The 56,027-nt window shown below is 47.7% G+C and carries 51 protein-coding genes, 1 tRNA gene and 1 other annotated feature; of the genes, 1 reads left to right on the forward strand and 51 read right to left on the reverse strand.

Annotated features, from left to right (window positions below; translation table 11 throughout):
* Window positions 1–356: 356 nt before the first annotated feature.
* The 51 genes from ABEQ74_RS26705 to ABEQ74_RS26955 form a co-directional block, all read right to left on the reverse strand.
* Window positions 357–2,081, reverse strand: coding sequence for a LysM peptidoglycan-binding domain-containing protein (locus ABEQ74_RS26705; protein WP_430125267.1), 1,725 nt, complete (start codon window positions 2,079–2,081; stop codon window positions 357–359).
* Between the two features lie 163 nt (window positions 2,082–2,244).
* Entirely contained in the window at window positions 2,245–3,129 is an 885-nt protein-coding gene (gene ilvE / locus ABEQ74_RS26710) for a branched-chain-amino-acid transaminase (protein ID WP_430125268.1), read from the reverse strand.
* The gene (gene pheA, locus ABEQ74_RS26715; RefSeq protein WP_430125269.1) at window positions 3,130–4,017 is read right to left on the reverse strand and encodes a prephenate dehydratase; all 888 of its coding nucleotides are present in this window, start codon (window positions 4,015–4,017) and stop codon (window positions 3,130–3,132) included.
* Window positions 4,014–4,982 (reverse strand): homoserine kinase, encoded by a 969-nt coding sequence (gene thrB, locus ABEQ74_RS26720; RefSeq protein WP_430125270.1) that lies wholly within the window; start codon window positions 4,980–4,982, stop codon window positions 4,014–4,016. The genes pheA and thrB overlap by 4 nt, the downstream gene beginning before the upstream one ends.
* Complete coding sequence (gene thrC, locus ABEQ74_RS26725) at window positions 4,979–6,052, reverse strand: threonine synthase (protein WP_430125271.1); 1,074 nt, start codon at window positions 6,050–6,052, stop codon at window positions 4,979–4,981. Before thrC ends, thrB begins: the two co-directional genes overlap by 4 nt.
* A gap of 79 nt (window positions 6,053–6,131) precedes the next feature.
* The gene (locus ABEQ74_RS26730) at window positions 6,132–7,418 is read right to left on the reverse strand and encodes a homoserine dehydrogenase (RefSeq protein WP_430125272.1); all 1,287 of its coding nucleotides are present in this window, start codon (window positions 7,416–7,418) and stop codon (window positions 6,132–6,134) included.
* A gap of 56 nt (window positions 7,419–7,474) precedes the next feature.
* Complete coding sequence (locus ABEQ74_RS26735) at window positions 7,475–7,912, reverse strand: ACT domain-containing protein (protein ID WP_053489372.1); 438 nt, start codon at window positions 7,910–7,912, stop codon at window positions 7,475–7,477.
* 262 nt (window positions 7,913–8,174) lie between these two features.
* Entirely contained in the window at window positions 8,175–8,828 is a 654-nt protein-coding gene (locus tag ABEQ74_RS26740) for a hypothetical protein (protein ID WP_430125273.1), read from the reverse strand.
* A 40-nt stretch (window positions 8,829–8,868) separates the two neighbouring features.
* Window positions 8,869–9,600, reverse strand: coding sequence for a hypothetical protein (locus ABEQ74_RS26745; protein ID WP_430125274.1), 732 nt, complete (start codon window positions 9,598–9,600; stop codon window positions 8,869–8,871).
* Window positions 9,601–9,624: 24 nt separating this feature from the next.
* Complete coding sequence (locus tag ABEQ74_RS26750; RefSeq protein ID WP_430125275.1) at window positions 9,625–10,383, reverse strand: hypothetical protein; 759 nt, start codon at window positions 10,381–10,383, stop codon at window positions 9,625–9,627.
* A gap of 18 nt (window positions 10,384–10,401) precedes the next feature.
* On the reverse strand, window positions 10,402–11,709 hold the full coding sequence (locus ABEQ74_RS26755) for an SPFH domain-containing protein (RefSeq protein WP_430125276.1): 1,308 nt from the start codon (window positions 11,707–11,709) through the stop codon (window positions 10,402–10,404).
* 284 nt (window positions 11,710–11,993) lie between these two features.
* Window positions 11,994–13,304: a GTPase ObgE gene (gene obgE, locus ABEQ74_RS26760; protein WP_430125277.1), complete on the reverse strand. Its 1,311-nt coding sequence runs from the start codon at window positions 13,302–13,304 to the stop codon at window positions 11,994–11,996.
* 13 nt (window positions 13,305–13,317) lie between these two features.
* Window positions 13,318–14,058, reverse strand: a complete 741-nt coding sequence (locus ABEQ74_RS26765; RefSeq protein WP_430125278.1) for a Spo0B domain-containing protein — start codon at window positions 14,056–14,058, stop codon at window positions 13,318–13,320.
* A 170-nt stretch (window positions 14,059–14,228) separates the two neighbouring features.
* Window positions 14,229–14,540: a 50S ribosomal protein L27 gene (gene rpmA / locus ABEQ74_RS26770; RefSeq protein ID WP_053489378.1), complete on the reverse strand. Its 312-nt coding sequence runs from the start codon at window positions 14,538–14,540 to the stop codon at window positions 14,229–14,231.
* A gap of 17 nt (window positions 14,541–14,557) precedes the next feature.
* Complete coding sequence (locus ABEQ74_RS26775) at window positions 14,558–14,890, reverse strand: ribosomal-processing cysteine protease Prp (protein ID WP_430125279.1); 333 nt, start codon at window positions 14,888–14,890, stop codon at window positions 14,558–14,560.
* A gap of 13 nt (window positions 14,891–14,903) precedes the next feature.
* Entirely contained in the window at window positions 14,904–15,215 is a 312-nt protein-coding gene (gene rplU, locus ABEQ74_RS26780; RefSeq protein ID WP_006208810.1) for a 50S ribosomal protein L21, read from the reverse strand.
* A 163-nt stretch (window positions 15,216–15,378) separates the two neighbouring features.
* A complete protein-coding gene (locus ABEQ74_RS26785) occupies window positions 15,379–16,611 on the reverse strand; it encodes an Rne/Rng family ribonuclease (RefSeq protein WP_430125280.1) in 1,233 nt (410 codons plus the stop codon).
* 114 nt (window positions 16,612–16,725) lie between these two features.
* On the reverse strand, window positions 16,726–17,589 hold the full coding sequence (locus ABEQ74_RS26790) for a M50 family metallopeptidase (protein WP_430125281.1): 864 nt from the start codon (window positions 17,587–17,589) through the stop codon (window positions 16,726–16,728).
* On the reverse strand, window positions 17,582–18,475 hold the full coding sequence (locus tag ABEQ74_RS26795) for a peptidoglycan DD-metalloendopeptidase family protein (RefSeq protein ID WP_430125282.1): 894 nt from the start codon (window positions 18,473–18,475) through the stop codon (window positions 17,582–17,584). Before ABEQ74_RS26795 ends, ABEQ74_RS26790 begins: the two co-directional genes overlap by 8 nt.
* A 176-nt stretch (window positions 18,476–18,651) precedes the next feature.
* Window positions 18,652–19,446: a septum site-determining protein MinD gene (gene minD / locus ABEQ74_RS26800; protein WP_053489383.1), complete on the reverse strand. Its 795-nt coding sequence runs from the start codon at window positions 19,444–19,446 to the stop codon at window positions 18,652–18,654.
* Window positions 19,447–19,449: 3 nt separating this feature from the next.
* Complete coding sequence (minC, locus tag ABEQ74_RS26805; protein WP_430125283.1) at window positions 19,450–20,112, reverse strand: septum site-determining protein MinC; 663 nt, start codon at window positions 20,110–20,112, stop codon at window positions 19,450–19,452.
* A gap of 82 nt (window positions 20,113–20,194) precedes the next feature.
* Window positions 20,195–20,719, reverse strand: a complete 525-nt coding sequence (gene mreD / locus ABEQ74_RS26810) for a rod shape-determining protein MreD (protein WP_430125284.1) — start codon at window positions 20,717–20,719, stop codon at window positions 20,195–20,197.
* 1 nt (window position 20,720) lies between these two features.
* Window positions 20,721–21,596: a rod shape-determining protein MreC gene (gene mreC, locus ABEQ74_RS26815; protein WP_430125285.1), complete on the reverse strand. Its 876-nt coding sequence runs from the start codon at window positions 21,594–21,596 to the stop codon at window positions 20,721–20,723.
* 58 nt (window positions 21,597–21,654) lie between these two features.
* Window positions 21,655–22,689: a rod shape-determining protein gene (locus ABEQ74_RS26820; RefSeq protein ID WP_430125286.1), complete on the reverse strand. Its 1,035-nt coding sequence runs from the start codon at window positions 22,687–22,689 to the stop codon at window positions 21,655–21,657.
* A gap of 38 nt (window positions 22,690–22,727) precedes the next feature.
* Complete coding sequence (gene radC, locus ABEQ74_RS26825) at window positions 22,728–23,417, reverse strand: RadC family protein (RefSeq protein WP_430125287.1); 690 nt, start codon at window positions 23,415–23,417, stop codon at window positions 22,728–22,730.
* Between the two features lie 92 nt (window positions 23,418–23,509).
* On the reverse strand, window positions 23,510–24,118 hold the full coding sequence (locus ABEQ74_RS26830; RefSeq protein ID WP_430125288.1) for a Maf family protein: 609 nt from the start codon (window positions 24,116–24,118) through the stop codon (window positions 23,510–23,512).
* Between the two features lie 27 nt (window positions 24,119–24,145).
* On the reverse strand, window positions 24,146–24,388 hold the full coding sequence (locus tag ABEQ74_RS26835) for a DUF4321 domain-containing protein (protein WP_430125289.1): 243 nt from the start codon (window positions 24,386–24,388) through the stop codon (window positions 24,146–24,148).
* A 127-nt stretch (window positions 24,389–24,515) separates the two neighbouring features.
* Window positions 24,516–25,742 carry an SPOR domain-containing protein gene (locus ABEQ74_RS26840; protein ID WP_430125290.1) on the reverse strand — a complete coding sequence of 409 codons (1,227 nt, stop codon included), beginning with the start codon at window positions 25,740–25,742 and terminating at the stop codon, window positions 24,516–24,518.
* Between the two features lie 198 nt (window positions 25,743–25,940).
* Window positions 25,941–27,317: a UDP-N-acetylmuramate--L-alanine ligase gene (murC, locus tag ABEQ74_RS26845; RefSeq protein ID WP_430125291.1), complete on the reverse strand. Its 1,377-nt coding sequence runs from the start codon at window positions 27,315–27,317 to the stop codon at window positions 25,941–25,943.
* Between the two features lie 6 nt (window positions 27,318–27,323).
* Entirely contained in the window at window positions 27,324–28,700 is a 1,377-nt protein-coding gene (locus tag ABEQ74_RS26850; RefSeq protein ID WP_430125310.1) for a bifunctional folylpolyglutamate synthase/dihydrofolate synthase, read from the reverse strand.
* Between the two features lie 34 nt (window positions 28,701–28,734).
* Window positions 28,735–31,404, reverse strand: a complete 2,670-nt coding sequence (locus ABEQ74_RS26855) for a valine--tRNA ligase (RefSeq protein ID WP_430125292.1) — start codon at window positions 31,402–31,404, stop codon at window positions 28,735–28,737.
* 107 nt (window positions 31,405–31,511) lie between these two features.
* Window positions 31,512–31,812, reverse strand: a binding site (T-box leader).
* 213 nt (window positions 31,813–32,025) lie between these two features.
* Window positions 32,026–33,372: a LysM peptidoglycan-binding domain-containing protein gene (locus ABEQ74_RS26860; protein WP_430125293.1), complete on the reverse strand. Its 1,347-nt coding sequence runs from the start codon at window positions 33,370–33,372 to the stop codon at window positions 32,026–32,028.
* 163 nt (window positions 33,373–33,535) lie between these two features.
* Window positions 33,536–34,444: an RluA family pseudouridine synthase gene (locus ABEQ74_RS26865; protein WP_430125294.1), complete on the reverse strand. Its 909-nt coding sequence runs from the start codon at window positions 34,442–34,444 to the stop codon at window positions 33,536–33,538.
* Window positions 34,441–35,736 (reverse strand): glutamate-1-semialdehyde 2,1-aminomutase, encoded by a 1,296-nt coding sequence (hemL, locus tag ABEQ74_RS26870; RefSeq protein ID WP_430125295.1) that lies wholly within the window; start codon window positions 35,734–35,736, stop codon window positions 34,441–34,443. Before hemL ends, ABEQ74_RS26865 begins: the two co-directional genes overlap by 4 nt.
* A gap of 34 nt (window positions 35,737–35,770) precedes the next feature.
* On the reverse strand, window positions 35,771–36,769 hold the full coding sequence (gene hemB, locus ABEQ74_RS26875) for a porphobilinogen synthase (RefSeq protein WP_430125296.1): 999 nt from the start codon (window positions 36,767–36,769) through the stop codon (window positions 35,771–35,773).
* 61 nt (window positions 36,770–36,830) lie between these two features.
* Window positions 36,831–38,387, reverse strand: coding sequence for a uroporphyrinogen-III C-methyltransferase (gene cobA, locus ABEQ74_RS26880; RefSeq protein ID WP_430125297.1), 1,557 nt, complete (start codon window positions 38,385–38,387; stop codon window positions 36,831–36,833).
* A 4-nt stretch (window positions 38,388–38,391) separates the two neighbouring features.
* A complete protein-coding gene (gene hemC, locus ABEQ74_RS26885) occupies window positions 38,392–39,348 on the reverse strand; it encodes a hydroxymethylbilane synthase (protein WP_430125298.1) in 957 nt (318 codons plus the stop codon).
* A 3-nt stretch (window positions 39,349–39,351) separates the two neighbouring features.
* Entirely contained in the window at window positions 39,352–40,011 is a 660-nt protein-coding gene (locus ABEQ74_RS26890; RefSeq protein ID WP_430125299.1) for a precorrin-2 dehydrogenase/sirohydrochlorin ferrochelatase family protein, read from the reverse strand.
* Between the two features lie 5 nt (window positions 40,012–40,016).
* On the reverse strand, window positions 40,017–40,847 hold the full coding sequence (gene ccsA, locus ABEQ74_RS26895) for a cytochrome c biogenesis protein CcsA (protein WP_430125300.1): 831 nt from the start codon (window positions 40,845–40,847) through the stop codon (window positions 40,017–40,019).
* A gap of 18 nt (window positions 40,848–40,865) precedes the next feature.
* Window positions 40,866–42,269 (reverse strand): glutamyl-tRNA reductase, encoded by a 1,404-nt coding sequence (hemA, locus tag ABEQ74_RS26900; RefSeq protein ID WP_430125301.1) that lies wholly within the window; start codon window positions 42,267–42,269, stop codon window positions 40,866–40,868.
* 328 nt (window positions 42,270–42,597) lie between these two features.
* Entirely contained in the window at window positions 42,598–42,996 is a 399-nt protein-coding gene (speD, locus tag ABEQ74_RS26905) for an adenosylmethionine decarboxylase (protein WP_006208786.1), read from the reverse strand.
* Window positions 42,997–43,352: 356 nt separating this feature from the next.
* Window positions 43,353–43,943 carry a non-ribosomal peptide synthetase module gene (locus ABEQ74_RS26910; protein WP_430125302.1) on the reverse strand — a complete coding sequence of 197 codons (591 nt, stop codon included), beginning with the start codon at window positions 43,941–43,943 and terminating at the stop codon, window positions 43,353–43,355.
* A gap of 213 nt (window positions 43,944–44,156) precedes the next feature.
* Window positions 44,157–44,801 (reverse strand): ribosome biogenesis GTP-binding protein YihA/YsxC, encoded by a 645-nt coding sequence (gene yihA / locus ABEQ74_RS26915; RefSeq protein WP_430125303.1) that lies wholly within the window; start codon window positions 44,799–44,801, stop codon window positions 44,157–44,159.
* Window positions 44,802–44,817: 16 nt separating this feature from the next.
* On the reverse strand, window positions 44,818–47,154 hold the full coding sequence (gene lon, locus ABEQ74_RS26920) for an endopeptidase La (RefSeq protein WP_430125304.1): 2,337 nt from the start codon (window positions 47,152–47,154) through the stop codon (window positions 44,818–44,820).
* A gap of 84 nt (window positions 47,155–47,238) precedes the next feature.
* A complete protein-coding gene (lonB, locus tag ABEQ74_RS26925; protein ID WP_430125311.1) occupies window positions 47,239–48,948 on the reverse strand; it encodes an ATP-dependent protease LonB in 1,710 nt (569 codons plus the stop codon).
* A 170-nt stretch (window positions 48,949–49,118) separates the two neighbouring features.
* Window positions 49,119–49,436 carry a hypothetical protein gene (locus ABEQ74_RS26930; RefSeq protein WP_430125305.1) on the reverse strand — a complete coding sequence of 106 codons (318 nt, stop codon included), beginning with the start codon at window positions 49,434–49,436 and terminating at the stop codon, window positions 49,119–49,121.
* 216 nt (window positions 49,437–49,652) lie between these two features.
* Window positions 49,653–50,762 carry a flavodoxin-dependent (E)-4-hydroxy-3-methylbut-2-enyl-diphosphate synthase gene (gene ispG / locus ABEQ74_RS26935; RefSeq protein ID WP_430125306.1) on the reverse strand — a complete coding sequence of 370 codons (1,110 nt, stop codon included), beginning with the start codon at window positions 50,760–50,762 and terminating at the stop codon, window positions 49,653–49,655.
* Between the two features lie 113 nt (window positions 50,763–50,875).
* Window positions 50,876–52,141: an ATP-dependent protease ATP-binding subunit ClpX gene (clpX, locus tag ABEQ74_RS26940; RefSeq protein WP_430125307.1), complete on the reverse strand. Its 1,266-nt coding sequence runs from the start codon at window positions 52,139–52,141 to the stop codon at window positions 50,876–50,878.
* Window positions 52,142–52,155: 14 nt separating this feature from the next.
* Window positions 52,156–52,746, reverse strand: coding sequence for an ATP-dependent Clp endopeptidase proteolytic subunit ClpP (clpP, locus tag ABEQ74_RS26945; protein ID WP_053489410.1), 591 nt, complete (start codon window positions 52,744–52,746; stop codon window positions 52,156–52,158).
* 272 nt (window positions 52,747–53,018) lie between these two features.
* A complete protein-coding gene (tig, locus tag ABEQ74_RS26950; RefSeq protein WP_430125308.1) occupies window positions 53,019–54,347 on the reverse strand; it encodes a trigger factor in 1,329 nt (442 codons plus the stop codon).
* A gap of 145 nt (window positions 54,348–54,492) precedes the next feature.
* Window positions 54,493–55,332: a hypothetical protein gene (locus ABEQ74_RS26955; RefSeq protein ID WP_430125309.1), complete on the reverse strand. Its 840-nt coding sequence runs from the start codon at window positions 55,330–55,332 to the stop codon at window positions 54,493–54,495.
* A 357-nt stretch (window positions 55,333–55,689) separates the two neighbouring features.
* On the opposite strand from ABEQ74_RS26955, the gene ABEQ74_RS26960 reads away from it, so the two are divergent.
* A tRNA-Arg gene (locus tag ABEQ74_RS26960) sits at window positions 55,690–55,763 on the forward strand.
* Window positions 55,764–56,027 lie beyond the last annotated feature (264 nt).

Genomic DNA, 56,027 nt, shown 5'->3' on the forward strand with positions numbered 1-56,027 from the left:
TGTTCAGTTTTCAAAGATCAACTTCTTCGTCACTAGCGAATCTCGTTCGCATCAGCAACTCTTATAATATATCATGTTTATTTCGATAATGCAAGAGGTTTTTTAGAAAGTTTTTTGTGTTTCATTTTCTCTCTCATTCGGCCTCTTTCCTGTCGCAATCTTGCCTTTCGCGACCGGATTTATAATGTACCATATCTTTTGATTTGTTAGCAACACATAAAATATTCCAATTGTTATTACTCTATCATTTAGCAATTAAGCTGCCATTTAATATAGAGGTCAATATAACATAAAGAAACAAAGGGGGACTGGAACTCCCCTTTTGTTTCGCAATGGCCAGACTATCGTCTTATTGTTTATCCCTTAATCCAAGGGTTGTGATGCTTTCTTTTTGATGCTGAGGATTGTTGCTTGCGTGACTTCTTGGCTGCTGTTGTTATTTTATTGACTTCTTGGCGATGCACTTTGGCTTTCGCTTTAGGAGCCTCTTCGATATCAGCGTCTCCGTTGGAAACGGAATCACCCTCAACATCACTGCTGATATTCAAATTGGTTTGCTGTGTATCAAAAGAAGCCAAAGAGTTAAATGATGAATCAAACTGTTGATCATTTTGTTGCCGGTCATTCCAGTCCGGCTCATATGGATTTACAAACTGTGGATATCCTCCATGAGTCCCCATGAAGCCAGAAGGCGAGCTGTGCATGTTTGCATTGTAATCCATTCCGCCCTGCCATGGTTGATAGGGTGCTGCCATACCAGGGTCATATGAATGATGCCCGTATTGTGGATACCCTTGAGTGGGCATATTATAGAACGGACTTGCTTCTCCTCCATGGCAGCCACAAGGAGATGGCACATAACCATATGTCATTGCTTCATGATGCTGCGCAGGATATGGATGATAATCGGAACCCATATTACCGGTATATGATTGTGTGACAGACAATTGGGTATATTCCAGACTTATAGGCTGTTCAGAAATACCCGGGTATGCTGAACCTGGATTCCCCCAACCTTCATTATAAGTGGCTGGCATCGCTTCCTGGTGTATATGATGATATGGATGTGCCGCGTTGCCATGATGAGATTCATGACACCCGCACGGACCTTTAGGGTAACCATACGGTGGCATCGCAAAGGCAGGCCCCATCTTATCAGGAAAATCAGGGCATGGATTCGGCATCATATGGATTGGCAACTCCATAAAAGGCGGGCATGGTTCAGCAGCAATAGGATGGACCGGATGTGGTAATGGCATAGTCTTAACAGGAAAAGTATATTCCGGTTCGACAGGTTTGTAAGGTGGTATGAATTCAGGTTTGAATTCGGGCAAGATGACAGGCTTTTTAAATTCCGGCATAACGTTTGGTAACTTAATCTCGGGCATAATCTCGGGTTTCTTGATCTCCGGCATGATCTCCGGCTTCTTGATCTCTGGCATGATTTCAGGTTTCTTGATCTCAGGCATAATGATCGGCTTTTTAATTTCAGGCAATATTTCCGGTTTAAACTCAGGCTCGAACTTTTTAGGTTCCTCCGGAAAAGGAGAAATCTCAGGGAGCTTCGGCAATATCGGCGGCTCGGGCTCCTTAACCTCAGGGATAACAACAGGCGGTTGCTCGATCGGCGCTGTCTCTTCTTTCTTAACCCCGGTGTAATCCTTGCTTCCAGGCTTCTTCTTGCCCGGAACCATACCGCTGCTGTCATTCATTGAATATCCGTCCGTGTCTGACTCCATGTGCGCGTCGGATGAAGGAATATTTACGACCTCTCCCACCAGCAGTGCATTCGGATTTTTAAGCTGGGGATTCGCATCAATGATTTCCTTCAAAGTTACTCCCCATGCTTTCGATAACTTCCAGAGAGAATCTCCTTGCTTTACCGAATGCTTATGGATAATGGGCTGGCCGCCGCCAGGAACCAGAACAGGCTCTGTTGGTACCTTGATTTTGGCACCGACATCAAGCTGATTCGGATCCACCAGCTGAGGATTGGCATCGATGAGCTTTGTCAATGGAACGTTGTATTTCTTGGACAGCTCATATAGGGTGTCGCCTTCCTTGACGATGTGTATCTTCACGCCGCTAAAACCTCCTACACTCTTCTAGGCATCATGTAATTCGCCTGCTTTCGTTACTACATCCTATGCACGGAATAGGCGATTGACATCCCTCTGGGCAAAAAAAAACCTTTCATGTCGATGAAAGGTTAGGTAAAGCCCATTATTTAGCTGTCCTGTGTCATTAGGATTCCCATACTTTATAACCGTCTTGGTCCACAATCTTCCGGAATTCTTCAAGCAGCTGAAGCGTAACTGGCCCAGCCTGACCTTTTCCGATAATACGACCATCAATTTCACGAGCAGCTATAACTTCGGCAGCGGTCCCCGTAAAAAAGACTTCATCCGCAATATATACATCATGCATGCTAAAAGGCTCTTCCTTCAGTTTAATGCCGAGTTTGTCGCATAAATCAATAATCGCTTGACGTGTAATGCCTTCAAGTGCGCCAAGATAGCATGGAGGCGTGGTGACCACACCATTTTTCACAATAAAAATGTTGTCCCCTGAGCCTTCCGTCACATAGCCTTGTGCGTTCATCATGATCGCTTCATCCGCTCCCGCAAAGTTGGATTGGATTTTCACAAGGATATTGTTCAAGTAGTTCAAGGATTTGATTTTTGGATTAAGCGCATCCGGAATATTACGACGCTGAGCTACAGAAACGGCCTTTAATCCATTTAAATAGGCCTCTTCAGAATAAATCGCCAGCTGTTCCACGATGATCAATACGGTTGGTTTAGGGCAGCGCCGCGGATCCAGGCCCAGGTTGCCGGCACCACGGGATACTACAATACGGATGTATCCGTTTCGCATATCGTTGCGTCGAATGGTTTCGGCCATAGCCTCCAGCAGCTCTTCGTAAGCCAGAGGAATAACTAAATCGATGGACTTGGCGGAGTCGTAAAGCCGGTCCAAGTGTTCCTTGCACTTAAAGATATTACCGTTATATATTCGAATACCTTCGAATATGCCGTCGCCATACAGAAATCCATGATCAAACACGGACACTTTAGCATTCTCTTTTGTGACGAATTCTCCATCAAGATAGATCCATTGCTCTGACATTTACTTAACCTCCAATTTCTCGCTTTCGTATGCATAACCGGGATAAGAACCCAGCACACGAACCAAACATCCCAGTGCTTCGATCTCTCCCATTGCAGCTACCAATAAAACAGAATCCGCGGCAGCCAAGACATCAATATAAAAATAGTAATTACCGAGCTTCTTCTTCGTTGGACGGGATTCGATCCGTGACAGGTTCAGGCGCCTCCAAGCAAATGCGGAAAGAACCTGATGCAGCGCTCCAGGCACGTCCTCCGGTAGCGTCACGAGAATGCTGGTCTTAATCTGTTCCGGCGAACGATTGACTGAAATCGGCTCACGTCCGATCAGCACAAAGCGGGTATAATTGTTATCATGATCTGTAATGCGCTCAGCAAGTACATTTAATCCGTGAGTGTCCGCACCGAGTGAAGTCCCAATTGCCGCCCAGCCCTGGCCTGGATTCTCCTTGACGATTTTAACCCCTTCTGAGGTGCTGCCCACTTGCTCTAACTCAGCCTGCGGTGCAGCCTTCGCTAGGAACTGACGGCACTGGGCTGTTGCAACCTGGTGGGACCAGATCTTTTTGATTTTACTGTAATCCATTGTTCCGTCACTTGAACGGAATTCCGAAGCATTCCCGATCAGGTTTTGAATAGAAGGGTAAACCCACTCCACCTGCATCGGCAGATCCACTTCATTGACCAGCCAATCCATATGCAAGCTTACCGAACCTTCGATGGTATTCTCAATCGGGATCACACTATAATCGCTTTTTCCTTCAACTGTAGACATAAATACATCAGAGATCAGTTTGTGGTGTACGAACTCCACTGGCTCACCGTTAAGAAGATAAAGTATCGCTTCATGAGATACCGATCCTGAGGGCAACAAGGCTATTTTTTTCATGCAGTAACTTCCCCTCTAATCATATCCAAAAAGGATCTGTTGTTAATATCATCCAGGATCTGGACGCCTTCTACCACCGGATTTAATGGATAGCACGAAGACATGATTCCTTCCGCCTTCATTGTTTCCACCAGATACGAGCTCAATTCATGTACCTGCGGCTCGTTCCGGTCCACAAGCGCAATCATCGTCGGGCCAGCTCCACTAAGCGCGATGCCGAGTGCTCCGTGGTCAGGCGCTTCGGCCAAAATCTTGGACATCCCCGGCACAAGCGGCGCCCGGTATGGCTGATGAACCCTGTCTTTCATTGCAGTTCGGATCAAGTCCAGTCTGCCTGCTGAAAGCGCAGCGACCATTAAGGAGGACCGACTAATATTATATACAGCATCCGCTAAACTGACCTGGGCTGGCAGCGCTTCTCTTGCTTTGGATGTTGCCAGCTCAAAATGAGGGATGACCACAAGCGTACCCAGATTCGCTGGAGGTTCAATGCGCATATAATCCGCATGGGTGCCATCCCATACAGCTGTTATAATGCCGCCGAATAAAGAAGCCCCCACATTATCCGGATGCTTCTCAAGATTCGTCGCCATATCAAAAAGCTTGGAATCCGGCAGTGGCGAACCGATCAGAGCATTGGCTGCCGCCAGTGCGCCAACAATCGCCGACGCACTGCTGCCAAGACCGCGGGTAAGCGGAATCTCCGAATACATGGAAATCTCAAGCTCCGGCACGGCCTGTCCCGCTTCTTCGAAAACCATCTGGGCCACCTTATAAATCAGGTTGCTCTTATCCGTCGGCAGACCGCCCATCTCATCGCCATGAAGATGAAATAAGGTTCTCTCCGATGCTTTCATCTCAATCCATGAATACAGAGACAATGCCATGCCGAGCGTATCGAATCCGGGTCCCAAATTAGCTGTACTGGCCGGAACCTTCACCCGAACACCTTGGGACAAACTCATACCTGTGCAGCCCCTTCAAGCTTGGCAATAGCGTCCATTACTGCTGATTCTGTATCCGACACAACAAGCGGTTCTGCATTCACGGTAGAAATGGCGATATTCGGGTCCTTCAGACCGTGCCCTGTCAATACACAAACCACGGATTCCCCACCTTTAAAATATCCTTCGCGCTTCATTTTATATACGCCTGCAATCGAGGCAGCCGATCCTGGCTCGGCAAAAATCCCCTCACGGGATGCGATTTTGCGGTAAGCAGCCAGAATTTCTTCATCTGTGACATAGTTAATTTGCCCACCGGATTCCTCTGCGGCGGCTACGGCTGTTTTCCAGCTCGCCGGGTTCCCGATACGGATAGCTGTTGCCACCGTTTCAGGATTCGGAATAGGCTCTCCTTTAACGATAGCCATTGCGCCTTCCGCCTCAAATCCAAGCATTTTGGGTAGAGAGGAAGATTTGCCAGCAGCATGGTACTCTTTAAATCCTTTCCAGTAAGCAGAGATATTCCCCGCATTGCCGACCGGAATAGCCAGTACGTCCGGAGCTTTGCCGAGCTGGTCCACGACCTCGAATGCAGCCGTCTTCTGGCCTTCAATTCGATAAGGATTCACCGAGTTTACCAGCGAAATCGGATGCTTGGCCGTAATCTCACGAACGATTTCCAGCGCTCGGTCGAAGTTGCCTTCAATCGCAATAACCTTGGCGCCATAAATCATCGCTTGAGCAAGCTTGCCCAGGGCAATATTATTGTTCGGGATGATAACGATACAATTTAGTCCCCCGCGAGCAGCGTAAGCAGCAGCTGCTGCAGAAGTATTACCTGTGGAGGCGCACATAATCGTACGGCTTCCTTCTTCCATTGCTTTTGCTACGGCCATTACCATCCCGCGGTCTTTAAAGGAACCTGTAGGATTAAGTCCTTCAAACTTAAAATGCAGATCAATCCCCAGCTCCTCCGACAGATTAACTGCTTTGATTAAAGGAGTATTTCCCTCTTTAAGGGTTAGAAGCGGGGTATTCTCGTTTACCGGCAGGTATTCTCTATAGGTTTGAATCAATCCTTCATATGGCATCTCTCATGTTCTCCTTTTCTAATCAAGAATTATAAATAATGTCATCATAAATCTGTTTTATGAAAACGAGTGAAAACTCTTATCCTTCAACACGGTAAACACTCTTGATCCGCCGAATGACTTCCATGCCCTCAAAATGATTTAGAACTTCATCCATACTTGCTTTGCTCGCATGGTGTGTGACGATGATAATTTCCGCATCCGGATTATGCTCATTCGGCTGTTGAACTACAGATTCCAAGCTGACTTGATATTGGGCAAACACCTGGGTAATCTGGGCAAGCACACCCGCTTTATCATCCACATGAAGCAGTATAAAGTTCTTGCACATGATTTGATCATCGGTTTTGAGCTTCTTCGGCTTGTAAGGAACGATAGCTTTGAGGCCGTTAACGCCCAGCTTCATATTCTTGATGATTGCGACAAGGTCAGCGACTACGGATGTGGCGGTTGGCATTTCTCCGGCGCCTGCTCCATAAAACATCGTTTCGCCGACAGCCTCTCCGTATACGTAAACCGCGTTAAACACACCATTTACGGATGCGATCGGATGTCCCTGACGGACCATCGTAGGCTGTACGCTAATGCTGAATTCATCGTCATCGCGCTCAGCAATGCCAAGAAGCTTCATTTCATAACCTAAGCGCTTAGCATAGGCAATGTCCTCTTTGGATACTTGCGAGATTCCCTTAACAGAAACATCCTGCAGCTCGACATTAGAGCGAAAGCCCAGCGTACCAAGTATCGCCATTTTGCGGGCCGCATCCAGTCCTTCCACATCCGAGGTCGGATCAGCTTCTGCATACCCCAGCTGCTGAGCCTCTGCCAATACATCCTCATATGAGGCGCCTTCTTGACTCATCTTGGTTAAAATGAAGTTGGTCGTGCCATTCACAATCCCCATGATTTTCATGATACGATCCGATGAGAATCCTTCAATGAGCGTCCGGATTATAGGAATGCCGCCAGCAACGCTAGCCTCATAGAACACATCACACTGTTTCTCTTGTGCCTTAGCAAGTATTTCGGCACCATGCAGGGCCATCAGATCCTTATTGGCGGTAATGATATGCTTGCCGCGTTCAAGCGCTTCAAGAATATAGGTTTTCGTCTGCTCTATCCCGCCCATCACTTCAACGATGACGTCAATCTCCGGGTCACGGATGACCGCCCATGGATCTTCCGTCAACTTGCTCTGATCAACATTCACGCTACGATATTTCTCCAAATGCTTTACTGCGATAAGCTCGATCGTAATCGGCGAACCGACCTGACTGCTTAAATCCTCTTGGTGCCCCTCTACGATGCGAACAACCCCAGTTCCCACGGTTCCTAATCCTAACAGTCCTACTTTGACCGGTCTCATTAATATACTACCTCCTGTATCCTATCAAATGGATGTGATTATCTGATTTTTATTTATTATCCTTGCCCTATCATCTGCACTTTTCGGACGCCGGTTATTCGCCTCAATCCATCGAGCAGATCATCCAGCTCCTCATTAAGCCGGGAGACTTCCACGGAGATCACAACATTTGCGATGCCCTGCAGCGGGATACTCTGATGGATGGTAAGCACATTGCCGCCTTCGCCAGCCACTTGTCCGAGCACCTCGGACAGCATGCCGGAACGATGCTCCATATCGATAGAAATCGTTACGATTTCATCACGCTCAAGTTGATTGATGGGGTGTATACCATCCTTGTACTTATAAAAAGCACTGCGGCTAAGCCCGACCTGCTCAACGGCTTCATGGACCGTTCTCACGTCTCCTGATGCCAGCAGCTTTTTCACTTGCATCGTTTTAACTACAGCTTCGGGAAGGATGTCTTCCCGGACCAGATAGTAGCGTTCCTTCACAAACGTCCTCTCCTCAAAGACTACTGTATTCGTATAGTGGACATTATACTGGATATATGAAGTGAGAGCAATACATAAATGTCCTGTTTTTTATCAAATCCAAATGGTTCCGTATGAACCTACAGTCTATACTATATCGCAATTCCCAACAGAACTCATCGTTATAAACTCGAAAATACGCATGGAATCGAAAAAAGGCAGCCTCCGGTATTCGAAGACTGCCCTTAGAACAATCATAAATGCCTTTAAATCTCACTGCTATTTAAGCAACAATCACCGTGCCGCAGTACTCGCACTCTTTTTCTTCATCCCGTGAAATTACAGTTCTGGCACCGCAGCCAGAGCATTCCACCGACTGCACCTCGATATTCTCTTGAGTCTCAACCGGTGTTACCGGTTCTCTATGCAATGACCTCATAATCAGCTCGCCATTCACAATCTTTCCATAAGGAAGCATGCGTTCCTTAATCATAAAATTTAAATCCCGGGTCACATGAGCCGGAGACTGATGCGCAGCAAACGCAATATGCTCAATATAAACCAAGCGCTGCTGCAAGACTGCTTCTTTATAGACTTCCATGAGTTTTTGAAATTTCTTGTCTACCAGATCAGCAGCGACAAGGGAACCGATCGCCGGAAGTAATAAGCATATCGCTAAGGTCAGATTATCATTTAGAAATTCCTCACTGGTTTCCATCGCCAGTAGAAAGATTATGAAGCAAATGATGTAAGAGCCGAACAGTGACCAGCCGACCAGTCTCATGTTTCTCCCTTGATAAGGATGATGTCGTTGCGTAGGCAGGATACGAAGTCCAGCAATGATCAGTGCCAATGGAAAAAACACATACGTGAATACAATAATAAAATAATCGAATCGGGAAAATTGTACTCTATAACGCTTTGACGGAACACTCATTCAAAGGTCTCCTAGTCTGTTTTACTATGAATTTCACATGTTAAGCAACGATCACGGTGCCGCAGTACTCGCATTCTTTCCCCTCAGCCTGCGAAACCACCGTTCTTGCCCCGCAACCAGGACACTCCACAGACTTCGGCGCTGAATCAGCTTGATCCTGATGTGTGGATTCAGTGCCTAAAGAATACTGTACTCGTTGGCCTCTGCGCGAAACAAACTCTCCCTGGGTGGAGAATTCTGATTTTCTGTGCAAGGACGGTATGATGATCATCCCATCTTCAATCCTCCCATTCGGGAGTATACGCTTTTCAAACATGAACGTTATATCTCGAATGACATGCTCTTCGGTTAGCCTTGCCTCCTGAGCGATATAGTCAACGCGAAGCAGACCTTTTTGCATGATGGCATTGAAGTAGAATTGCAGCAAACCACTAAATTTCTTGTCTTCTTTTATGGCAATCAGCAGCATGATGATAGCCGGAATCAGTATGATAATTCCAAATACGAAGGAGGCTGAATAGAGGCCTTCAACATCCCCATCTTCTATCGTTGCAATAATCATTAGAAATTCTATGACCCCATAAGTTATAATCAGCACCCAGCCAAAAAGCCGATTATTCCTTCCCTTGCAACTATTATGACGATGGGTGACCAGAACCCGAATAGCCGCGAGCACGATAGCCAGCGGAAAAAATACAACAGCCACTCCGGTAATAAGATAATCCCAGTTCGTGAAACTCAATTTGAAGCGCTTCGGATAAGAAGCTCCCATATTCTATCCCCTCTATCATCTGCTTTAGGTTGAGCCTGTTTTAGCTTTCAGTAGTGTCGTGTTGCGATCCTGCACTGTTCTGAGAGTATCTTTGATTATATGAGCGGTTTGCTCTATCTGTTCACTCCGCTGTCCCGTTTGTAATTCCCCGATCAGCGTTACCTGATCCTCTAGCAGCGAGATTTTTTGCCGGATTATTTGCTCAATTTCATATAATGAAGTGTGTGAGATGGGGTCACTATAGCGAAGCGTTTCCTCAAGTTCACCCATCTGCCTGTCTAACGATTTAAGATCCTCATCTTGCAACAGATGTATTCTTTTTCGAATAGAACTGATCCAGTCTACTGTTTCCCTCTTTACTGCAAGCTGATCATTTTCCTTCTGACTTATAGTTCCTGCATATTTCCCTGCCCCAGCGATTAAACCGAGAACAAGAGCAAATCCTAATATTGTAATCAAATGAATAAGAGCATAGGATGATACAGGCAGACTAAATAAATATCCTAACATAACAACTTCCAAAATGACGGAAACAGCATAGATTCCAATAATAACGCCGGACGCAATATAGAATGGTGCCCCGGATGAGGACGACTTGCGCCGCTCAATCACTCTACTTATAAATACGAGAATAGCTGTCTCGACGCATCCAAGAGCTATACCCGATATCCAATCAATGAGTTGGCTCAATCCGCCTAGTACTCCGAACAGGAGAATGGTTACGATCGGGAGCACTACGGTTGCCAGTCTTAATCCATTATGACCTGCGGTTCGTGTAATCACTTGATTCCCCACTTTCGCTTACATCAATTTATGGCCACACTCCATACAAAACTTCTGGCCCGATTTAATCTCATGATTACATTCAGGACACGCAAGCGAATGGCTAGATCCACAGCTGGGGCAAAATTTAGCTTCAGCATCAACCAATTGACCACATTCGCGACAAGGCATAGGAAGCGGTGAGCCGCAACCCGGACATTCGACTGCTCCTGCCGGATGGTCGTAACCACACTGAGGACATGCATGATATGGATCTCCGCAATGAAGGCAGAATTTTGCATTTCGAGGTAGAGTATGCCCGCAATCGCTGCACTGGATTTCTACCTCTGATTCTTCCTCTACCTGTGTCTGAATCGACTGACCGCAACTCGAACAGAATCTCGCTTCTTCCCCATTCAGTGTGCCGCACTTCGTGCAAGCTTTCTGCTTTGTATGCACATCGTTCTTGTCAGGAACTCTCGAACCTTCGAACATATGACCGACCGTGTCGTACATGGGGCCAACCATCCCAAGTCCCAAACCTAATCCCGTTCCCATTACAGCTGCCGGACTGCCCGGATTCTTCGCTGCACCCTCAAGCGTATTGAAGGTTCTTTCCTGATGATAGGTATATCCGATGATATCCATCTCAGCTTTTTTCGCTAACGCTTCCTTGATTCTAATAGCTGCCGGGTCGTTCTCCGGTATATTGATGGAATCGACATAGAAATTTAGCAAGGAAATGCCCATTTCTTCAAATGAAGCGCCAATCGCTTCCATGATGTGCTTCGATATTTCCGCTATATACGCATTGATTTCCACCACGCTGATTTTTTTGCGAACGATATATGAGGATATAATCTCTGTAATATTGGACATCAGTACACCACGGTAGTACTTGATCAGGGTACCTTGGTCAAAGGTCGGCAATGTGCCCACCATGGTTGCCAGAAATTTTCGCGGATCACTGATCTGAACACCAAATTGGCCGTACGCTCGAAGTGATACGATAATGTTATATTTCGGATCTTGAAGCTGTATTGGAGAACTGGTTCCCCACTTTACATCAAGAGAACGCAGCTTATTCACAAACCACACTTCAGCGGTAAAGGGAGACTTCCCTCCGAAAGGTAGATTGATTACATTGGATAAAATCGGTATATTAGCCGTACTTAGCGTATGCCGTCCTGCAGAAAATGAGTCCAAAGCCTGGCCGCCCTTGTACAGGATCGCCTCCTGCGTCTCATGCACGATGAGCTGGGTCCAGGTGCCTAACTCTTTGTTCGGATACCGCCAAGCAAATACATCGGGTGGCCCCTCGTATTTTACAACCTCAATAATAGCCATATTTCTACTCTCCTTTTTGCACGGTTCCTTCCATCCAGATGATCTAAGATTAAGGTACTATTGTACTACTATTGTATACGATTTAGCCGAGAAATGGATGCAAATTTTGGAAATGTATTTATGCTATTAGAACTGCCTCATAACTTGACCGGATGATCTCCGAAAATCATAGCTGCGATTTAGATTCAACAGATTACATAAGAGTTTCACATACAAAAAAATACCGCTGGCCTGCTGTTAGACAGACTTGCGGTATTATGGTTATATACGGTAATTTTAGCGCATTAATAGTAACTGCTGCCTTCAACAAATTCGAATTCAAAATCACCAATTCGTACAATGGTGCCATCCGTCGCTCCGCGTTTTCGAAGCTCTTCATCCACACCCATATGACGCATTGTTCGTGCAAGCTTCAAGATGGCATCATGGGAATTCATCTGCATGCGTTTTAGGAGCCCTTCGATCTTCTCACTGTGTACCACATACATTTCATTATCCCTGGAAATGGTAAAGGAGTTATTGTTCTGAGCCTTAAATTTATAAACCTTACGCTCGGCAACCTCCGTCACTTCTTCAATAGCCGGTTCATCCGGTATACTCTCCAGAACATCAATCGTTCGGTATAACAATTCTTGAATGCCTTGACGGGTCAATGAGGAAATCGGCATAACCTCGATGTCAGGGCGAATTTCCTTTACCTTCTCTTTGAAGGCTGCCAGATACTCTTCTGCTTCCGGCATGTCCATTTTGTTGGCTGCCACGATTTGCGGCCGCTCGATGAGAGCAGGATTATAGAGCCTAATCTCATCATTGATTTTTTGCCAATCCTCAAAAGGATCTCTTCCTTCCGTGCCGGCCATATCTACTACATGGATAATAACACGAGTTCTTTCTACGTGCCGCAGGAATTCATGACCGAGTCCCACGCCCTCATGGGCACCTTCAATCAAACCAGGCAGGTCTGCCATTACAAAGTTACGGCCATCTCCAACCTCAACCATGCCTAAGTTCGGCGTAATGGTCGTAAAGTGGTAGGCGCCAATCTTAGGCTGAGCCGCAGACACGACCGATAACAATGTCGATTTACCTACGCTCGGGAACCCAACAAGACCTACGTCAGCCATCACTTTAAGCTCCATGGTTACGTAGCGTTCTTCGCCTTCCTCCCCGTTCTCGGCAAGCTCCGGGGCTGGATTATTCGGAGTGGCAAAGCGTATATTTCCGCGTCCTCCGCGTCCTCCACGGGCAACCACCACCTGCTGTCCGTGCCGGGTCAAATCGCCAATCACTTCACCGGTATCATCATCTATTAAGATGGTACCGGGAGGGATCCGAACGATCATACTGTCCGCATTCGCGCCATGCTGACTTTTATTTCGGCCTTTTTCCCCGCGCTTAGCCTTAAAATGCTTCTGGTAACGAAAGTCCATCAAAGTGCGCAGTCCTTCATCCACCCGGAAAATCACGTCGCCGCCCTTACCGCCATCGCCGCCGGCAGGTCCGCCTTCAGGAACGTATTTCTCACGACGGAATGAGATGAGTCCATCGCCACCGTCGCCGCCTTTTACATATACTTTTGCCTTATCTACAAACATGAAATCACCTTCCTCAAGTCACAAACGGCAGATACAAACGATAGGAGATCTCTCCCGGCTCCATCTGTTCCACCCGAATGCCTTCACCTCTTACGGATTGTTCGATCTGAAGTTTCAAGCTGTCTGGTTCTCCAAAGGTTCCTTCCCCTTGAGCCCATACAATCAGCTCATGCTCTTGCTGCATAAATGTTAATGTTAACTGCCGGGCTTCTCCCCATGACGCTTTTCCGCTCAATTGGAAAGCCCTCACCGTTTGAATGATCGCTTCGGTAATAGACTCTGCCGCTTGTGGCGATACTTTGTCTTCCAGCTGAACCTGATCCACAACTTCAACATCAAGCTGCAGATTGCTACTGAATGAACGATATGAATGTAAGTAAAAAACCAGCGAAGGAATGCCTAACTTGGAGATTCTGCTCTCCGTCGCCATCCTGTCTCTTATTCTTTCCACAGAAGCCACTGTTTTATCAAGTTTTCCAAGCTGAATGTAGCCATACAAAATTTGAAGCTCATTCATCCAATCGTGACGATGATGATTCAGCATTTGAATCGCCGTCTGCTCGATATTCCGAACGATGGCCTGTGCTCTCCGCTCTTCCATTCTTCGGACTAGCCATGCTCCAAAGACAGATGCGGCTATGACCCAAGCCGTTAACACTGCTCCTGCAGCCAAAGTTGGTCTCCATACCATCCATGCTACCGGTATTACGGAGGTTAACCCCGCCCCAGCTGTTATCCATTTCCAGGATTTCATCGCTTCTCCTCGTCTTTCAACACCAATTGGTTACATTCACCAAATCCAAGTATATCACAGACTTTCGGGGCGGTTCATCCCCCTAGATTATCATTCTTGGGTAATTTCACAAAAAAAGAAGCCCCGGCAACGATGCCGGAAGGCTTCTTCTTATGCAGCGTAAGAAACGATTAAGCTTCTACTGCAGCCGCTACTGGAGCGACATCAACCGGGTAGACGCTCACTTTCTTGCGATCACGACCCCAACGCTCAAATTTCACAACGCCGTCAACTTTCGCAAACAAAGTATCGTCTTTACCGATACCCACGTTCGTACCTGGATGAATTTTCGTTCCGCGTTGACGAACCAAGATGCTGCCGCCAGATACCGCTTGACCGTCTGCACGCTTAACACCCAGACGTTTCGCTTGGCTATCACGACCGTTCTTTGTGGAACCTACACCTTTTTTCGATGCGAATAACTGAAGATCCAATTTCAACATGTTGTCTACCTCCTTCTTCAAGTAGTCAATTCTTGTATTCTTATATACTTGCCGTATGATCCGGCAATACCCTGCAACATAACAACCATGGATTCGAGAAGCAGTTGAACTTGTCCGGAGACGGACTCATCTGCACTGGACGGAAGCTTTGCGCTGAGAAAGCCACCTTTCATCCGGGTCTCCATAACGGTTCCGGTTAGTGCTTCAATGGAATTAACCGTTCCCACTGTAATGCTGGATACTCCAGCACATACAATATCTTCTCCAGGATTGGCATATCCGGCATGTCCCGTTACCTTAAAGCTATGGATTCCTCCATCTTCCCTGCGTAGTATTTGTACAGTTATCAATCACTGCACCTACTTATGCCTGGATTTTCTCGATGGTTACTTTAGTATAAGGTTGACGATGACCCTGCTTCTTGTGGTAGTTTTTCTTCGGCTTGTATTTGTATACAACGACCTTGCGGCCTTTACCGTGCTTCTCCACTTTCGCAGTTACAGTTGCACCGGAAACAACCGGCGTACCTGCTACCAAACCGTCTTCTTTAGAAACGGCCAGTACACGGTCGAAAGTCACGCTCTCGCCGTCACCTGCAGTCAACTTCTCGATGAACAATACGTCGCCCTCTTGAACTTTGTATTGTTTACCACCTGTTTCGATAATAGCGTACATTTGCTTGCACCTCCCTATGTCTCAGACTCGCCTGGTATAAGGTGTCCGTTCCAAAAGAAACGTCCTTGCCAACCCATCCGGAGCGGTTACAGCATGTGCAGCAATTCATCACTAAACACATACCTAATGATATTATCACATTCTCCATACATCGTCAACCTATTTACTCTTTGACAGTGCCTCTGCCTCCGCATGTTCCACAAGGCTTGGTAAAAGGAAGCGCCGTGCTCTCTCGAGCTTTTTTGCGTGTCATTTCAAGCAGGCCCAGCTTGGTCCATCCCACAACAAAACTCTTGGTACGGTCCCTGCGCATCACAGCCTCCATGGCGGAAACGACCTGCTGCCGGTGCTCTTCACGATCCATATCAATGAAATCAACGATGATGATTCCACCGATATCCCAAAGCCGCAATATTCTTGCAATCTGCTGTGCAGCCAGGAGGTTGGTATTCAGCACCGTTTCTTCAAAATTCTCGCCACCGATATACTTGGCTGTATTCACATCCATGATGGTCATGGCTTCCGTTTGGTCCACAACGATGGTCACACCCTCAGGAAGCGTGATTTTTCTTGCAAAACTGGCTCTCATCTGTTCATCCAACCCGTACGCTTGAAAAATAGGTACACCTTCCGAATAGTATGTAACCTTGGGCTCCGTGCCAGGTACAGTTTCCTTCAAATAATTTTTGGTCTCCTCACCTCTTTGCTTGCTGTCAATCACGAGCTCATCATGAAGTAGATCAAAGGAGTCCCGGATAAACCTCTGCAGCAAGCCTAAATCCCGATGAAGAAGCGCTGGTGCGGATGAATGTTTGGCTTTGTCGAGAATCCGTGTCCATTCTTTTCGCAAATATTCAAGATCTCCGCTCAGCAATTCCAGAGGCTCGTCCTCCGATACTGTTCGGATAATGATCCCCTCTTCGTCCTTGCGAAGCTGTTCGCCGATGCTTTTGAGTCTTGTTCTTTCCGCATCACGTCCGATTTTCTTGGAGACGGCAACGTAATCCGCAGTGGGCATGTACACCATGCATCTACCGGGAAGTGAAAAATGGGTAGTCACTCTTGCCCCCTTGCCGCCTCTTGGTTCCTTCATCACTTGTACGACCAGTTCTTGTCCGACCGTCAGCAGCTGCGAGATCGATGGTTTCTGCTTGGGCTGCTTCTCTAGATGAGGATGCAGCACATCATCAATATATAAAAATGCGTTCTTTTTCAGCCCGATATCTACAAAAGCCGCCTGCATCCCTGGCAAGACATTCACTACCCTGCCCATATAAAAGCTTCCAACGACACTCTGCTCACGACTTCGCTCCACAGCGAATTCGGCTAACCTCCCATCTTCGATGAGGGCCATCTGAATGGTCTCATGTTCACAATGAACTATCATTTGCCTCATGGCTTCACCCCTCAAATGGAAGACGATATTCTGTTTTTTATCCTATGCCACTATTAAGAATGTGAGCGATAGGAATATAGGACCACCCTGCGTCTTCCTCATGTTGTCTACAATTTATGTTTGCCAGGGTGGACCATTGGATGAAAAATAAGAGGAAATCACATGTTGCTCGGGAACGACGGCGAGCAAACTCCCCCGACCGCTCATGACATAAATCAGATGATACTTCTCTCGTTTAAATAGACGCATGATATCATCCAAAGGTTTCGAAGAATCTGCAACGATAGGCTGGGCCGGACCCAGTCCGTCCGGATCTCGTTCATAAATCGAATTTCGATTGAATAGGAACCGTATAAATCGATAGTGCACATTTCGGTAATCTTCAAAATTGGAGTAGGCCAGAAAGCAGCCGATCATCACGACATTTAAACGAATGCCTCCGCCAGTGAATAACGGCTGCAGTCCGTATACGATCATCAACAAGCTGCACAGAAATCCCGCAAGGGAAGCCCACAGCAAGGTAGCATGGTAAGGTGCCAGGAGGCTAATGACAGCTTGCAGTACTTTCCCGCCGTCCAAAGGCATAATCGGAAGCAAATTAAACAGCGCAATCATAATATTGCCTTGAATAATATAAGTCAGTAATTGCTCGTCTCCCCACCCTGCCCCTCTGCATGCCAACGTGATTCCAATCATAATGACATTTTGCAGCGGACCCGCGAGTGCAATTCCGATTTCCTTCATGGCGGTCATCTTGCCGTCATCTTCAATGACAGCCACCCCGCCGAACGGCAGCATCTGAATGGCTCGTACTTTGAACCCCATCGCTGCTGCCGCGGCAGCATGTCCCAATTCATGAATAAATACGATCATGAAGAGGATCAACAATTCCAAAAAGCGGCCGGTAAATACAGACGCCAGCATGACAATAACAAAGAGAGGATGCAGCGACAATACCGTTCCCCTAAACTTAATCAAGCGGTATCACTTCCGCCGGATCGACATCCCGATCCCCCTCTTTAAGTTCAAAATAAAGGGAAGGAGGACTACCCGTGCTTGATGATGCTAGCGTGCCAAGGATTTCTCCGCCTTGAACCCAATCATTCGTTTTAAGCGAAGTTTCCGCCAGCCTGCTATATAGCGCAGTTCTGTCACCTGTATGCTGTATGACAACTGTGATACCGTTCTCCGGGTGTCTCTTAACCTCCAGCACACGCCCGGTCTCTATACTTTTAACCGCCCGATCCGCTAAAGAACCCCCTCCGGCCTCCAAAACAATCCCTTTAAGATCCACGGCAAAGGATTGGACCACCTTTCCAGACAATGGGGAGACCAAAGAAGCGCCGGCATTGACCTTTGTAGAATGCTCGTCGGTTTGTCCAAAAATCGGGATAAATGAAGGTGCACTTCCAAAATGCTCCTCATACCATACTTGGGCCGCCTGAAAATCCATTTCCGTACTCAGCCCTTCTATAATAAAAGTCTGTGTTCGAAGTGCCCATGGCTGCTGAAATGAAAATACCCCCCATGCCAATCCAAATACCAATGCGCTCATTAGGATACGGCGCATCAACCCTGACAGAAAGGAAGCCCTCTTAGGTGGTTCTCCAGGATCAATGTCAAGGGGATCATACCAGCCACGATGCCCTTGCTTCCAAAGCCGCTCAGGATCCGGTTCAGTCTCTGCTTGACGTAAAGGATGATTCTGTATGACATTCGTCTTATGATCATGGAAATTCCCTGATATTCTTTCCACAGGAACAGTTCTGGATGGCGCATTGGACGGTGCTGACGACTGTTCTCCTTCCAATAACTCTCGTATTCTGGCTTCTCTTCGGTTCTTGACTGAATTTTTGATGTCCATTGGTCTTTCCCCCCTGGGGCTAGTATTCTTTAATCTATCCTATGAGGATATTAAAGAAATTTAGAACAAGCCTTCATAAAGAGGAAATTGAAGACGTGGAGACACCCACAGCAAATGAATGAACGGGTAGCTTTTAAAAAAACCGGCGCCTCCCGGCACCGGTTCAGATTACATCTCTAACCCATTCCAAAAAACTTTTTGAATTTTGTAAACATTCCTTTTTTCTGATGGATTTGCATCAAAGGTACGGTATCACCCAAGATGCGCCGGGCGATGTTTCTATAAGCGATTGCAGCCTGGGAATCCGGATTCATGACGGTAGGTTCCCCGATATTGGCCGCCTTGATGACCATTTCATCATCAGGTACGATACCGATGAGATCTATATTCAACACCTGCAATACATCTTCAATCTCCAGCATATCGCCGGTTTTCACCATATTCGGGCGAATCCGATTCACTACGAGTTTCGGTGACTCGACATGTGAGCTTTCCAACAGACCGATAATGCGATCCGCATCGCGCACAGCTGCATTCTCCGGTGTAGTGACCACGATGGCTTTATCTGCACCGGCAATCGCATTCTTAAAGCCCTGCTCGATTCCAGCCGGACAATCGATAATGACGTATTCGAATTCCTTTTTCAATTCAAGTACAATATCTTTTACCTGGTCTGGAGAAATGGCATTCTTGTCCTTGGTCTGGGCTGCTGGAAGCATGTACAGCTCATCAAAGCGCTTGTCCTTGATCAGCGCCTGGTTAAGACGGCAGCGCCCTTCTGCAACGTCGCACAAATCGTATATAATCCGGTTTTCCAGGCCCATCACGACATCCAAATTACGAAGACCGATATCCGTATCAACCAGACACACTTTTTTACCTAACAGTGCTAACGCTGTGCCGATGTTCGCCGATGTCGTCGTTTTACCGACTCCACCTTTACCTGAGGTTACGACGATTGCCTCTCCCATGTTCTACACCCCTTTAAACACATTAAAATCCCGACCCAAACGTGAAATATTACTGATCTTGTCGATCTTCATGCTCCCGTCTTTCAAATATGCAAACTCCATGACCGTTTCCCGTGTCTCCCATTCATCCGGCGGTCTGCTGATCATCTGGGAGATACGAAGCTGGGTAGGTGCAAAATAAGAGGCTGCGATTATAGCTTCTTCATTGCCGTCTACGCCCGCATGCGCGGTTCCGCGCAAAGCGCCCAATATGTATATATCGCCAGTACAGGTAATGGTTCCACCGGGATTCACATCGCCGAGAAACAAGAGGTCGCCATCATGATGCAGCACCTGTCCGGAACGCACCATCCCCGACTTAAGCGTAAGCTTCTCCTCCGGAACGAGCTCGGACTCAAGCGGCGGTGATTCCACATTTCGAATCAGCAAATTGCCCTTTTGCTTCAATATATCAAGAATACTCTGCTTCTCTTCTTCGGTAATTTGCCGGGACCCCAGCTTCACATCCACATGAATAATAGGTCCGGTCAAAATGTTCTGATGACTATGCTCCAGCTTATAGCGCAGATCACCGAGCAATTCCTCCAGCTCGCACTGATCGTCAAGCAGGAATACCAGGCCATCTTTTATGCCTTTAATCGTCACATGATTGGATTTTACAGCCATAAGCCTGTCCCTCCCATCCCTATACATTTCGAGCTCAAACCTTCAAGTTCCTGCTATTCTAGTAAAATGTCATATTGGGAGCTCAGGATGCCTTCCTTCTCTGGTTCTTCGTAATCAGCTCGATCTGTTTGCGAAGAGGAACATAAATCGCCAGAGCAAAAGCAAAATGAACAAGGAGATTGGGAAGCATATGATGAAGCAGCGACCAATTATAGGAAGTCGGATTGAGTCGAAATACCTTATATATGCCAAAGAGCGTACTATCAAATAATAAACTCCCCAGGATAACGATCGTCATCAACATGGGCAGAGGCGCCCGCGGGGATTTAAATACGAGTCCCACCAGATATGCAGATACGCCCATAGCAAATGAATAAGAGCCAATCATCTCGCCGTAATACACGATGTCGTGCAGCATGCCAAAGATCAAGCCGAGCACGAGTCCGGTATGGCGATGGTAATAGACCGAGACAAAGAATAAACAAACCAGCACGAAATTAGGATAAATCTGAAGCTGCAGCGAGCTTGGCGTTAACCAGAAGAACACCGTCCCCTGCAGAATAAACAACAAGAACAACAAGAGAACCAAAATTTGTTTGCGGGCCATCTTATTCAGGCTCCTCAGGCGTAATTACAACAGTAAGATACTTCCAATCATCGAACTTGGCAGCTGGTGTAATCGTGGCTGTTCTGCTCTGACCGTATTCACTTACCTGCACGCTGAGAACCTCACCGATAATTAAGCCTTGCGGTATAACGCCTCCGGCACCGGAAGAGATGATTTTATCACCTTTCTTGATCGGATCATTCTCCTGAATCCGTGTCATAAGCAGCGTCTTGGTCTTCTCATCGTAGCTCTCCACCACGCCAAACGTTTTGTCCTCTTTGCCAATGGCTGTTACCGAGATGGGCTGCGGATTCGGATCTTGGGCATCCATCGTCGTCAGCAGCTTTACCGTTGAAGTGAAGTTGCTTACGCTGCTGACAATGCCAACCATTCCATCTACAGTTGTAACTGACATATTCACTCTAATTCCAGCACGCTCGCCTAGATCAATAACGAGTGTCCGATTATTCGGATCCGAGTTCACACTAAGAACTTGGACGGTTCGATATTCGTATTTGTCGCGATTCTTCTGGTTTTCGGTAAAATGAAGTTGGTCCTTTAACGCCTCGTAATTAGCTTTCATATTGTTATAACTGGCACTCTCTCGGGAATATTGAGCTACTGCTCTACGCAGCTCCTCATTCTCTTCATAGATTTCCTTCATATTCCGTACATCTTCAAAGAAACCCGCTATATAGGCAGCGGGCTTATAAAACACACTTTGCACAAATCCTACCGTATCTTTGACGAATTTTTCAGGCCAAGATAAAGAAGCTCTCGGGCCGAGCGTAAACCCCATAATAGCGATAAACGCTACCAGCCCGATGAGCATAATAAACAAACGCTTATTGCCTAGCAGCTTAAACAGTTGCAACACCCTCTAACTTACTGTTTTTCTCTCCCACCATTAGGGGTTTACACGTTTTATCAGATTTCTACCGTTTGGAACGGACGGCAGAGCTGCTCCGAGATTTAAACAAATGAATGTTATCGAGCGCTTTACCTGTGCCAATCGCTACGCAATCCAGCGGATTCTCCGCCACGATTACCGGCATGCCAGTCTCTTCTGCAAGCAGCTTATCCAGGTTGCGAAGTAATGCACCGCCTCCGGTAAGCACAATGCCGCGATCCATAATATCGGCAGCAAGCTCAGGAGGACATTTCTCAAGCGTTACTTTGACCGCTTCTACGATGGCATTGATGGTATCCGCCAATGCTTCGCTAATCTCGTCAGAAGTAATGGTAATTGTCTTAGGCAAGCCTGTAACCAAATCGCGACCGCGAATTTCCATTGTTTCCACGGTCTCCAGTGGCATTGCAGAACCTACTTCCATCTTGAGCAGCTCCGATGTGCGCTCACCAATCATCAAGTTATACTGACGTTTGATATAAGAAATGATAGATTCATCCATCTCATCGCCTGCAACGCGCACAGAACGGCTCGTTACGATACCGCCAAGTGATATGACCGCAACCTCAGTCGTACCTCCGCCAATATCAACGACCATACTACCGGTAGGTTCCCACACGGGTAAGTCAGCACCGATGGCAGCCGCAAATGGTTCTTCAATTGTGTAGGCTTCACGCGCTCCTGCTTGCTTGGTAGCATCTTCAACCGCGCGCTGTTCTACCGCTGTAATGCCGGAAGGCACGCACACCATCACGTTTGGATGACGAGGGAAGATGGAACGCTGTTTCTGCGCTTGACGAATAAAATATTTAATCATTGTAGCTGTTGTATCAAAATCAGCAATGACGCCGTCTTTCATCGGTCGGATAGCACGGATATTCCCCGGTGTCCGCCCAATCATCTTCTTAGCCGATTCACCGACTGCTTCGATACTTTTTGTATCTGTACGCAGAGCAACCACCGAAGGCTCTCTAACGACAATTCCTCTCCCACGAATATATACCAGCGTATTGGCCGTCCCCAAATCGATTCCCAAATCTTTCGTAAAACCACCTAACATGAAGTATCTCCCTTTCTTCGTCAATCTGAACTATTATATTACATCAAGCCCCGTTCCTTCAAACTTACAAACGATCCGTCCCCAATGATCAGATGATCCAGTACGTCGATCCCGACAATCTGTCCCGCTTCCACTAATCGCGCAGTCAGTGAAATATCTTCCGGGCTAGGCGTCGGATCTCCGCTTGGATGGTTATGCGCACATACCAAGGATGCACTGCTGCATTTGATGGCAGCTCTGAACACCTCGCGAGGATGGACGATAGAGGAGTTTAGGCTCCCCATCGATAACGTCTCCTGGGCAATGACATGATTTTTCGTATTTAAAAATACACAGACAAAATGCTCTTTTTGTAAATAGCGCAACTGTTCACTTAGCAGCTCCGCCGCGTCATGCGGACTACGGATTATAACCGGCTCTACATGCCGAGATGCGGCCAAGCGCCGGCCAAGCTCGATGCCAGCCTTCAGCTGGACAGCTTTAACATTACCAATCCCTTTGATTTGCTTAATTTCGTCAATGCTAAAATCAACGAGCTGCCGGATGCCGCCTGCTTCCTTGAGCAACCGCTGAGCTATATGTACGGCAGATTCCTGACGTGTTCCAGTACGAAGCAATATCGCCAGCAATTCTGCATGGCTTAAAGCGCTCGCCCCATATTGCATCATGCGCTCTCGTGGTCGTTCATCATGGGGGATGTCGCGCAGCAATAATGTTGGCGACTCCATATATTCCCCTCTTTTCTATGATTTAAGTCAGCAGGTCAGCCAAACTTCAGGATATATTCCTTACATTCGGATGCCGTTGTTCGATATATCTATCAATCGGTTAATACATCCATTCCCATGGCAGACAGCATGTCCGACAGCAAAGAAAGAGAAAGGCCAACAACGTTAAAATAGTCGCCCTCTATTCCCTCCACAATGGTTGCTCCCAGACCCTGAATCGCATACGAGCCTGCTTTGTCAGCAGGTTCCCCGCTCTTTACATAGGCTGTGATCGCATCAGCGCTTAACGATTTCATCTTGACGGTCGTCACACGATGCGAAACCTGTTTGTAACCTGAGCTTTGATCAATGCAAGCCACACCCGTATACACAAAGTGAGCTCTCCCCTGAAGCATGGACAACATTCTTGCAGCGTCAGCATGATCTACAGGCTTTCCCAAGACATGCCCATCCACAACTACAATCGTGTCGCTTCCCACAATGATACCATCTCCCTGATCATTCGTCAGCTTATGAAGAACCGCTTCTGCTTTCCGTAGTGCCAGTGATTCCACAATTTGCTCTGGTGACCACCCTGCCGGGGTGTTCTCATCCGCTTCACTAGGCATAATCTCAAATGGGATACGAAGAGAGGCAATCAATTCCTGACGGCGAGGAGAGGTGGAGGCCAATATAATGCGGCGGTTTCTCTTCTCTTTCAAGGGGGTTAATCTCCTTTGCCAAATGTCTTAGAGCCTGCGATATAACCAGATGGCAGCGATAATGCCGATCAGGCTAAGCAGACAAAAGTTTAGTTCAAGGTTAATGTCATAACGAATAATGTCAAAATCGGCTTGAGGCGACCACTTGATGGGTGTAGAAGACGTCAGAAACGACAGAGCCTTAACAGATTGAAGCGCCTTGGCAAGCCATGTTCCTGTCAACCACCCCAGCAGCAAAAACAGGATGAGCATTCCTTTGTTTTTCTTCATGCATCATCTTCCCTCGCCATTTTTTGACACCCTATTTATTATACGGTGAATCGATAAGCAATACAAACAGAAATCCGGCAGGGGGAACTATTTCCAGTTCCAAGCCGGATTTTACGTAAATTTGAATTTATAGGTCTTCCAGGAGTTTCTTTTGACCCATAACATAGTTCATCATACCCGTCTGGATCTCCCACAAATGTCCCTTGGATTGATTTTTGTTATATTCGGAGAGCGCGGTGATCGAACTATTCATCGACTGTTCCATCGCCAGCAGTACGGTCTCAGACTCAGGACCCAAACCTGCAGACAGCAATGACCATGCTTGAATCCACTGTTGATGCAGATTAGTGATCGTGTTCATGATCTGAGGCGACACCGCTTCGGTCTGCTGCATACCAAGCAGGGAGGCCGATAACGTACTCAGCTCCGATACCAGCTGCCCGCTTACCGTGAAATAACGATTCAGCGTCTGCCCCTCTCCAGCAAACGCTGCTGACTCTATGCCCGGAAGCATAATTTCTCGTACATATAATTCTACGCCTTCACCCATAAGCTGACTACTGAGCAGCTTGGCTTGTTCGCGGTCAGGTGATATTCCCGCGTAAACACGGTTCTCTTCATCCAAATCAACACCGGCTGCAATACCAGACTGCTCTAGTTCCACTCTCGCTTGTGCGGCCCGCTCAGGTGTGCTAAACACTCCGTATTGGAGCATATAAAACCGTTGACTAGGAATGTGAACTTCCGAATTAATCAAATCAGGGTTCGATGCGGACTCCGTTCCCCCAAATGAATCATCCTTAGCAGAATTGCCTGCAATCTGACTCTCCATCTGCTCCGTTGCAGGTTTCTCACTTGCATTTTCACCGTTAAACATAGACAGCATCATATAACCAAACAGCAATCCCGTTATGACAGCAGCCGAAACAGATACAACCATCTTCCACAAGGAAGTTGGTTTGCGTGAACGATAATAACTGTGATCTTCGATTGGAGACGCGTATTGATCAGATTCGTGCCCATGTCTCCATCGATTGTTGTACGCTTCCATATCCTCTCTTTCACGATGGAGTTCTGGATGAAGATCATAGAGATCCTCTCGCGTATCATAATATATATCTTCTTGCTCGGACGCGTCCCCGCTGAGCCAGCCATCATCATGATGGTCCAGCCGTCTTCTTTCCTCTGCTAACCGACCTCTTGAACGGTTATTGGGGAGGTGTCTCCATTCCGGATCAGTGATATCACCGTCATCTTCATTCTCCATGATAGGCGGAACGACGTGCAGATGATCGTGCTTAGTTTCTTTGGGGGGATTGGGTTCAAATCGAATCGTCATCCTTGCTTTATTCATATCAACACACCTCACTTGTCCCTTCTATCCCTAGCTATATGTTCAAGCAAGGCAACTTATGAGTATGACTGAATAAAACAAAAAAGGCTGATCAAGAGTTTATCTTGATCAGCCTTTAATGGAAATGCCGGTGCAGCAATTCCTTCACATGAACTCATTCCATGCTGCACTACACAGCAAGACGTTTGGGTACTTTATTTATTGTTTGCCTTTAATAGTCTCCGCTAAGGCTGTGCCGACTTTCCAAATATCGCCTGCACCCATCGTAATCACAAGATCGCCTTCCTTGACACGATCTTTGAGATCAGCCAGGACATCCTCTTTGGAAGGCAGATAGCGAGCATTGGCGTTGCTGTTCTGGATAATCAGCTCTACCAGCTTCCCGGAGCTGATTCCCTCGATTTGCTTCTCGCCGGCAGGCGAATAAATGTCGGTGATAATGACTTCATCCGCTTCCCCGAATGCCCGACTAAACGCATCCAGAAGGAAAAAGGTCCTTGAATACCGCTGCGGCTGGAAAACAGCAATAATCCGTTTCCCTGTTGCTTTCGCAGCACTAATGGTTGCCTCAATCTCTGTTGGATGATGCGCATAGTCATCAATAACCAGAATACCGTCTGCTTCGCCAAGTACCTGGAATCGGCGCTTTGCTCCGTTGAACTTCACAATGGCCTCGGCAATCGCTTCAAATGAGATGCCGCCCTTCAAACAGCATATTACCGTAGCCATTGCATTGTAGACATTATGTTTGCCTGGTACGGACAATTCTATCTTGCCTAGCTCCGTTCCGTTATGAAGCATCGTAAAGCTAACATGCCGGTCACCAAGCACCACATTGGTTGCCGTATACTCAGCCTCAGAATGAATGCCATAGGTGGTAACATTGCATTTGAGGTCAGGCAAAATAGCCTGAATATTATTATCATCCGAACATACAACCGCCGTACCGTCCGGCTTGATTTGACTGAGGAATTGTACGTAAGCAGCCTTGAGGCGATTAAAATCTCCTTCGTAATTCTCCAGATGATCAGCTTCAATATTGAGGACAACTCCGAGCCATGGGTGATATTGCAGGAAGGAACCATCGCTCTCGTCCGCTTCGGCTACTACGTGCTCACCTTCACCCGCTTTAGCATTCGTGCCAACATTCATAATTTCTCCGCCGATAATAAACGTCGGGTCCACACCGCACTCTTCCATCACAAGTGCGATCATGGACGAGGTAGTTGTCTTACCATGAGCACCCGCTACGGCAACGCCTTTGCGTTCGTTCAACAGGCGCGCCAACATCTGTGCGCGGTGAAGAACTGGAATGTTCAGCTTTTCAGCTTCGACACGTTCCACATTGTCTTTGGACAGCGCCGTAGAGTAAACCACAAGGTCCGCACCTTGGACTTGTTCGGCGGTATGTCCAATGTATATTTTGGCGCCCTTGGCCGCCAGTTTTTCTGTTAATTCTTGTGATGCCACGTCAGAACCCGTGACTTTATAACCCATCTCCAGCATAACTCGTGCAATGGCGCTCATCCCGTAGCCGCCAATTCCTATAAAATGAACATGTTCCGATGTATTCAACAGATATCACCAACCTTTTTCAGAATCGGAAAGACCCAGGAGGTTGGAACGCACGTCGGCAATTAGGTACAACGTGCCCGACACCACCCCAAGATCCTCCGCTTCCGTCCGTGACTTCAACTCTTCAAGTGCGTTTTTCCAATTTGGTTCTATGATGATTTGCAGTGTATGTTTGGCGTATTTCTCCCTTACCTGCTCTACGATGTCGGCAAACGCCTTGGCGTCCAGTTTCTTCCGGAAATCCGGTTCAGTCAGGATAAGCGTATCCACTATTGGCAGTATATGCTGCAAATACGATTCATGATGCTTATTTGCCAGCATTCCCATCATGAAGTTCAGTTTCCGGTATTTATAGATCTGCGGCAAACTCTTGGCCAACGATTCAGCACCTTCAGGATTATGCGCACCATCGAGAACAATCCGAGGATTAGACTGCACTTGTTCCAGTCTTCCCGCCCAGAAAGCATCTTTAAACCCGGTGCGTAATTCTTTATCATCCACGATAAAGGCCATATACTGGCGAAGCACTTCTAACGTCATCATGGCAAGTGCGGCATTGGCACATTGATGCTCACCCAGCATCGAAATCTCCAGCTCCATGTCCCGGAAAGGACCCGAAAAATGGAAAGTCTGGCCTTCCTCATTCCCGTGCAGTCGCTTATAGGAGAATTGCTCGTCTACAAGATAAAGACTCGTTCGATTTTTTTCTGCCGTTTCTTTCAGAATCCGGGCAGCCTCAGGCTGGGTTACCGTGCTTACGACAGGAACTCCAGGCTTGATAATGCCTGCTTTCTCCATCGCAATTTCTTGAATGGTATCCCCCAGAACATCGGTGTGATCCATTCCTATGTTGGTGATGACCGAAATGATGGGTTGAACAATATTGGTCACATCAAGGCGACCACCAAGCCCCGTTTCCCATACCACAACGTCTGGATATGATACCTCGCCATAATATAGAATCGCAAGGGCTGTGGATACCTCGAACATCGTCGGCGAGCCCAATCCCGAATCTGCAATCTCAGCTACAAGCGGCTCCAAGCGATTTGCAAGCAAAAGCAGCGTCTCTTCTGGTATGTCCTCGCCGTTATACTGAAACCGGTTGGTGAACTTCGTTATATAAGGAGAAGTGTAGGTGCCAACCGTAAATCCTCCTTCAAGAAGAACCTTTGTTAAAAAAGCGCAGGTGGAGCCTTTTCCATTCGTGCCGGCCACATGAATGAATTTCAAACGACGCTCCGGATGGCCAAGGAGCTCCATTAATCGCTGAATTCTTTCCATGCCAGGGCGGATTCCAAATGGAATCAGCCCGTTGATCCAAGCTACCGCTTCATCATAGGTTTGGAACGGAGCTGCCACTGCAGCTTCCGATTGATCAACCATCGTACTCACCTTCTGGTCTTGATTCATCTTGTCCTCAGCCTCTCAATTCTTCGATGCGCGCAATTACTTTGCTGCGTTTATCCGAGTAATCTGCAAGCTTCGCCCGTTCTTCCTCAATCACTTTCTCCGGTGCTTTCGATACGAAACCAGGATTGTTCAGCTTCTTCTCTATGCGCTCAACTTCGCTGTTCAAGTGCAGAATTTCCTTCTCCAGACGAGCAATCTCCTGAGCGATATCAATCAATCCGGCAAGTGGCAGATACATTTCAACACCTGTAACCACAGCGGTCATCGCTTTATCTGGAGCTTCCAGTTCAAGGGAAGATTCATACTCAGACGTGTTACAGAAACGGCGGATATAATCCGCATTGCGATCGATGATGCTGGCAACTTGCCCGCTTACCGGTTTTAATTGCAGCTCTACTTTTTTGCTCATTGGTACGTTCACTTCTGCCCGGATATTGCGAACAGCGCGAATGACATCCATCAGCAGATTCATTTCAGTAACGGATTCTGCGTTCTCAAATGCCTCATCATAGGTCGGCCATGAAGCCAGCATAACGGTCTCGCCCTCATGCGGCAAGTGCTGCCAGATTTCCTCGGAGATGAAAGGCATGAATGGATGGATCAAGCGCATCGTACGGTCCAGTACATAAGCCAGTACCGATTGCGTTTTTTTCTTAGCTGCTTGATCTTCGCCGTACAAGGACAGCTTGGCAAACTCAATATACCAGTCACACAGATCATCCCAGATGAAATTGTAGAGCAATCGACCGGTTTCGCCAAATTCATAGGCATCAATAAGACGCGTAATATCACGAGAAGTTTCGTTCAGACGATGCAAAATCCAACGATCAGCTGTTCCCAGCTCTCCAGAAATGTCGATATCTGCTGTTGTAAAGCCCTCCAGATTCATCAAGGCAAAACGTGAAGCGTTCCAAATCTTGTTCGCGAAGTTACGCGCTTGTTCTACGCGCTCCCAGCGGAACCGAAGATCCTGACCCGGCGTACTGCCGGTCGATATCATATAGCGCATGGCATCAGCGCCATACTGTTCAATAACCTCCAGCGGGTCGATACCGTTGCCGAGGGACTTGGACATTTTGCGGCCTTCGCTATCCCGTACCAGACCATGGATAAGTGTATCTTTGAATGGCATTTGTCCCGTAAATTCAAGCCCTTGGAAGATCATACGCGACACCCAGAACGGAATAATATCATACCCCGTTACGAGAACGCTTGTCGGGTAATAACGTTTGAAATCCTCGCTGTCCTGGTTAGGCCATCCCATCGTCGAGAACGGCCATAAAGCTGAACTGAACCAGGTATCCAGCACGTCTTCATCCTGTCTCAGATCATCCTTGCCAAGCTTCGCACGCGCCTCTTCTTCATTCATGGCAACAACCACTTCGCCGGTAGATTCGGAATACCAGGCCGGAATCCGGTGGCCCCACCATAATTGCCGGGAAATACACCAATCACGAACATTTTCCATCCAATGCAGGTAGGTTCTCTCAAACCGGTCAGGCACAAAGCTAACGCCCTTGCCGGATTTCTGCGCATCAACCGCTGCTTCGGCAAGCGGCTGCATCTTAACAAACCACTGTGTGGACAGATAAGGCTCAACTACCGCGCCGGATCTTTCGCTATGACCAACCTGGTGGACATGGTCTTCGATACGAAGAAGTACACCCGATTCCTTCATGTCGTTTACGATCTGCGTGCGACATTCGCTCCGGTCAAGGCCTTGATACTTACCAGCAAATTCATTCATCGTCCCGGACTCATCCATTACCGTAATTTGCGGCAGATCATGTCTAAGACCCATCTCGAAGTCATTCGGATCATGGGAAGGCGTGATTTTAACAGCACCGCTCCCGAAATCCTTCTCAACATATTCATCTGCGATGACCGGAATTTCGCGGCCTACTATCGGCAGAACCAATGTCTTGCCAATCATATCTTTATAGCGCTCATCCTCAGGATGTACAGCGACCGCCGTATCGCCAAGCATGGTCTCTGGACGCGTCGTCGCCACGGTTATGAAGCCACTGCCGTCTTTCAGCGGATATTGCAGATGGTACAAATGACCGTTTACTTCCTTGTACTCCACTTCAATATCGGACAAAGCCGTGCGTGCAGCCGGATCCCAGTTGATGATACGTTTGCCCCGGTATATAAGCCCCTTATCATAAAGCTTAACGAACACTTCCCGAACCGCTTCTGACAATCCTTCGTCGAGGGTGAAACGTTCTCTGGAGTAATCCAGGGACAAACCGATCTTGGACCATTGATCACGGATCGTATTCGCGTACAATTCCTTCCATTCCCATACTTTCTCAAGAAACTTCTCGCGTCCCAGATCGTAACGAGTAACTCCTTCTTCCCGAAGCTTCTGCTCAACTTTGGTTTGTGTCGCGATGCCCGCATGGTCAGAACCTGGCAGCCATAATGCATCATAGCCCTGCATCCGCTTCACGCGAATGAGGATATCCTGCAATGTGAAGTCAAGCGCGTGACCGATATGAAGCATCCCCGTCACATTGGGAGGAGGAATAACAATGGTATAGGGCTCCGCATCCGGTCGTTTGCCAGCTTCAAAGAAGCCGCCTTCCTTCCAATACGGATACCATTTTTGTTCCGCTGCCTTCGGATCATATGTCGTTGGCATTTCTAACTGGGATTGGTTTTGTTTTTGTTCCATATTTTCGTACCTCCGATACGGTTCATCAGTTTGGCCAAGCCAGGGTGTTGTTTCAAGGCGTGGCATAAAAAGAAAGTATAGCGTGAAACAAAAAAAGCCCTTCGTCCTCAAAGGACGAAAGACTGTTCTCTCGCGGTACCACCTTTGTTTCGTGCTTACATAATTCATCAACCGTTGTCCTTCCACGGTGTACATGAAAGGCTTCCGGTCAAGCACGACACTTTACGCAGATAACGGCTGCGGCCGGCGAACTCTAACCAGGGTAGCGATTAATTCTCTACTCTCTCTCAAGTCCGCAACTCCGGGGCGACTTCGGTAAGCTGGTTCCTGCGGAATCTCACAGCGCTCGGTAGCAATTCCACTCTCTGAAGGCCATACCTTCCTACTCTTCCCGTTCAACGTTATTCAAGCTTTTGAAATACCTGTACATATTCTATTCAAATATACCGTGGTTGTTGCATATAGTCAATATTTCGAGTGTTTCCAAACGATTTTGACATCATACCTGCAGGAGAAAATAAATATCATCCGACAATATTAGTCTTTTCAAACACAAACGAAGAGCAGGCCAAGAAATGTCCTTGACCTGCTCCTATAGAATAATCTGTATGTTCAACCATTTCATTGAGGAATATATAGTACCTGTCCTTCCTCTACCGTCTGCTCGGACATCCGATTATATAACAAAAGCTCTCGCGGTGTTAGCTGGTACCGCTCCGCTATCAAATCAAGTGTCTCCTCACGCTGAACAATGCACATCCGTACCTTACGGAACGGCGTTTCCTCACGGCGGCTGCCCAAAAACAGACTTTTCCACTCCACTTCCTCAGCCAATGCAGGCTCCACTGGTTCCTCCGTGTCCACTTCCTCGTCACGGGCGGCTTGATCCTGAACCGTTCTGCTCGATTGAAGCAATGAAGAGAAGCCTAAGCCTGAGGTGCTGCTAGATAGGCTGCTGTCCTTGGTACTGAAAGCGACCTTTAACTCCGGCTTAGCCGGAACCTCATCCGCTTTAATGGAAGCTTCCTCGGCTGCTGTTTCTGCAGTTAACGTCCCTTCTGCGAAGACGACTTCCGCTTCCTCCGTGACTTCAGTTTCAAGTACAGGTAAGGCTTCTGCCTCTTCTTCTTTCCGTTCTACAATACCTGAAAAATCAGCTGTGGACTCTTCCTGAAGCGTCTCCGGCTGAGTAGTGTTCCGCTCGAATTGCCATACACTTGGAATCGAAGGCTCAGCTGTCTGAGTGTCCGTCTCATTATGTAAGACATATTCGATGGAATCATGGGCTTCCGGCGAATCCGAAAAGCTTGCTGTACTCCCAGCATCCTCTGTATTACGGGTTTGATTCTCAAATTGTGACCAGGATGCCAGATACTGCTGTGTTCGAACGTCAGCCTCGCTCTCCTGGGTTTGGGATTGAGCTTCGCTGAAGTAAGAAGGAGAATCTGTATGAGCTACATCCTCATCTCGATCTCCTTGAAGTTGTTCATACGGATTAGCTGCGGTCTGCTGTTCGGCGTTAGGATAAAAATCAGACGTGTCAGGAGCATGTACCACTGTGAATTCCTCATTGGCCCACCCTTGGTCACGGGGGCCCGGAGCTGCTGCCTGAATTCCTTTTAGGGACAAAACACCTGTAATATTCAAACTGCGCTTAGATAATAAATCGACATCAAAATTTTCAATTTCGACCGCGATGTCATCCAAAGAGGAGACACGGTTCATCGGAACTGTAATTTCAACCGGAATCCAGTGCTCAAGCGGCTCCGTTTCCCCTTCTTCAGTGTCTCCTTTATACAGGCCTGCAAGAAGCAGATGCCCCCGCAGCGTGGCCTGATCCTGCTGGCTGATCACCTGGATATGCGGAATCAACTCCGCCTCTTCCAATTCATCAATTCCCGGTAAATCTTCCGTTAACATAATTCGCTCGTAAATGTCGAACCGCAATCCGTAGGACTGGTCAAACACGGGAATGTCCTCCTTTTTGGCATATACTATCCGTGACCTGTCATCACGGCATGAGCCTAAGTTTTGCCACTCAATTTATCTATATGCCAAAAATAGAAGTGCATGACTTTTTTACGAATTGTACAAGAAAGTTACAGGCTTATTGTGGATAGTGAACCGTTCTCTAACAATCTGCTGCCTCTATGATTCGCTCTCTTAAAATAATCATATCCGTAGGCCAAGGGGCTTGTACCTCAAGCCTCTCCCCCGTCAGAGGATGATCAAACAACAGGCGTTCGCCATGCAGTGCTTGGCGCGGAAACACCGCAGATCCACCGTATAAGGTGTCTCCCAGTATTGGATGTCCCATATGACTGAGATGAACTCGAATTTGATGCGTCCGACCCGTTTCTAGACGAACTTGCAATAGACTTGCCTTAGGATATACCTCAGACGATAGAATATGTGTAATCGCAGCCTGCCCGGTTAATGAAACCCTGCGGCGACTTGCGTGGTAACGATCCTTGCCGATTGGCAGATCAATTCTCTTCAGGTCCGAAGACACCCGCCCCTCAACGATAGCTGCATAAATCCGGACAACCTTCTTCTCTCGCATGGCTTCGTCCAGCTTCAGCTGCGCAAATTCATTCTTGGCATACAGCACAGGACCTGTTGTATCTTTATCCAGCCGATGTATATGCCGGACAGCCGTGTCAAGCCCTGCGGCTTCATAATATGCAGCTACCACATGATTCAGCGTTATCTCCGTGCTCTCGCTGTCCGGATGGACCGCCATGCCTGCCGGTTTGTTCACCACGAGGCAAAAATCATCCTCAAATAACACATGAAGTTCCTGCCACCTCGGCTCGATACCATAATCCCGATAAGGAAAAAGGACCAGCCGCAGCCGGTCCCCCCTCCATTGAATCCCTTGCTCATGATGAAGCTTGCGATACAGCTTCTCGGGCATACCGACTGTTTCCAGAAGCCACTTGGCTGTGGCCTCATTCCGATCCGGCTGGTTCATCAGCGCCTTGCCGGGTGTCATCTCCAGCCATTCACCCCGTTTGCTCCATCTGCCCGTGTAACTCATAGGCTTTTGAAAGCTTGGTAGTTGGCTTCAATCGTAGCATCAATATCTTCCACCGTATGGGCTGCGGAGATGAACATGCCTTCGAATTGAGAAGGAGGTACGCTGACTCCCTCTTGTACCATCGCTGCGAAATATTGACGGAAGCGGTCCAGATCGCTTGTCTTTGCCGTATCAAAATTCACGACCGGCGTATCGGTGAAGAACGGACACACCATAGAACCAATTCGATTGATCATAAGTGGAATGCCGAATTCCTTGGCGTTACGCTCAAATCCAGCCTGAAGGCGGGCTCCCCGTTCCTCCAGCTGTTCGTAGACGGCAGGCGTCAACAGGTTCAAGGTCGTATAGCCGGCTGCCATAGCCAGCGGATTACCGCTTAATGTCCCTGCTTGATAGATAGGCCCCGCCGGAGCGATCTGATCCATTAGCTCGCGCTTGCCCCCATAAGCACCTACCGGCAAACCACCGCCGATTACCTTACCCAGGCATGTCAAATCCGGAGTAACGCCATAACGTCCCTGGGCGCAATTCAGATCGACACGAAATCCTGTCATAACCTCATCGAATATAAGTACGCTGCCGTAGTCGGATGTTACCTTACGGAGACCTTCGAGGAAGCCTGGTTGCGGAGGGACTACGCCCATATTGCCTGCTACGGGTTCAACGATAACTGCAGCGATCTCCTCGCCAAACCGTTCAAAAGCCAGTTGAACGGATTCCAGGTCATTATACGGGACCGCAATGGTATTGGAAGCGACACTTTCCGGCACACCAGGGCTATCGGGTAATCCCAGTGTTGCGATACCCGACCCTGCCTTGATGAGAAGGCTGTCTGCATGACCATGATACGAGCCTTCGAATTTGATAATTTTACTGCGCCCGGTATAACCACGAGCTAAACGGATGGCACTCATGGTAGCTTCCGTACCGGAATTTACCATGCGCACTACTTCGATGGACGGCACGCGCTCGCAGACAAGCTTAGCCATCTTCGTCTCCAAGAGGGTGGGTGCTCCGAAGCTGGTTCCTTTAGCTGCGGTCTCCTGAAGCGCTTCAACAACCTCTGGGTGCGCATGACCCATAATCAGCGGTCCCCAAGAACCTACATAATCGATAAAGCTGTTGCCATCGATGTCATATACCCTGCTGCCTTCTCCGCGATCGATATAAATAGGTGTTAATCCTACAGATTTAAAAGCCCGGACAGGACTGTTAACACCACCAGGAATATATTGCTTCGCTTCTTCAAAAGCAGAACGCGACATTTCTTCTTTTCGCAAATTTTGGCTCATCTTATGCACTCCTAACTCTTTAGTCGATAATGGTCTAGCCGCGCATCCAGCGTGCAGCATCCTTCGAGAAATACGTAATGATGATATCAGCTCCGGCACGCTTCATTCCGGTCAGCAGCTCCATCACGATCGCCTGCTCGCTAATCCATCCCTGCTGAGCAGCCGCCTTAATCATGGAGTATTCGCCACTCACATTGTAAGCAACAATCGGCAGATCAAACTGGTCCCGAAGCAATCTGACGATATCCAGATATGCCATCGCCGGTTTCACCATCAGCATATCCGCGCCCTCCAGCACATCAGTCTCCGCTTCGCGAAGAGCCTCCCTTACATTGGCCGGATCCATCTGATAGGTTTTACGGTCGCCGAATTGTGGTGCAGAATCGGCCGCTTCACGAAATGGTCCATAGAAAGCGGATGCGTATTTAACTGAATACGACATGATCGGCACGTTGTAAAACCCGGCTTCGTCAAGTCCCGAACGAATGGCTTGAACAAATCCGTCCATCATATTAGAAGGTGCAATGATATCAGCTCCCGCTTTCGCCTGGGAGACCGCTGTACGAACGAGCAGCTCCAGCGACTCGTCATTTAATACATCGCCGCAGATGTGGCCGTCACGCTCGAAGGTATGCACCATGCCGCAGTGGCCGTGATCCGTAAACTCGCACAGGCATGTATCCGCAATGACTAGCAGATCCGGATACCATGACTTGATAAGACGCGTAGCTTCTTGAACAATCCCTTCATCGGCAAAACCCGATGTTCCTACACTGTCTTTGGTCTCTGGAATACCAAACAAAAGCACTGCTGGAATACCCAGACTAACGATTTCATCTACTTCCTCTTTCAAGGTATCGAGCGAAAAATGGTAGACACCCGGCATCGAGGAAATTTCATTTTTAATGCCGTTACCATAGGTAACAAAGATCGGCTGAACCAGATCCTCTGTATGAAGCACGGTCTCGCGGACCATGCTGCGAATGCCGGCATTTTGACGCAGACGGCGGTGACGTACGATTGGAAAACTCATGACGTTATCCCTCCTGATGATGTGCTTTATAGATCATATTTTATAAAAATTTAATAGGATATTATGGCTTAATTCGGCGTGGATTATTTTCGTTCCATACACAAAGGGCTTTCACGAGACTGTCAATTGTTGCTTCTTCGGCGAGGAGGGACACGTGCAGCCCGGCCTCCTCTGCCGTCTGCGCGGTTAAAGGTCCGATGCAAGCAATCGTTGATCCTTTCAACAGTTCGGCAGGATGCTCTACACCCATTCTTTTCAGTACTTCCAGCAGATTGGTAACGGTTGAGGAACTGGTGAACGTAACTGCGTGAATTCCGCCTTCTTGAAGCAGCTTCAACAGCTCATCATCGTCTTCACCGCACAGCACGTTCTCATAAATCACAGCTTCCGTTACATGCAAACCCATTTCTGTCAGCTTCTCGGGCAGCCAGCTGCGTGCCAGGTCGCCACGGGGGAGAAGAACGTGCTGACCCGGCTGCAGCGCAGCGCTATATGCATCGATAATGCCTTCAGCCTGGTAACGCTCCTTAAGAACTTCAGCTGCAATGCCGTAGTTTCCAAGCGCATTGGCCGTCCCCGGGCCGACTGCTACGATGCGGGCAGAGGCTAGGGCGCGAATGTCCTGTCCTCTCTCTTTCAAGTGGCGGAAGAAGAATTCGACTCCATTCACGCTGGTAAAGAATACCCAATCATAGGACTGGAGCTTGTCCAGTGCCTTTTGAATGCCTTCAAGGGTCTCTTCCTTTGTTGGCATCACCGTTTGGATGACAGGGAATTCATAAGGCTCTCCCCCCAGATCCTCGATTTGGGAAACCAAAACACTGGCCTGGCTTCTGGCTCTAGTAACCAGAATCCTTGAGCCGAACAGAGGCAGCCGTTCTGCCCACTTCAGATGCTCCCGTTGAAGCACCACTTCTCCTACTACAATTACAGCTGGTGGTTGGAAGTCTGCTGCCTTGACCCGCTCCTCAATATCTGCCAGCGTTCCGGTTAGTGTATCCTGCTCCGCCCGCGTTCCCCATCTTATTAGAGCGACCGGTGTTTCAGGCGGTCTTCCGTGCTTCATAAGCTGACCGCTGATATAACCGATCTTGGCAACACCCATCATAAATATGAGTGTTCCTGTAGCATTGGTGACCTTGTCCCATTGAATCATCTGATCCAGCTTCTCTGGACTCTCGTGCCCTGTAATGATTGATAAGGAAGAGGCATGATCACGATGCGTTACGGGAATGCCAGCATATGCAGGCACACTGATCGACGAGGTAATTCCGGGTACGATCTCATACATTATCCCGTTCCGGTATAAGAGTTCTGCTTCTTCACCGACCCGTCCGAATATGGTTGGATCTCCGCCCTTTAAACGGACGACTGTCTTGCCTTCCAGGGCAAAATCAACAAGCAGCTGATTAATCTGTTCCTGCTTCATCGTATGTCGATCCGGCAGCTTGCCCACATAAACCTTCTCTGCTCCCGGCTTCATCCACTTCAGCAACCGGGGACTCGCTAACCGGTCATACACCACGACGTCTGCTTTCTCAATGCATTCCTTACCTTTGATCGTAATCAGGCGTGCATCGCCTGGACCTGCTCCAACTAGATAAACCTTGCCTGCCATCCCCTCATCCCCTAACCTGTGCCAGTATCTTCTCCGCTCCTTTAGCTCTCAACTTCGCTGCTACTTCGGCTCCGAGCGATTCAGGGTCGGTTCCTTCGGCGCTTTCCTTCAACACAATTTCGCCATCAGGGGAACCAACCATTCCTGTCAATTGTATAACTTTTTGCGCTCCACGAGAATCACTTGCATCCTCATTCTTCAGAACAGCATAAGCTCCAATCGGCACCTGGCATCCACCGTTCAGCTCACTTAAAAATTTCCGTTCTGCTGCCACAGTCCGCGCAGTTACTTCATCATTATATAAAGACAGCAAATGCAGCAGCTCCGCATCGCTTTCACGGCATTCAATTCCGAGTGCGCCCTGGCCCACAGCAGGCAAACTGATCTCAACCGGCAGATACGAAGTAATCCGGTCTTCCCATCCCATGCGTTGAAGACCTGCGGTCGCGAGAATAATAGCTTGAAATTCGCCATCTTCCATTTTGCGAATACGAGAATCGATATTCCCTCTAATCCAATGAATCTGCAGATCAGGTCGGTAAGCTTTCAACTGGCTGGATCGGCGCAGACTGCTTGTCCCCACCTTGGCGCCTTGTGGGAGATCATCCAGCGTTGTCCCTTCTTTGGAAATCAGGCAATCGCGAGGATCCTTTCTTGCCGGCACGGCACCCGACACGAGACCTTCAGGTAGGACAGATGGCATATCCTTCATACTGTGAACCGCCATATCAATCTCGCCATCTAACATGGCCTGCTCAATTTCTTTAACAAACAAGCCTTTACCGCCTACTTTGGAGAGGGTTACATCCAGGATACGGTCGCCTTTTGTGACAATTTTCTTGATGGTGAAGTCATATTCAAGCCCATGCTCCTTAGCTAACCGCTTTAGGTCATCAATAACCTGTCCCGTCTGTGTTAGTGCCAGAACACTTTGTCTACTGCCAACTACGATTGTGCGCATGTTTCATTCCTCCCGATTAATCTCAATCCATTGTTTCATTTTATCCGCATTCCAAGGCTCATAATCTCCTAGGCGAATCTCGCCGAGCAAGTCTATGCCGTATACTTTGTCTAATAATCGGCTGCGTGCATCTTTGCACGCTACTTCTTGTTTAATCATCGTACGCATCTCATATAAAAAATCCAGATATTCCTCATACTCCGGTCCGAACTGTTCTTCGAGCTGGTGGAGTATATCGCGTGCGGCCCTCGGGCCGGCTCCTGATGTAGATACAGCCAGTGTAAGCCTTCCCCGATGCAGCACTGCCGGACTGATAAACGTTCCCTTCTCGCCATGGCTGGCTATATTAACCAACACACCGAGCCGATCGGCATTCGCCGCAATTTCCAGGTTCAGCTTGCTGTCATCGGTGGCTGCATAAACCAAAAACGCACCTGTCAAATCATCTGCTTGATACTCCCGCTTGGTCCAAATAAGGACATTCTCATTCGCCAAACGTTGAAGCGTCTCGCTTCGTAATTCGGGGCTTACTATATGTACGCTTGCTCCGACGTCCAGCAGATGGATGGCTTTACGCTCTGCCACCTTGCCGCCGCCGATAATCAAGCATAATCGCCCCTTGCAATTCAGCAGCACGGGCAAATACTGATGATCCTCCGTCACTGTCCTCACACTCCTGACCAGCTGTGAAAAGCAGACCACGTATTCAGAAAAAAGTTCAATATAATAAAACCATATCCGATCAAAGCCCATATGGCTGTTTCTCTGCCGGATCTTCTCCATAAACGACGTTTAATAAAATAGACGATATACATGGCCAGCGCCGTCAGAGTAGACATCACTTTGATATCCAATAACAAAGCCCATCTTCCAGCCATGACTACCGACAGAACTGCCAGGATGAGCGATAGTACCAAAATAATCGTTCCGGCCATCAGCGCTTTATAGGAGTAATCATCCAACTTCTCAAGGCTTGGCAACCTGCGGATCGTATCATTCCATTGCTTGTGTTTTAACTTGCGATGCAGGAACATGTAGATGGCCGCAAACACCGCGCCTACCGTCAAAGCGGCAAAGCTGACACTCGCCAGCGCGATATGAACTAGCAAAAGACGGTGCTCTGTCTCCCAGCTGGACAGCGCATTATCACCTGTCGTAAACCACAAACGATTAATCAGCATGACGCTAAATCCCACAAGGTTTATCAATAGAACAGCAAATTCCGAGAGCTTCATGTACGTCAGGGCTATTGAAGTGATCGATATACAGAAAGCCAGCAGGTACAAGAAATCAAACAATGTAAAGACAGGGAAATGGAAATGCCCGCCCTCCATCGCTCTGATACCGATCCCCACTAGTTGAAAAAGTGCGGTAATGGCAAGAAGCCCTGTGCCTATCCGCTTCGCCATCGAATTGCGTGAAATGCAATCCGAGATATAAAACAGAAGGCTCAGGGCATAGATACAAATGCCGGTGATATAAATGATATTTAACAACATAGGCTACCCTCACCCTCCTCAAAGGGTGGCAGGAGCCAGAGTCACCTTCAGCGGCTTCTCTTCTACCTGCTGATCCGAAGCATTCTTTGTTCGTTCAGCTTCAATGGCGGGAGTTGCTTTCTTGTGACGGCTGGCACCCTGCTCATTCTCATGAATCAGGCTTTCCAATGCAAATATTTGTGAAAAATAATCCAGTGCTTCGCCGCCCTGTTTGCCACCCGTCATTTCCTTGATCCGGTTAATAGGATCATGCATCATCTGGTTAACGATGCTCTTGGTCAAACGACGAATGACTTTTCGCTGGCGTTCATCCAGTTCCGGAAGCTTGTTGAACAGACTTTCCATGGTTTCTTCATGAATGGCATTCGATTTTTCCTGTAAGGCCCGAATTGCTGGTCTGACGCCAAGCGTCTTCAGCCAGGTGTGAAAGGCATCCATTTCTTCTTGAATCATCACTTCAATCTTCGCAGCTTCCACCCGGCGCATTTCCATATTGGTCTCTACAATGCCTTCCAAATCATCAATATCGTATAAGAATACATTCGAGAGATCGCCTACTGCCGGATCAATATCACGTGGTACTGCAATATCAATCATGAACAACGGGCGGGATGGCCGTTTCTTCATGCTCTCCTTAACCCGTTCCGCATTCAGCACATATTCATTAGAACCGGTGGAGCTGATAATGATATCCACTTCATTCAACGAATGGATCGCTTCGTTAATGGTACAAGGCGTTCCTTTGAATTTGCGTGCCAATTCTTCTGCTCTGGTGAGCGTGCGGTTAGCTACGATCACTTCTGCGGCACCATTGGCATACAGATGCTTCACGGTAAGCTCGCTCATTTTGCCTGCGCCGAGAATCATGACCTTCTTATCGTGGAACGCACCAAAAATCCGTTTGCCCAGCTCAACTGCAGCATAACTGACAGAGACGGCACTTTCGCCGATTGAAGTCTCGGAATGAGCCCGCTTGCCGAGCGTAACCGCTTGTTTAAATAACATATTGAACCAGGTTCCTGTTCCATTATGCTTCTGTGACGTCAAAAAAGCATTACGCACCTGTCCAAGAATCTGCGTTTCTCCAATAACCATGGAATCCAAACCGCAGGTGACCTTAAACAGATGGGAAATAGCCTGTTCGTCTTCATATATATATAGATGCTGTGTAAATTCTTCACGATTAATGCCGAACCACTGTTCCATAAAACTGCGGATAAAGTAGCCGCACATATGAAGGCGATCTACCACAACATAAATCTCAGTCCGGTTGCAGGTAGCGACAATGACGCCCTCCAATACGCTCTTGGTCGAATTAAGTTGCTCTAATGCCTTTGGCATGTCATCTTCCGAGAATGTAAACCGTTCTCTGACTTCCACGGGCGCTGTGCGATAATTCAACCCAACAACGACGATGTGCATTGCATGTTCACCTGCCTATTTCTCCAAGTAGTTTTGCCGTATAGACATACTGTTCATTATATCACAGTATGCTGAGCAGCCTTGTCTATTTTATGAAATGTTTATGAAATCCCCATACTTCTTCATTCCATGACAAAGCTTGCTTTTCCAAAAGATTGCACCTTACTATTGTGGATATAGGACAACTTAGATATACGTACGAATTGTTACGAATTCATGATTGCAAAAATTAATTTCCTGTAATACCCAAGGCTTCATTCCCTTACAAAATAAATAACCATGGAAGTCTCCATGGTTATCAATATACACATTTGATTAGTTGGCCAATTTAAACGAGCTCAGCCTGTTTCATCTCTGGCGTTTCCACGGTCATTTCGCCGAGTCCGCGCACGAGTTTTTTAGCATAGCATTTTTCAGGTTTCAAAGCGGATACCAGATAATCAATAGCCAACTGCGGATCTACTGTCTCCCCACAGGTATAACAGTCAATCGCAGCAAAACCTCTCTCAGGGTATGTGTGAATCGAGAGATGGCTTTCCGACAGCAACACCAGCACAGTTGCACCTTGTGGTTCAAACTGCTTGGATTGGACGGACAATACCGTTGCTCCACATGCTTCAGCGGCTTCCACCATCTGAGCTTGCAAAAATTCTGCACTGTTCAATAGTTCAAAATCGACTCCCCAAGTATCAACAGCAACGTGTCTTCCGAAAGTTGAGTATTCCATCTTCCGGTTTCCCCCTTCCTAGGAATAAAATGTTTGAAAATTTCATCCGCTAGGACCTACGTCATTCACTTCCCGAGGGAATAATCTCTCGCAACATTACATGTCCTGAGTGAATCCTGGTTCCTATATTCTTTTCAACGAGATTAAAAATAACATCTATAACGTTTAATTGCAACACCTTTTTCAAAAATAACCAATAATTATTTTACAGCTCAATATATGTGGGTTTGAACGATATGGTGAATCCCCCAGTTTAATTAAGCATAAATAAAGATTTATCTCACATGCACGCATAATATTGAGATTCCGTATATTGACAATAAATAAAAAAAGCCGCCCCATCACAGGGCAGCCGATTAAGCTTCCAGAACGAATAGACGTTGATTAAATCTTCGCAGACGTTCATCGATCGTCGTCGTTATCAGTTTATCATTACCTGCTGCAATCCGCTGATCCAGAAGCACGTTAATGTTGCGCTGGATGGATTCGATCTCTTTCTCTGCTTCATTGCTGTTAAAGAGACGCTGCAGCTCACCAGCTGTATTCTTGTACTCGTAGATAACGATGCTGTCGTCCCCTGCAATCTGGGTAATTCTGTGCACCGTTCCTACATGATAGTCGTAGCTCATCGTAAAGCCGCGATAAATCCGATTTACCCTGCCTGTTCCATTAAAGGCCGCAAACAGTTTCCTTACGGCATTCGTCAGATGGGGGGTAACCAATCGGCACGACAGCTCACAGACGTACAAGCCATTCTTGCGTTCAAAGGGCAAATGAACTTCTTCCCCGCTTTCATCTTCGAGCACGAATTCCTGCTCTCCGCTGTCCATCACTTTCACCCGGTTTGAAACCCGGAAAGCTTGGTTATATTGCAGAAATTGATCCATTTGAATATCCGTCATTTGCATTGTGGCATTAACATATTCTGTGGCTAACCGCTGAGCCATAAAAATCTCCCTCAATTCTTTTAACTTATTACCATTATACAGCAGACGCCAGCGGTATTTCTTGCCGTCCGAACGAGATTATCCATCATATTTCATAAAAAAACGGAATTAGCCGGAATCAGGCTAACATTTCCCGCATGATACTCACTTTCCTGTGAAGAATACACCGAATCCCTGTATTACCTTGAAAAAATCACAACAAAACGAACCAGTTCAGACTGGTTCGCTACCTTCCCTATCCGACTCAATAGCCGACTCTACCTTTGTTTCCTTGGTCCCCATATGAGACTCCATAATGGCCCATAATTCATCTTTACCCAGACCTAGCTCGGATGAAAACATGACGAATGAATGATAGGGTTTAAATCCGAGTGTTTCCTTCACGATTTTCACATGTTTCTGGCGGCGTGTCTTCGGAATTTTATCCGCCTTGGTCGCGACCACACATACCGGACGGTTGTAATGCTGCAGCCATTCATACATGCTGATATCGTCTTTTGACGGCGGGTGACGCATGTCCACTACAAGTAATACAAGCTTCAGCTCTTCACGGCTGAGCAGGTATCTCTCAATCATTTCGCCAAACGCAGCACGCTGGCTTTTGGACACCTTCGCATAACCATAACCCGGGAAATCGACCAGATACAGATCTTCATTCACCCGGTAATAATTGAGCTGCTGGGTTTTCCCTGGTGTCGCACTTGTGCGCGCTAGGTTCTTGCGAGATATCATTCGGTTAATCAGTGATGACTTGCCCACGTTGGAACGCCCTGCCAGAGCAATCTCCGGCAAGGCATCATCAGGATATTGAGCAGGTACGACAGCACTGATGACAAACTCGGCTTTCGTAACTTTCATATTTAGACTTTCCTCTCTAGTGCACTCCCGTTTGTTCAACGAGCGCGTGCTCCAGAACCTGATCCATATGGGATACCGGAACGAACTCCACGTCGTTCTTCACGCTGTCAGGTATATCACGCAAGTCACGTTCGTTATCCTTAGGGAGTAATATTTTTTTGTAGCCGGCACGGTGAGCTGCCAATGACTTCTCTTTCAAGCCGCCAATCGGCAGAACACGTCCCCGAAGTGTAATTTCTCCTGTCATCGCCACATCACGGGCTACATGCCGTTTCGTTAAGGATGAGATCAGAGCTGTCGCAATCGTAATACCGGCTGAAGGACCATCCTTCGGAATAGCGCCCTCAGGGATGTGAATATGGACATCAAGCTTCTCATGGAAATCCGGATCAATACCCAGTTCTACCGCTTTCGAGCGGGTAAAACTGAAGGCGGCTTGAGCCGATTCCTTCATGACATCGCCAAGCTTCCCAGTCAAGGTCAACTTGCCGGTACCAGGTACCACGGTTACTTCAATGGTCAGCGTCTCGCCGCCGACCTCCGTCCAGGCAAGTCCTGTTACTGTGCCCACTTGATCCTCAAGTTCGGCCATGCCGTAGCGGAACTTCGGAATTCCAAGATACTCCTTGATATCATCTGCCTTGATCTCAATGGATTCCGATTGATTCGTTACGATCTGTTTGGCAGCTTTACGACACAGCGCAGCCACTTGCTGCTCCAGATTCCGCACCCCGGATTCACGGGTATACTCCCGGATTACCTTCATAAGCGCTTCCTCATCCAGAACCAGCTGCTCCGGTGCTAACCCGTGCTCACTCTTCTGTTTAGGCAGCAAATAACGATTGGCGATCTGTAATTTCTCCAGTTCGGTATAGCCTGGAATGTTCAGCACTTCCATCCGGTCCAGAAGCGGCCTCGGAATGTTATGAAGCACGTTCGCTGTCGTGACAAACATGACGTTGGACAGGTCAAAGGGAATTTCCACGAAATGATCGCTGAACGTATTGTTCTGCTCGGGATCCAGCACTTCAAGCAGCGCTGAAGACGGGTCACCACGGAAGTCGGATGCCATCTTATCGATTTCATCCAGTAGAAACACGGGATTCATTGAACCCGCCGTCTTCATGCCTTGAATGATACGTCCCGGCATAGCTCCTACATAAGTGCGCCGGTGTCCGCGGATTTCAGCCTCATCCCTTACTCCGCCTAAAGATACACGAACAAATTTGCGTTCCAAAGAGCGTGCAATAGACCTGGCAAGCGATGTTTTACCCACGCCCGGAGGGCCAACCAAGCACAAAATAGGCCCCTTCATCTTCTTCACCAGCTTCTGGACCGCCAAATATTCCAGCACGCGTTCCTTCGGCTTCTCCAGTCCATAATGATCCTCGTCAAGTACTTGCTCCGCTTTAACGATGTCCAGATCGTCCTCGGTCTTGTTACTCCAAGGCAGCGCCAGCAGCCAATCGACATAATTTCGAATCACGCCGCCTTCGGCAGAGCTTGCCGGCATTTTCTCGAGTCGGTCAATCTCCTTCTCAACCTTCTCCTGAACACGCTCCGGCAATTCAAGCTCCTCCAACTGGCCTCGAAGCTCCTCTACTTCCCCTGCACGACCTTCCTTGTCACCAAGCTCTTTTTGGATGGCCTTCATCTGCTCGCGCAAATAGTATTCCTTCTGGGTCTTCTCCATTTGCTTCTTGACCCGCTGGTTGATTTTGCGCTCCAATTCCAGCACTTCACGCTCGTTATTCAGTATATCTAGAAGTTTCTCGAGCCGTTTGCGAACGTCAATTGTTTCGAGAATTTCTTGCTTATCTTTGATCTTCAGTGACAGATGACTTGTAATTACGTCAGCCAGTCGGCCCGGCTCATCAATATCGGAAACGGCCGCAAGTGTCTCTGGTGTCACCTTCTTCGACAAATTGATGTAATTCTCAAACTGGGACAGTACGGTTCGCATTAACGCGGACACTTCAGGGTCATGGTTCTCCTCTTCAGGAAGCTCCCGGGCAATGACCTCATAGTATTCCTCTTGATCCGTATATTCTATAACCTCCGCCCGTTCCATACCTTCCACTAGCACACGTATGGTACCGTTCGGAAGTTTAAGCATCTGGCGTACATTCGCAACTGTGCCAATCCGAAAAATATCATCCTGCGTCGGCTCTTCAATGTTCACTTCCGATTGAGAACATAGGAGAATCAAATTGTCTTCAACCATCGCTTTTTCTAAAGCCTTTACCGATTTCTCCCTGCCTACATCCAAGTGAAGCACCATGCTCGGATAGACAAGAAGACCTCTCAAAGGCAGTAAAGGAAAACGACGACCTTTGGATTTACTGGGTCCCATCGCTTTCGCACCTCCAATGGCTCTCAATGTTGACACTATTCCTATTTTATCAAATCTGCGTATAAAAAACCAACCATATGAAGCTTAACATCCACCAGCGTCCGTAATTTTACCATTACGTGGAGGTGTAGCCTGCAGCAATGAAGCGGAAGAGGATGGAAAAATCTCGTTCCCTGGGAGCTGCACCACCTCGGGAGTGAACGCTCTTCCAAAAATATTACCGAATACCTCATCTACCGATTCTACCGGGATGACCCGTAAACCGCCGCTCAAATCTTGAAATAACGTCTGCCAATTGTCTTTGGGAATGATCACGCGGGTTGCCCCAGCTTGAAATGCCGCTTCTACTTTAGCGATGACTCCGCCAATTGGCTTTACCTTTCCATGGATGCTCATCTCGCCGGTCATCGCGACCTTATTGTCAACTTCAATTCCTTTAATAGCCGATACGATCGCCGTCGCCATTGCAATACCCGCCGAAGGGCCGTCAATTGGCGTTCCTCCAGGAAAATTGATATGCAGATCATAGTTTTTAGGGGTAAAGCCCATCGAGCCCAGAACGGTCAACACATTCTCAATCGAGCCTTTGGCCATGCTCTTACGACGCAGCTTCCGCGAACCCCCGCCAAATTCCTCTTCATCCACGACGCCTGTAATATTATATATTCCCCGTCCCTTCTCAACAGGAACTGCAGACACTTCTATCTCGAGCAGCGCCCCCATATTGGGACCGTAAACGGCTAACCCGTTTACTACGCCAACTTGAGGCTTCTCCGGTATTTTCCGGTCGGGCCTTGGCTGAAGCTGGCTGCTGCTGGCCACCCACTCTACATCCCCTGCGCTAAGAGCATCTCGCTTCTCAGTCAGAGCAAGGCCGGCAGCCAATTGAATCATATTAACTGCTTCACGGCCGTTGGAGCAGTACTGTTTCACAACTTCCACTGCTGCGGGGGCCGCATTTAAACCGATTTTTTGAATGGCGTCCTCTGCGATTTTCCCAATCTCTTCAGGCAAAAGCGGACGGAAAAAAATCTCCATGCAGCGTGAACGAAGTGCAGGAGCAATTTCTTCTGGCGAACGTGTTGTGGCACCGACCAGTCGAAAATCTGCCGGAAGTCCATTTTGAAAAATGTCGTGTATATAGGCAGGCGTGTTAGCATCCTCAGAATTATAATACGCACTTTCCAGCAGAACCTTGCGGTCCTCCAGCACTTTTAACAGCTTATTCATCTGAATAGGATGCAATTCCCCTATTTCGTCAATAAACAGAATTCCTCCGTGTGCCTTGGTCACAGCACCTGGCTTCGGCTGAGGAATGCCTGCAACACCCATGGCACCAGCACCTTGATAAATCGGATCATGAACCGATCCAATGAGCGGGTCGGCAATTCCACGTTCATCAAAGCGGGCCGTAGTGGCGTCAATCTCCGTGAATTTTGCATCATATTTAAACGGGGATTGCGGGTTCTTCTTCGCTTCCTCCATCACTACACGGGCTGCAGCTGTTTTGCCGACTCCCGGAGGCCCATATACGATAACATGCTGCGGATTCGCACTGCATAACGCTGCCTTTAATGCGCGCAAGCCGTCCTTCTGCCCGACAATGTCATCCATCGTTTGCGGCCTTGTTTTCTCGGCCAGTGGTTTCGTTAAGGATACCGACCGAAGCTTGCGTAATTTATCGAGTTCCTTTCGCGATTCACGATCTACCGCTGTTTTGCTCGTCTTCTGTCCACGCAATAAGTTCCAAAAATAAATGCCGATGATGACTGCAAAGAACAGCTGCACCAGCATTATCACGATACTTAAATTCACAAGTCATTCCTCCTGTATTCCATTATGTCTTCATCCAAAACGTTAATACATGGTAGTATTGCCGATTCCTTGGATGGTAAAACGCTGGCGGCGGAACAAATTGTATATGGAGGACTTAATGAGGATGCATTGAGGAAGATGTAAAAGTATCAAAATTGGATGGAAGAGGCTATGAGACGCTCCAGTGAGACGCTCCAGTGAGACGCTCCGCATACGTATCGTTCCTCCGATCGCTGTTGTTTCCGAATTTCATGAATGACATTATCAATGTAGAAATTCGGCAACAAAGGCGACCACTTCGCTTCTCCGGAATCGATTCGTCCGCTCCGCTGGTGCGGCGCATGGCATCCTTCTTCATCGTGGGGTGGGGAGAGGGAAGGGCTGAGCTTCATAAAAAGAAGCTCGATAAAGGGCTCAATAAAGAGCTCAATTAAAAAGCAAGGAATAGTTACTGTAAGACAGACCACTGAAATGGACTCCTGCAACTCTTACCGTGTATCCGAAATTAACGAGCTAGTCAACTTATCCTATTCGTCATTGCTACACTTTTGACCGCTCAAAGAAATCTCAAGGATATACCCTGCCTCCCCCTTTAACTCTTACAAAACAACAAAACGGCAGTCTCAATTCCTGAGACTGCCGTTTCAATATAAGCGGTTATTTCAATAACTAAGTTATCAAGCTTAAACCGTCGTTTTGTGCTTGCGGCCCGGAATTTCGCCGGTTTCCTCGTACACCTTCACGATATGATCAATTTCCTTCTTAAGCTCTTCCACCATAGTTTCTTCCGGAACTTTGCGGATCATCTCTCCGTAACGGAAGAGCAAGCCTTCGCCGCGCGCACCGGCAATACCGATATCTGCTTCCCGGGCCTCGCCGGGACCGTTCACGGCACAGCCCAGTACAGAAACCTTGATTGGCACTTTAATCTTCGAGATGTACTCCTCAACCTCATTGGCAATGGAGAACAAGTCGATATCGAGCCGTCCGCAGGTTGGGCAAGATACCAAGGTAGCCGCATCCGAAATCAGGCCGAAGGATTTGAGAAGTTCCCGGCCGACTTTGATCTCTTCCACAGGATCGGCACTCAAGGAGATTCTCATCGTACTGCCAATACCAAGTGACAGCAGGGCGCCGAGCCCAGCAGCACTCTTCACAGTACCCGAGAACAAAGTGCCCGCTTCGGTAATTCCAAGGTGAAGAGGATATGGAATTACTTCCGCTGCCTTAGTATATGCCGCAATCGCCATCGGGACATCCGATGCTTTCAGGGACACGATAATGTCGTGGAAATCCAGCTCTTCGAGGATGCCGATATGGTACAAGGCACTCTCCACCATCGCTTCAGGTGTAGGATACCCATATTTCTCAAGAAGATGATTCTCCAAGGAACCGGCGTTTACCCCGATCCGAATCGGAATCCCCTTCTCTTTGCATGCCTTCACGACAGCTTCAACTTTCTCACGCTTACCGATGTTCCCCGGATTGATCCGAACCTTATCAATACCATTCTCGATCGCAATAAGTGCAAGCTTATAGTTGAAATGAATATCTGCCACGAGCGGAATATGAATGCGTTTCTTGATTTCCTTGATGGCCGCAGCTGCTTCCTCATTGTTTACCGTTACCCGGACGATCTGACATCCGGCTTCTTCCAGACGAAGGATCTCCGCAACGGTTGCCTCCACATCTGCGGTTTTGGTGGTGCACATGCTTTGAATAATGACTTCGTTCTTTCCCCCAATGGTGAGGTTCCCCACCTTGACAGGCCGTGTGTCTTGTCTCAAAAACATGGTACGATCTCTCCCATATAACGCCAAAGCTCCACTCCAGCAAGCCCGTTTGGGTTTAACTGGAAGTGGAGAATCGGCGTAGATTTATTCCACGTCTAACACCCTAAAGGGCCTTAGGCGCTTTCTTCTTGTTTCTTGTCTTCTTCGTCACCTTTGACTTGAAGTTCAGGGATTACTTTATCTCGAACAACCTGCTCTGTAATGACGCAATCCTTGATGTCGTCTCTGGACGGCACTTCATACATCACATCCAGCATGATACCTTCAATAATGGAGCGCAGTCCGCGTGCACCAGTGTTACGCTTAATCGCTTCACGGGCAATCGCTTCAAGGGCGCCTGGCTCAAACTTAAGGTTAACGTTGTCGAATTCAAGCAGCTTTTGGTATTGTTTCGTCAAAGCGTTTTTCGGCTCGGACAGAATACGCACCAAGGTGGTTTCATCCAGTGGCTCAAGGGTAGATACTACTGGCAGACGTCCAACGAACTCAGGAATCAATCCAAATTTAAGCAGATCTTCAGGTAGAACCATGGTGAGGTACTCACCCGGTTTCAATTCCTTCTGGCTTTCACCGGAAGCATTAAACCCGATAACCTTCTTACCGATCCGACGTTTAATATATTGCTCCAATCCGTCAAATGCGCCACCGCAAATGAATAGGATGTTCGTCGTATCGATCTGGATAAATTCTTGATGAGGATGCTTGCGGCCACCTTGCGGCGGTACAGATGCAACGGTTCCTTCCAGGATTTTCAGCAAAGCTTGCTGAACCCCTTCACCGGAAACGTCACGCGTAATGGACGGATTCTCCGATTTACGGGCCACTTTATCGATCTCATCAATATAGATAATGCCACGTTCCGCTTTTTCCACGTCATAATCTGCAGCTTGAATCAGCTTCAGCAAAATGTTCTCAACATCCTCACCCACATAACCGGCTTCGGTCAGTGAAGTTGCATCTGCAATAGCAAACGGAACATTGAGAATCTTGGCCATCGTTTGGGCAAGCAATGTTTTACCGGAACCTGTAGGTCCAAGCATCAAAATATTACTCTTTTGCAGTTCAACATCATCAATCTTGCTCTGAGTGTTGATACGTTTATAGTGGTTATAAACGGCAACAGAAAGAGACTTCTTCGCTTGATCCTGTCCGATTACGTATTGATCCAGAATGTCCCGAATCTCACGCGGTTTCGGAATATCCTTCAGATCCACTTCTTCTTCATGGCCAAGCTCTTCCTCGACGATTTCGGAACACAAGTCAATGCATTCGTCGCATATATAAACACCGGGCCCCGCAACAAGCTTGCGGACCTGCTCCTGGGATTTACCGCAGAAGGAGCATTTCAGCTGCCCTTTGTCATCGTTAAATTTAAACATGCTTTTACCACCCCTTAAGATTTGGTCGGTGAAGACAGAACATCATCGATAATACCGTACGCCTTCGCTTCGTCCGCGCTCATAAAAAAGTCGCGGTCCGTATCGCGTTCGATTTTTTCAAGGGGCTGACCTGTACGATCCACATAGATTTGATTCAATTTATGTCTGGTCTTGATGATCCAATCTGCATGGATTTGGATATCAGATGCCTGACCTTGAATGCCCCCGAGCGGCTGGTGAATCATTACTTCACTGTTCTCAAGTGCATAGCGCTTGCCCGGTGCTCCGGCTGTAAGCAGCAATGATCCCATGCTGGCGGCCATGCCAACACAAATCGTTGACACATCTGGCTTAATTAACTGCATCGTATCATATATACCCATCCCGGCCGTTACCGAACCGCCAGGGGAATTGATGTACAAAGAGATATCCTTTTCCGGATCTTCCGCAGCCAAAAACAGCAGCTGGGCAATAACAAGATTGGCAACATCGTCATCGATCGCACTGCTGAGGAAAATAATGCGATCCTTCAGTAATCTTGAGTAGATATCGTAAGATCTTTCGCCTCTACTGGTTTGCTCAACAACCATAGGTACAAGACTCATGCGACCAACCTCTTTTCCTTGAAAATATACTGCAGCGTTACAAAAGTTATTCTAACATGTTCAAAGCTCCATGTCATTTTTTAACCCTTTTTACATCCTATGAATTTCGCTAGGATTATATCCTGCCTGCTTGTCCTGTTTATGTATGTCGAATTTAATAACCATTTCATGTCATATCTAGTACCCAATTGGCTATTGTTAGGTAAAAATAAGGCACGCATGATATGTACGTGCCTTATCGAAAGTGAGGCGCCCTCGCAGACGCCTATTTATTATTCTTCAGACGATGCATCTTCTTTCTTCTCAACAGGTGCACCTTCTACGCTGTTCTCAAGCAAGAAGTCGATCGTTTTGCGAAGAAGCAATTCTTCACGAAGGCTGTCAAGGGATCCATTAGCACCGAGGATGCTGCGGATTTCTTCAGCGGAACGCTTATACGTGTCAGCCATGTTTTCCAGTTCTTTGTTGATTTCCTCTTCGGAAACTTCAAGCTTCTCTTCTTTGGCGATTTGCTCCAGAACGAGATTGTTGCGAACACGCTTAGCCGCATCGTCCTTCATTTGCTCTTCCAAATCGGAGTTGCTTTGGCCGGAGAAGCTAAGGAACATTTCCAAGTTCATGCCTTGCTGGCGAAGACGGTTGTCGAAATCGCGCATCATGTTTTGAACTTCGGATTGAATCATAGCATCCGGAATTTCGATTTCAGCGTTTGCTGCTGCTTTTTCAACGACTTCGTTCTCGCGAACGCCTTGTGCTTCTTGCTCTTTACGAGCCAGCAGCTGCTTCTTCAGATCTTCCTTGTACTCGTCAAGCGTATCAAACTCACTAACGTCTTTAGCGAATTCATCATCCAGCTCAGGAAGCTGCTTGCGCTTAATTTCGTGTACTTTTACTTTGAAGACAGCTTGTTTGTTAGCCAACTCTTCAGCGTGATATGTTTCAGGGAATGTTACTTCCACATCCTTGAAGTCTCCTGTTGCCATGCCGATAACTTGGTCTTCAAAGCCTGGAATGAATGAATTGCTTCCAAGCTCAAGGGAATAGCGCTCAGCTTGTCCGCCTTCGAAAGGAACACCATCAACAGAACCGTCGAAATCGATCACGACGATATCGCCAGATTGGGAAGCTCCTTCGTCGATAACAGTAAGCTCTGCATGACGCTGCTGCAAGCGCTCCAACTCTTCATTCAATTCCTCATCGGAAACTTCAGCAGTTACTGGTGCTACTTCGATACCTTTGTAATCGCCAAGTTTAACTTCAGGCTTCACGGTTACTTTGGCTTTGAACTTGAAAGTTTGACCTTTGCCGAATTGCTCGATTTCCACATCCGGACGATCTACTGGGAAGATATCTGCCTGTTCTACAGCTTCGCCGTATACTTCCGGAAGAAGGATGTCGATGGCATCCTGGTACAAGCTCTCAACGCCATAACGAGCTTCAAAAACGGGCCGAGGCACTTTACCTTTGCGGAATCCAGGTACATTTGCTTTTTTTGCTACTTTATTAAAAGCTTTGTCAAGAGCGGATGCAACGCGTTCTGCATCTACCTCAACTTCAAGAACACCAAGGTTCTTCTCTATTTTTTCCCAAGTTGCTTTCATTTATGCTTTCCCCTCCAAAATAATTCACGTGGTCGACGCAATAATGTATCACGTACCGAATAACCACTATAGTATAAACAACATTATATTCTTTTTCAAGGGCGAACCCTTATGCTACGATGCGGTAAACGTTTTCCAATTCCAGCTAATCCTCCACACCTGCAGCCACAAATTGTTTAAGAGATCGATATGCCCCCTCATAGCGGAATCGCATGGTGTCTGTTATGCCGTACAGCGGGCGAATCTCATCTTCATTTCGAAAACCCTTCAGACTCTCCGACACGATATCATGAAGCGCTGCCGCCCAAATATCCAGTGTCGATTCTTCTTCATCCAGCATCGAATGGTAATCCTCGGTTCCATAAATCGCCATAATGAACTGGGACCATAATTCCTGGGCAAAATAAAACAACGTCGGTTCATGCACCTCGGTCTGATTTGCTACGCGTTCCAATATTTTCGAAATTGCAGGTGGAAATCCCGCTGGATCCAGGGGTACCGTTTCAATTTCAATCTCAACGGGTTCCTGTCCACGGTGAAGACGAACCTGCCCCTCCATTCCTCTTCTGCGGAGAGTTTGAAGCACCCGAAATTGTAAAAGCGGGTGAAGGGGCGTATCGTGGAGCCAATCCACCAATACTGCATCGATTTCAGGACGCTCCAAATAGGCAAGCTGTTCCAGCGCCAAAATGGTCTGTTCCGTCAACGGTCCGTTCATCACAGAGTCCAGCAGCTTGTCGGCATATCCGGCATCCTGAGCGGCTTTTTCCTTAACCAGTTGCTTTGCCATATCCGCTTCATCAGGATCATCTGCCTGATCGGATTCAGCGTCAGCTGAGCGAGGTGCTGCCTGCTCCGGAAATGCCGCTTCCAGCCATTCAAGAAGGGATTTCCACTCATCATAATTCCGTTCATTCTGTCCGCCGCACTTCAGCAAAAAACGAAGAACTTCCATTGCTTCGCCATAACGTTCATTCTCGAGCATAACCGTAAGCTGAATCTGGTAATAATCCAGCGTCTTCGGAAACAGGATGATGTTCTTGTCCTCTTGTTCTTGGGAGTAAGAGTCCTTGATAAGGACACCTCCTTTCTGGTCCTGTTTTTATTTCGTTGATTATAGCATATGTAATGCCAAGTTTAAAAAAGCGAATTCGTGACAAGCTTTCAGACCATCAGCAGCGACTAAATATCCCATAGGTTCATGGCCCCCCCTTATACCTTATCAATATAACCCGGAAGGATGTGCTCATAATCTTGCCACCTCAAATTCATGGGTCATAAAAAAATAGTTGTAATCTCCTGGGGGATATGATAACATATTTTTTGCTTGAAAAAATTCTGTGTCCCAGTAGCTCAGCTGGATAGAGCAACGGCCTTCTAAGCCGTCGGTCAGGGGTTCGAATCCCTTCTGGGACGTAAAAAAGGAAGCCACCAATGTTAAAATTGGTGGCTTCTTTGCGTATTCCAGAAGGGTGATGAACCCAGGTGGGTTCGTCGGAGCATACGCTTCGGGAGCATTACTTCGCAGTCGGCCTGTAAGGCCGTACCCCGACTGGGACGTTTTTGCGTCCCGTGAGGATGAGAACCCCGAGGGGGTTCGTCGGAGCATACACTTCGGGAGCATTACTTCGCAGTCGGCCTGTAAGGCCGTACCCCGACTGGGACGTAAAAAAGGAAGCC

The organism is Paenibacillus solani, from assembly GCF_050475945.1.
Lineage (GTDB): Bacteria > Bacillota > Bacilli > Paenibacillales > Paenibacillaceae > Paenibacillus_AQ > Paenibacillus_AQ solani_A.

Coding starts and splice junctions, on each gene's coding strand:
- ABEQ74_RS26820 (WP_430125286.1), bottom strand. CDS start 22,689: ATGTTAGGTGGTTTTACGAAAGATTTGGGAATCGATTTGGGGACGGCC.
- ccsA (WP_430125300.1), bottom strand. CDS start 40,847: ATGTTGTTAAATATCATTTATATCACCGGCATTTGTATCTATGCCCTG.
- minC (WP_430125283.1), bottom strand. CDS start 20,112: ATGGCTGTAAAATCCAATCATGTGACGATTAAAGGCATAAAAGATGGC.
- rplU (WP_006208810.1), bottom strand. CDS start 15,215: ATGTACGCTATTATCGAAACAGGTGGTAAACAATACAAAGTTCAAGAG.
- mreD (WP_430125284.1), bottom strand. CDS start 20,719: ATGGCCCGCAAACAAATTTTGGTTCTCTTGTTGTTCTTGTTGTTTATT.
- ABEQ74_RS26955 (WP_430125309.1), bottom strand. CDS start 55,332: ATGCTCGAGAATGAACGTTATGGCGAAGCAATGGAAGTTCTTCGTTTT.
- rpmA (WP_053489378.1), bottom strand. CDS start 14,540: ATGTTGAAATTGGATCTTCAGTTATTCGCATCGAAAAAAGGTGTAGGT.
- tig (WP_430125308.1), bottom strand. CDS start 54,347: ATGAAAGCAACTTGGGAAAAAATAGAGAAGAACCTTGGTGTTCTTGAA.
- hemB (WP_430125296.1), bottom strand. CDS start 36,769: ATGAGTTTTCCAATCGTACGTCACCGCCGTCTGCGTCAAAATGCCGGC.
- ABEQ74_RS26730 (WP_430125272.1), bottom strand. CDS start 7,418: ATGAGACCGGTCAAAGTAGGACTGTTAGGATTAGGAACCGTGGGAACT.
- ilvE (WP_430125268.1), bottom strand. CDS start 3,129: ATGTCAGAGCAATGGATCTATCTTGATGGAGAATTCGTCACAAAAGAG.
- minD (WP_053489383.1), bottom strand. CDS start 19,446: ATGGGAGAGGCAATCGTCGTAACCTCAGGTAAAGGTGGAGTCGGTAAA.
- speD (WP_006208786.1), bottom strand. CDS start 42,996: ATGGAATACTCAACTTTCGGAAGACACGTTGCTGTTGATACTTGGGGA.
- hemL (WP_430125295.1), bottom strand. CDS start 35,736: ATGAGCCAAAATTTGCGAAAAGAAGAAATGTCGCGTTCTGCTTTTGAA.
- ABEQ74_RS26840 (WP_430125290.1), bottom strand. CDS start 25,742: ATGAATAAAGCAAGGATGACGATTCGATTTGAACCCAATCCCCCCAAA.
- ispG (WP_430125306.1), bottom strand. CDS start 50,762: ATGTTTTTGAGACAAGACACACGGCCTGTCAAGGTGGGGAACCTCACC.
- thrC (WP_430125271.1), bottom strand. CDS start 6,052: ATGCCATATGAAGGATTGATTCAAACCTATAGAGAATACCTGCCGGTA.
- obgE (WP_430125277.1), bottom strand. CDS start 13,304: ATGTTTGTAGATAAGGCAAAAGTATATGTAAAAGGCGGCGACGGTGGC.
- clpX (WP_430125307.1), bottom strand. CDS start 52,141: ATGTTTAAATTTAACGATGACAAAGGGCAGCTGAAATGCTCCTTCTGC.
- pheA (WP_430125269.1), bottom strand. CDS start 4,017: ATGAAAAAAATAGCCTTGTTGCCCTCAGGATCGGTATCTCATGAAGCG.
- ABEQ74_RS26755 (WP_430125276.1), bottom strand. CDS start 11,709: ATGGCTATTATTGAGGTTGTAAAATACGAGGGGCCACCCGATGTATTT.
- thrB (WP_430125270.1), bottom strand. CDS start 4,982: ATGAGTTTGTCCCAAGGTGTTCGGGTGAAGGTTCCGGCCAGTACAGCT.
- ABEQ74_RS26785 (WP_430125280.1), bottom strand. CDS start 16,611: ATGAGGCAAATGATAGTTCATTGTGAACATGAGACCATTCAGATGGCC.
- ABEQ74_RS26910 (WP_430125302.1), bottom strand. CDS start 43,943: ATGGCTCAGCGGTTAGCCACAGAATATGTTAATGCCACAATGCAAATG.
- hemC (WP_430125298.1), bottom strand. CDS start 39,348: ATGCGCACAATCGTAGTTGGCAGTAGACAAAGTGTTCTGGCACTAACA.
- lonB (WP_430125311.1), bottom strand. CDS start 48,948: ATGCTGGTGCAGCTGTTCTTTGCAGTCATCATCGGCATTTATTTTTGG.
- radC (WP_430125287.1), bottom strand. CDS start 23,417: ATGGAGTCGCCAACATTATTGCTGCGCGACATCCCCCATGATGAACGA.
- ABEQ74_RS26795 (WP_430125282.1), bottom strand. CDS start 18,475: ATGGACATCAAAAATTCAGTCAAGAACCGAAGAGAAGCCAGAATACGA.
- cobA (WP_430125297.1), bottom strand. CDS start 38,387: ATGGCAGGCAAGGTTTATCTAGTTGGAGCAGGTCCAGGCGATGCACGC.
- ABEQ74_RS26850 (WP_430125310.1), bottom strand. CDS start 28,700: ATGGTTGATCAATCGGAAGCTGCAGTGGCAGCTCCGTTCCAAACCTAT.
- ABEQ74_RS26740 (WP_430125273.1), bottom strand. CDS start 8,828: ATGAGTGTTCCGTCAAAGCGTTATAGAGTACAATTTTCCCGATTCGAT.
- ABEQ74_RS26765 (WP_430125278.1), bottom strand. CDS start 14,058: ATGAAATCCTGGAAATGGATAACAGCTGGGGCGGGGTTAACCTCCGTA.
- hemA (WP_430125301.1), bottom strand. CDS start 42,269: ATGCACATCGTCGTTGTTGGGTTGAATTATCGCACAGCGCCCGTGGAA.
- clpP (WP_053489410.1), bottom strand. CDS start 52,746: ATGAGTCTTGTACCTATGGTTGTTGAGCAAACCAGTAGAGGCGAAAGA.
- ABEQ74_RS26835 (WP_430125289.1), bottom strand. CDS start 24,388: ATGAAGAAAAACAAAGGAATGCTCATCCTGTTTTTGCTGCTGGGGTGG.
- yihA (WP_430125303.1), bottom strand. CDS start 44,801: ATGAAAGTTACGAAAGCCGAGTTTGTCATCAGTGCTGTCGTACCTGCT.
- lon (WP_430125304.1), bottom strand. CDS start 47,154: ATGGGACCCAGTAAATCCAAAGGTCGTCGTTTTCCTTTACTGCCTTTG.
- ABEQ74_RS26855 (WP_430125292.1), bottom strand. CDS start 31,404: ATGGAACAAAAACAAAACCAATCCCAGTTAGAAATGCCAACGACATAT.
- ABEQ74_RS26745 (WP_430125274.1), bottom strand. CDS start 9,600: ATGGGAGCTTCTTATCCGAAGCGCTTCAAATTGAGTTTCACGAACTGG.
- ABEQ74_RS26865 (WP_430125294.1), bottom strand. CDS start 34,444: ATGAGTTACACGGGCAGATGGAGCAAACGGGGTGAATGGCTGGAGATG.